Origin of the sequence: Cyclobacterium qasimii M12-11B, assembly GCF_000427295.1 — a bacterium.
GTDB lineage: Bacteria > Bacteroidota > Bacteroidia > Cytophagales > Cyclobacteriaceae > Cyclobacterium > Cyclobacterium qasimii.
Window position 1 is genome coordinate 1 of the sequence record NZ_ATNM01000135.1, and the last position, 42,231, is coordinate 42,231.

The window sequence follows — 42,231 nt, forward strand, 5'->3', positions numbered from 1 at the left end:
CGTCATTTTGGGTGACCAGCCTAGAGTAGGCTCTCGAGAAGGCGCTAAGATTTTTAAAATACTTCTTTGCGACTCCGCGACTCTGCGTGCAGCTTTCAACGTTTACTTTGTGCATGATCCTCGCAAAGGCCCTTCCACTGGTTGAAGTTTGAGCGATAGCGGTAACTTCGTCCCATCATGTCTAAAGTTTTCAACTTGAGTGGGTCCAAACAGCTAGATTTTCACTAAATTATAATAGTTTGAAACCTCATTGCTAAAGTTATTTTCAAAAATTTAGACATGGTAGTTTTATGGGCAGAAAATTTGTTTTCCATGATTCTCGTGAACTTTATTTTGTAAGTTTTGCTACGGTAAACTGGATAGATGTATTTACGAGAAAATTATACTTTGAAATTATCGTTGATTCTCTGGTGTATTGTAACAAAAACAAAGGGTTAGAATTATATGCTTGGTGTATAATGCCTAGCCATGTGCACCTTATCATTAGTTCTGAAAACAATATACTTTCAGACATTATGAGGGACTTGAAACGGCATACCTCCAAAGCTTTGTTAAAAGCGATTGCCGAAAACCCAAAAGAAAGCAGGAAAGAATGGATGCTTTGGATGTTTGGAAGGGCAGGGAAAAGAAACGCCAACAACGAAAAATTTCAATTCTGGCAACAAAGTAACCACCCCATAGAGCTTTCTAACTCAAAAATGCTGAAACAACGATTGGATTACCTTCATCAAAACCCTGTAGAAGCTGGACTAGTAGTATTACCTGAACATTACCAATACAGCAGTGCCATAGACTATGCAGGAGGGAAGGGAGTTATACCTATTATTTTTGCCACCTGAGGTTAGGTTATGAAAGTTGAAAACTTTCAGCATTTTAGGTCTAAAGTTACGCTTCGCTAAACTTAGACCAGACGGGTATTTATTTTTCAGCCTCTATATGTATTCCAGATTCCGTTAGATAGGAAGGAGTAAATGCAATCTACACTCAGGCGAAGATTAAGAAAGTTGAAAACTTTCTGCATTTTGGGTCTAAGTTACGCGCTGCTAAACTTAGACCAGACCCGGGGCTTGAAAAGCTTTACCAAATCACTCCGGCACCACTGCAACCATGTCCACATTTAAGTAAATGCCTTCTCGACCTGTCCCCTGAATTCGTATCAAGGAAGCTACAGGCGGTCTTTCGGGATTATAAAATGCTGTCCTTACTTTCATCAAGCTCTCACGCCCCTTTTCATGGGAAGGATAGTAACTTGCTTTTACCAGGTGGTCGTAATTGGATCCGGCTTTTTCAAGAATCCGAGACAAGGTGGCAAACATGTTTCTCGCTTTTTCTTCCTCATTTTTTCCTTCCGCCGCATACAAGCCGGAAGTAAACAATAGCCCTCCTTTTTTAATGTCTACTATCCTACTGTAGGTGGTAGCCTGAATCATCCACGGTGGTGCGTAATAACTGACAGCTTCTTTGTCATTGTAATGCTCAGGAGCCGAAGCGACCAATTCTATTTCAGCCTTGTTTTCTTCTACCAACCATTCCACCATGACAATAGGTGGTACTTGCTGTCCTCTGAAAAAAGCAGCGATCACTTCTTCTACTGCTGCCGCATCCCCAATGGGATTGATAAAAGCTTTAACCTGAACCACGTCACTGGCACTGGCGCCAATATAAGCCAGGGTAGCAAAAAGGTTTTGCATGGTTTTGTCACTGGCCTCCAATAGATCTTTACCGGGTTCAGCCTGACCTGCGATAAATACCTTCCTGCCTGCCGGTAAGACAGCAACAGCAGCACGGTTGGTTTTTTCGAAAAGCCCTTTGCTAAAAGGAAGATTCACCCCTCTGGATGTTACTGAAGTCATTGGCGCAACAGCAATCCCATCCATACTCACTAAAACCTGCTCCCGAGCTTGATTAGCAACTATCAGGGTAATGGCCGGGAATGCTCCTTCAGGTAATAATTCCTTGATTAATTCCCGAACAGGTTTGGAATGTTCTTCTTTCTGAAGGTAAACATTTAGCCTTAACAACTTACTTAAATCGGTATCCGCAGCTTCTAGAGCTTCCTCCATATTTTTAATCACCTGAGTAACCTGTACTTTGAGATCACTTGATCCTACCAAGCTCCCGTTAGCGTCAAAGGGGAAAATTTGATCTGTAAAAGCCAATGGAACATCTCCCACGACAGTTCCCAGCGAAGTTCCGGTTTCCTCATTCGGTTCTATATAGTTTATGTCTGAGGTTTTGCTTTGGAATTGTCCCTTGCTCTCCAATATTAGGCCTAAAAACACCATCAAAAAAACCAATGGATAATGTAGCGTCACCCACTTAATTCTATTAAAATTGACTCCGGAAGGGCAACCGAACCCACCATAAACAGACCTCTTTAAAATTGTCATGATTGATTTGTGTCTTTTTCTCAAACTTAAGCCCTATTAATTTACTTTGCCACTTGCTGCTCCAGCCATTTGATCATTTCCTGCTGTTGGGCTTCCGTAAAATGGTTAAAAGCATGGGGGCTTTGCCATTCCAGCACATCGCCTACTCCCAATTTTTGGTACAACTGCTTTAAATCTTCCATGGTATTAATGACATTTTCATGGTCAGCATGCCTGTCCAACTCCGGAGAAATAACCATTAGTGGTCTTGGGGCAATATTGGCGAGTATTTCAGGAAAATCCACAGGAATCCTGTTTTCCTCTCCATCAAAAAATCCTAACCTTGGAATTAGCCCATACAAATGGGAAAAGGCTTTTAATCCCTCCACATCTCCAGAGGCATTTCTTAATGGGGTAAAAGCGCTGGACAAAGCAAGCCCAGCTATTTTAGGTTCTAGTGCAGCCGTGATCAAGCCTACTGTTCCCCCCAAAGCATAGCCTCCAACAAAGATCTTATCGTTATCTATAAAGTCCAAACTTTCCAATGCATCCACCGCCGCTCTGGCATCGGTGACCATCTTACCCATCTTGGACCAATGGGGATATCTCTGGTAAAACAAAGTGCCTTCTTCTATCCTGGCCCCATAGCCGATCATATCATATGTCAAAACGGCTATCCCTTTGGCCAACAGCCCATTAATCAATGCATTTAACTCCGAATCATAGCCCGTATTGGTGTATTTGTGCAAAAATATAAGCACAGGCATTCTACCATTGGCCCCTACTTTTCTTTCTCCAGCTTCATCCGTGGGGAAATAAAGGGATCCATATAAATAATCGCCCATGGCATTATAGGGCGTAATATTAAGTTTTTTACCATTTTTCACCTTTGGTCGGGGCATAAAACTGCTGACATAATCCTCCTTTTGGCTTAGGGTCTCAATGTCACTGGCAGGTAAACCTGCAGGTTCATCACCCAACAGCCAGGTGAGGTCTTGTTTTATTTTTCTTGGTCCTTTTCCAAATGGGATACATTGACAGCAATATTTTGGGTCGACTGAATAGGAAACTTGCTAAGATCAATGAATTCTCCACTTTCTTTCTTCCATTTTTCAAAGCTATAATTGTAACTCAGGTGATTGTCCCATGGGAAATTCTTTCTGCCAAACTGTATGTCCAGCCAGTCCATAAAGGCCTCTAAATCCCTTTCTGAAACCGCATGCTCCCCATCTCTCAGCCGTATGCCCAATTTTTCCGGAGCATCCAGAAAGTCATAAACTTTGGTAAGTGAAGTATAAATCTGCTCAATGGCCCAGGGATCTCCTCCACCTCCTTCTCGGATGGAAGAGCTAAACATCAAAGCATTGGGAGCAATCAAGGCCATTAAGGAATTTTGATCGATGGGCATTTTATGCTCTCTTCCTGAATAAAACCGTATGCGGGGATGCAACCAATGGGTTCTTCTGGAAACCAGGTAATCAATGGATTCATTGGAATGTCTTTCATCGGTATATCTGTAAGGGAATTCCCCTCCTGTTCCTCCACTGCTTGTAATGGTAGCTGTAATCCGCTCATCAAAAGCGGCTGCAAACAAGGATTGTTTTCCATTTCTGGAGTGACCGGTTATGGCTATTTTGGATTTGTCCACCTCATTTAAGGTATACAAATAATCAACCGCCCTATGGGCACCCCAGGCTCTGGCCATTAAAGTAGACCAATCATAATCAGGATAGAGTTCCAGGTATTCCCTGGTATCGTCTTTCGCATCTGCCCCGGCATAAATCAGCCCCATATAACCTCTCCTTACGGCTATCTGTGCCCATCCTCTGTGGTTCCATTGCGTCATAAATACTGGAAATGGCCCTTCGCCGGGTGGGGTAAACACTTCCAAAGTCAATTTGGCCTTATGGTCTTCTCCAAACCTGAGTTCAATCATCTGAATGCTGACTCCATTTTTTGTCCTTTCGGACAAGATCTCAGCTTTCAGATTGGTAGGAGGATCAGGGAAAGTCCCTGAAAGGATGTATTTAACCTGTTCCTTGAAATACTCCCGCTGGGACTCCCATTGAGCCATGGTAGTAACTTTCTCATTTTCTTTGCCCTCCCCAATAATCAGTGGATCAGGCAGAAAAGGAATGGAAGGAATTACCCCGTAATTAGGGGGTAATTCACCAGTTCTTTCTATCCAATCTTCCCAGGTAAGGTCATGAAAACCAACAAAGCTATCATGGCTAGAAGGTTTCTCCTGCAAAAGGATCAACTCCTTCAGGTATTCCTGTCGGACCGCTTTGTCATCTTGAGCATTTGCCATAAACGGACAAAGCCATAACATAATGAAAATAAAGCCGATTGAATATTTTTCCTTTCCCATGGTTTAGTTATTCTATAGTGTCATCAATTGTTTCTAGTGGTGGAATATTGTTTTCAGCGCCATCATATCCTATGTTTTGGTTGATCGTGCCCAGAGTATTGGCCGTGATCACACTTTGAGGAATAGGCCAAAGCACATGATAAGGGTCAATGGCAGCCGTGTTTCCAAACCATTGAAATTTGGGTTCCTGATAGTGATAATTGAGGCGGATAACTCTGTCGTGATACCAATTCTTATCACTAAAACCATCCAAGGTATAACCATCCAAGTTTGATTTAGCCATGATATAGGAAGCTCTCACCATTTCAGTATGTCTCGGTTCTTCGGTATATAATTCACGCGCCCTTTCATCAAAAATATAATCAATGGTCACGTCTGTGGTTGACACTAGAGGAGCATTTGCCCTTCCCCTAACTTTATTAATGTCATCGGCTGCTGCTCCCAGGTTACCTTTCCAGAGATGCGCTTCAGCACGAAGCAAATAAGTTTCCGCCAGTCTGAAAACATAGAAATCACCCTGACCACCAACGGGAAGTCTATTGTTTGGCGTTGGTACAAAGGTCTTGTAATGAGGCCAAGGAAACCAGGTATCTGTGGTGTCTACCAAACTTCCATACAACTTTTTGGTAAGCGGTTCTCCAAGTTGCGGTGAACCAGCAGTACAATTTAGGATCTCCGCAATTTCATCACCCATTTCTATCCAGTTATTGGCGGATCTTCTTAAGTCTGGTGTTTCATCCCAGGCATGGTTGGCATCTTCCCAAATCTTGTAATGCCAATAATCATTGGTTCTTACATCCCCATTGCCAATTCCTAGCGTATCTCCCACTGGGGTGCTCCAGTTACAGGCCCTGTTTCCAGCTCCATCCAAAATCTTCCACCAGGAAGGAGAATACCAACGCATGGTATACGTTCCTTCAGACCAGGTACCCGGAGGGGCATCAGCCCTATCCACGGTGGAATAAATGGTTTCTGTATTCTGTGTATTGTTAACGTTCTGAAAACGGTGCAGGTCCCACAATACATTTTTACTTTCATTGCCCGCATCAATTCCAAAACGCTCATTCATTAATTCATAAGGACCATCAATCACTTTAGTGGAAGCAGCAATTGCTTGGTCAAAATCAAGATTGGCTAGACTTACTTTGGCCAACAAATGATTGGCAGCACCTTTTGTAACATCACCCAGGTTGGCAGCTTCTACAGGAAGCCATTCAGCAGCCATTTCCAGGTCTCTTTGGATTTCATCCAATATCACCCATCTGCTATGGGTTTGAAAATCAAGTTTCGCTCCAGACAATTCTACTCCAATCCAAGGCACATCCCCGTAAGAGTGAACCAAACGGTAATACCAATAAGCCCTGTGCCAATAGGCTTCACCAAGCAGCCGGTTTCTAACCTCTGGGTCTTCCCATTCCACTTCATCAATCCTGGTGATCAATACATTGGCATTTTTGATGAATTCATATACATTTTCAAAATAGCTAAGAAAAGGGAAAAAGGCGCTATTGCTTGGTGTATTCCTTCTAAAATCTGCCTGAACCAAAGGAATGGCCAGTTCAGAAGTAGCATGTTCCATGGACAAAGGATGCCTGTTTCCAGTAGATTCAAATTGCATGTTCTTCCGAAGTGTCACCAAAATGGCCTCAAATCCAGCTTCATTGACATAGACATTTTCAGGAGCCAAAAATGAAAGCGGATCAGGCTCCAACCACTCCTCTGAACAGGAGAAGAACATCAAAAGCATTAACCCTGATAGAAAGGGTTTGATTAATATATTTTTCATGATTTGTTCATTTAGTCTTTTAGAATAGGGCATTAAAGGGATAAACTTATACCTGTGGTGAAAATCCTAGGCATAGGAGAAGAGCCGGATTCTGGATCCCAATGTGGCCATTTTGTGAAAGTGGCCAGGTTTCTTATCGACCCAAATACCCTTAAATTGTTAAGTTTAATCCGTTGTGTCAAATGAGATGGAAAAAGCATAAGCCAGGGATAAGTCCTGAATTCTAACAAAAGAACGGGATTTGTAGACCATCAAACCTCCTCCATACCCACTGGTACTTACGTCCAATCTAGCATAATCATTGATAGGGTTTTCAGGTGTCCAATAGGGAACTGGCCCTACATTTCTGCTCCTTCTGTCATTCGATTCAAACCCAGCATTTAGCGCTGGTGAATAGGCTCCAATGTGACCCAAATCTGCCCTGATAAACAAAGAGGCCGTGAAATTTTTCAAGAAGGTAAAATCATTTTTGAAACCAAAGCGATACCGAGGTCTTTCATAACCAATAAACTGCTTGTCCACAAGTTCATTGTAAACACCATTGTTATCAACATCCACTGCTTTAAAGTCACCAACTCGCATGCCATAAACAGCAGCTTCATCCGCTTCATTCTCCTGCCATACGCCAAGCATTTCATAATCCCAAACCACATCTATTGCTTGACCAGGAAACCATTGATTAGAATAATCAGGAACTTCACCTGTTTGTGTCTCACCCAATAAGGTATATTCTCCAATATCACCAAACAGGTTTTTGATTTTATTTCTGTTCAGGGAGAACACCAAACTGGATCTCCAAGTGAAGTTTCTATCACTGTAATTGACGGTATTTATAGTGGTTTCAAAGCCATGATTACCAAGTTCTCCCAAATTGGAAGTAACATCGTTAAAGCCAGTGATACTAGGCAAAATACGGTTCATAAGAAGATCGGTAGTGGTCATGTCATAATAATCAAAGGACATGTCTATACGGTCTTCCAAAACACCTACATCCAATCCAAGGTTGATGGATTCCGTTCTTTCCCACCTTAAACCGGCATTGGAAAGTGAAGAATTGTAAACCCCTACCCTTTGCCTAGTTCCATCGTACCATAAATTAGACCCCAACCTGGCAAGTGAAGCATACATTCCGATATCCCGGTTTCCGTTGACTCCCCAGGAAAGTCTTAATTTCATTCGGTTGATAAGTTCAGAATCGAAAAATTCTTCGTCACCTAATTGCCATGCAAAAGCCAATGCAGGAAAAGTAGCCCTGGGGTTTTGAAGACCGAATGCAGAATAGCCATCCCTTCTTACAGAAGCTGTCAAAAGGTATTTTTCATTTAGCGTATAATTGACCCTGGCCATCATGGCATCCCCCGTGCTTCTGTAATCATAGTTAGAGAGGGCTGGATTGTTCCCAAATTGCAAGGCGTTGTATCCTAGCTCCTCAGTTGGGAAAAAGTTGATATTGCTATTGTCTGAAGACCATCTTTTCGTTTCCTCCGAATTGTAGAGAAGTGTAGCATCTATGGAGTGTATCCCTATTTTTTTGTTCCATTTCAAAAGGTTGTCCACCATCCACTCATAATGGGAATACTCACTTCGGGTCCCTTGACTTAAATCCTCTGTAGGACTCCCTCCAAATCGGATGTCTGTAGAAATAAACCTGAGATCTTTCATTGTTTCATACCTTGGCTGGAATGAAAGAGAATAAGTTATACCAAAGGGTAGGGCTACTTTTGCGTATAAAATTGAAAAAAGGCTATTTACTTTTCTTAGTTTACTCGTCCGGTAATTGTCTAATAGCGGGTGGAAAGTGTGTCCGTGAGGGAGCCTTTCCAAATTTCCATTTTCATCAAACTCACGTCCAAAAGGGCTGTTGGAATAAAAGTCCATACTTGCTGGTACCCCGCTCTCATCACGGTCAGAAAACTGGGTGTTCAATCCAACATTTAACCAATCTGTCACATCAAAGTCAATGTTTAATTTGGACCGAATGGAGGAAAATTCATCACCCACTCTTACCCCTTCATTGTCGGTATAGCCTATGGACCAATAATAATTAAATCCATCTGCTCCTCCTCCAATACTTAAATCATGGGTCTGTCTAACTCCCTTGCGCATGACCACATCATACCAATCGGTTGAATTTCCGGACAGATAATTTTCCTGCTCTATCGGAAAAAGGCGCAACCTTGACATGTATTCCTGAGTATTGTCCGCTAATGGGTTGTCTCCGAAATTTCTCCAATCCTCCACAGTCAAATCCGATGGAAGCTCATTGGGGTTGGTATAAAAATGATAAGGAGTATTTGGGAAAACAGTTCGGAAAAAATCCGTTCTAAATTGAATGTATTCATCAGGACCTAATGGCCTCCTGGCAGAAGCAGGTTCTGATATTCCCATCCTGGTTGAATAATTAATGGTAGGCTTTCCGGACTCCCCTCTCTTTGTAGTAATCAAAATCACACCGGAAGCAGCTTTGGAACCAAAAACAGCTGCAGAACTTGCATCCTTCAAAATGTCCATGGATTCTATGTCATGGGGATTAATGTCCTGAATACTTCCTTTGTAAATTACCCCATCCAATACAATCAAAGGCTCAGTGCCGGCATTCAAAGAGGTCGGGCCTCTAACTTCCAGAGAGCTTCCTCCAGCAGCAGATGTGGACTGGTTAGCATTAAATCCTGCCACGGTTCCCGTCAACATATCTGTCAACTGGGTCATCGTTTGGTTTTGAAAAGCATCGGCGTTGATTCTTTCCACTGACCCTGTAAGGTCACGTTTTTTAACAGTACCATAACCAATTACAACCACTTCATCCATTTCTGCAGCATCGGAAACCATGTTAACAGTGATTTCATTTTGATTGCCGACAGTGATCTCTTTATTAATATACCCAATAAAGGAAACAACCAGCACCGTCTGAGGATTGGGAACATTGATACTAAATTTTCCATCAATATCAGAAACAGTGCCGGAGGTTGATCCTTTAATAATGATACTTGCTCCTGGCAAAGTTTCTTCGTTGTTAGCGTCCAGGACAGTACCTGAAATTGTCAGGTTTTGGTTTGCCTGAAACGCCTTTAGCGATGCAACTGTAGAAAAACACAATAGCAGGCATAAGAATAGGAAGCGCTTCCCCATAGAGACCATAAAGGACCTGGGATCCTTTATTCCTTTGGGCGCCGATAAAGCATCCGATAATAGTAAATGTTCTTTCATTAGAAATTGGTTAAGGGTTAAATAAATTATTAAAGCGATGACTTATAAATACCTGGTGCCTCTACTTACCAATAGTAAATGTTGGCATTGTAACTTTGCTCAATATTGAATAAGGTTAAACCAGTTCATTCGAAATATTTATATAAAAACCACAAGGACTTTGGTAAGTGGTTTTTTAACAGTTTAAGCGAAAATAACTATCATTTACATTCATTGGAGAATGTCGGGTACGCAACCGGAATATAATGATTAAATCATATATGACAATACATTATTGCTATTAAATAATCATTACATGTATTCAAACATAAAAAGTATTTGACTGGACATATAAAATTTTAGGAAGGTCAAAAAATACCAACCACCAGTATCAAACTGAATATTAATAAGTAATTGCCTTCCTAATTAATCAAAATTTCATTATTTATATCAAGAGTATTTAAAGGTTTATTAACTGTAGAAACATTCCCACTGCCAGTAGTTAAAAAAGGCAATACTAAGCATTAGGGTTAAATCAAATTTACAATCCTTAACATCATATGGTATAAGCTTTAGATTTTGGCCTGATTTGTGACTTTTAATGTTTCAGCCTCGTATAGGAAAAAGTAAGCAGGTTAAAAACAGCTACTTTTCAAGAAGTTCATTTATCATTTTGTATAAAAACGACCCAACCCATTATTTATGAAAGCTTTGTCCGTCCTTTTGTTCTTCCTGATTTTTAATCAATCCTTCACTCAGGAAATACCTGAAAAAGAAGTCAAATCCAAAGTGGTAGAGGCCACCGTCTTTTTAAAAGGTGCTCAAGTACTAAGAAAAGAAACCGTGGTTTTGCCTAAAGGAGAATCCATTGTCAAATTTACCAACCTCTCCCCTTTTATAGCAGCCAAAAGCATACAGCTAAAAGCTGGAGGTGAATTGACTGTTTTAGGCATTAATCACCAACAAAACTTTCTGGATAAATCGGTAAAGTCTGAAGAGCTCCTTAAGCTGGACAAAGACCTTGAACAGGTCAATGAAAAGATCGAATTGGAAAACGCCTATTTGTCTATTGCCCAAGAGGAGATCACTTTCCTGCAAACCAACCGACTTATAGGAGGCAAAAATGAAACCCTAAATGTGGCCACTCTCAAACAGGCTGCTGAATATTACGGGGATCAACTGACTGCCTTAAAGCTTCAAACCATTGAAAGAAACAACACCATCAAAAAATTATTGGAACAGAAAAACAACCTTCAGAATCAAATCAATTCTTTAGCTGGTGAAAAAGAGTTTTCTACAGGAGAGGTCTTGGTAAGAGTAGATGCTAAAGTGCCCGGTAGTTATTCTTTCGAGTTGTCCTACCTTGTAGACAATGCTGGCTGGTTTCCTTCTTATGACATCCGCGCCAAGGACATCAATAGCCCGGTTAGTTTGCATTACAAAGCCAATGTCAGACAAGACACCAAGGTAGATTGGGACAATATTAAACTTAGTTTTCTTCAGCTGAGCCAAGTGTCTCTGGTGTTGCTCCGGAATTAAAGCCTTATTTGCTTAATTACAATACCGCACCTCCTAGTTATAGTCAAAGGACAGGAAGCGTGACGGGAAAAGTAATAGACCCGGAAGGACAAGGTCTACCCGGTGTAACCATTAATGTAGCGGGTAGCACCATAGGAACGGTTTCAGATTTTGATGGCAATTACAGTATTACACTTCCTAACCGTGCAAATCAATTGACTTATTCATATGTGGGCTACATACCACAGACTTTACCAATTACTGCAGATGTAATGAATGTATTAATGAGAGAGGATCAGGTGGCATTGAATGAGGTAGTTGCTACTGGATATGCATTAAATAGAAAAATGAAAGGCCAAGAAATATTAAATTTCAAGGAGGATTTTGATCAAAGTCTGCCTTTTATGGAAAGTATTCCCCTTCCTATTGCTCAGGTGGAAAACCAAACAGCTATTAATTTTGAAATCAACAGCCCTTATTCTATTCAATCGGACAGTAAAAATTATACTGTGGATATGGTCACTTATGAATTGCCTGCCTTCTACCAGTATTTTGCTGTACCCAAGGTCAATAACACGGCTTACCTGATTGCTGGGATTACTAACTGGGAGCAATACCAACTTTTGGAAGGAGAGGCCAATGTGTTTTTTGAACAAACCTTCGTAGGTAAAAGCCTGCTGGATGTGCGTTATGCTTCTGATACCCTGGAAATCTCTCTGGGAAGAGATAAAATGGTCGCAATAGAAAGGGAGAAAGAAAGTGATTTCACAGAAAAATCGTTTTTAGGCAGTAAAAAGACGGCAAGTAGAATGTGGAAAACCACCATTAAAAACAATAAAAGCCAGCCCATTTCAATGGTTGTTTTGGACCAGGTGCCTGTTTCTACTTTGGAAGAAATAGAGGTAGCCGTACAAAGTCTTTCCGGAGGAAAACATGACGCTAAATCTGGTGAGATTAAGTGGGAGTTTAAATTAGCTCCTTCGGATTCCAAGGTGCTGGAATTGAAATATGAGGTCGAGTACCCTAGAAATAAGAATCTTGTCATTGAATAGTAAAAAGGCAAAAATTCAAACTTCTTATTAAGAATGAATTTTATTGATATGAGCCGTGCGTTTTATCCACGGCTCTTATTTTTTTGACTTTTCAACTATTAATCTCACTATTTATCAAGTTCATCTATCAAAAATTGACAGTTGATTACTTTCTCCAGCAAATCCTGTGGCACATAATAATATTGGTTGGAGGCCTCAAACCCTATTCTGGAATCTTTTCGGATCACTTCCAATAGCTCAATTGCCGTTTGCTTTTCTTTCTGTAAAATAGCCTTCACCTGATCCCGAAGGACCTTATCGGTTTTTTGACTTTCAAGCCATATGTCCCTGGCCAATATAAATCGACCCTGTTGCCCTACAGATAAAAAATGTAGATAAGCAGCCTTGGCCAGGTTAAGGTCTTCTTCCAATAGCTTTTTATACGATTCATTTTCTGCTACTTCAATGGCGCCTTCAAGGAATTTTAAACCTTTTTCCCATTTCGTGGCTACTTTTTCAAATTGGGAAATGAATATTTCTTGCGGATAAGGACCAGACCAACCTTTAAGATCATCATAAGGAAAACCTACCATGGTAGACCGATAACCTGTGGGCTCCAAAAATAAAAGATTGGATGGGCCATACTGCTGCGGAGCAGAATAGACCACTCGAATATCATAGGGGTATTCTTCAAAAGCAGTGCTAAATGTAGTCCAGGCATTCCTTACATAGGGAACTGCTGCCCTTCCATACCTTTCCAAAGCCAGGGAATTAAGTACCTCTTCAATGCTTGCACCTGGATCATCAGAGAATTTTTTCGCTATTTCAAGATTTGGAGAAGGGTAAGACCCAAGTGTCCAGCTCAACATGTAGCCATCGATATCCATTTGCGCTAAATTGGATGCATGCTGCGCCACCAGGTCCATTACTGGTAACCATGGCACGGCGGACAATTCCCAGGTATTGTTAAACTGAACTTTGGCAACCGTTTTAAGCAGGTTCTTTTTGGCACCACTCCAATGAGATTTTGCCCTAGGCCCCGGCCCAACTGCAGATATGGAATATTCTCCTACAGTATTCGGAATCCCGCCTCTCTCGATAGGTTTGGCCCATTCACTGACAGACATCAACCAAACATCTTCTGGCAATTTGTCGATCACATCTCTTGCCATCCCATGACCGTTCCAACCCCAATCCCAGGCAATTACATTCGCTTCAGGTTTTGCAGCATGAACCCCATTGGCAATCGTACGGTTAACTTCAGCGATAATGTCTTCGTAAGGACGCACACTGCATCTGGGGCATTCATCTTTGCCTCCATGTGAGGCACAATTGGTAAGGTTTTCTGAAGCGGTAATGGTAAACACTCCTCCCAATTCGGGCACTTCGGTAAAAACATGGGTAAGGGAATGCTCCATCCAATCTCGAACCTCCTCATTGCTAGTACACATGGTTGTAAAATCATCTTTTTGTAAACCAGCCATTTCAGGACGTTCTTCGAAAAATGCCTGAGGCTGTGCCCTTGGTTCATTCATGTATAGGTAGATGTCGATACCAAATTTTTTTGCTCGCTGCGCTATCTTTTGCAGGTTTCGAAGTCTGGTCTCGCTGCCTTCTCCAAACTCGGGAAAGGCTTCTCCTTTTGGTGCAAGCTGACTGAGAACAACATGCATCCACACCCCATTGACACCTTTCTGGGCTAACTTCTGTAAAAGGCCATTGGGAAAGGGGTCATTTTGTTCATCCATTAAAGGATCTCCAAAAATGCCAAAATAAGAATAAATAAATCGGAGTTGGTCTTCCTTCAAAGTATCCCTTTCAATTATCGCTTCATCTTCATTAAAGGTTTTAAGCTTTTCGATAAAATGAAACAGTTCTTCCGAAGGATTTTTGTCACTTATTTCAATAATAGGCTGAATAACTTCTTTTATTGCAGCAGCTTTTTTTATTTCCGCTTCTGTGGGGCTGATATAATGAAGGGTCGGACTGGCTGGTTTTAAGTTGCCAAATTTATGGAAAAGAAAATCATCTTCCTTCAAGGCAAACTCCAACCTTTCTTTATCCATGTCCAATAAAGTAAGCAATTGATCATAGGGCAGTAAGTGCCAATTCCTTCTCAAAAGGGTAATATAAATCTGTTCCTTGAAATTCTCGGACAAAAGCTTCTGATCTTCCAGGCCCATAAGTTGCGCCAAGTAAAGAATATCAGCTGGTTTACACTGAATGGTCTCCGCCATTTTCTCAGGACTTACCAGGTTCCAGTTTCGCCAGACGAAAGCAAAAGCTTTATTGGGAAAATGATCAAAGGTAAGCGCAGGTGGGTGAGAACCCAATGGCAACGACTTCTGGGCATAAACCGGATCTTGAAAGAATACACAAACAAAAAGGGAAAATGCGAAAAATAGTTTCATAAGTCGGTTAAGAAGGTGGTATAAATTCGTCATTTAGCAGTCTTAAATTAAGAAAAATTTAAGCTTTAATAAAAGCTAAAATTTTAACTTGGCAGACTTTATTGTAATTTTATGCTTGGCATATTTTAAATTAATGAGAAAACGCAGGGTTTTGATTAATTATTAAATAGGAGAAAACCCCCTAAACTTAAACCAACCATCTATGGCCCTACCCATTATTATTGTACTATGTGCTTTAATGCTTTTTGCATACTTTTTTGACATTACATCTGCTAAAACAAAAATCCCGCCAGTGATTTTATTGTTTGCAATGGGGTGGTCAGCAAACCAGGCAGCAGCCTTTTTTGACCTAGACATTCCAGACTTAACCACAGTATTGCCATTCTTAGGGACTATTGGTTTGGTGTTGATCGTTTTAGAAGGAGCCTTAGAACTTGATTTTGATACTTCTAAATTATCATTTGTTGGTAAAACGATTTTAATCGCCATAATTCCTGTAGTCGTTATTAGTTTTAGTCTTGCTTATGCCATTCAGTTTTTTACAGAAGTAGAGTTTAAATCTGCTTTACTTAATGCCATTCCATTTGCCATAATAAGTAGTGCAATTGCCATTCCATCTGTTCAAAATTTAAGGTCTGAGAACCGTGAATTTGTAACGTATGAGAGTAGTGTTTCTGATATATTTGGTGTGCTTCTTTTCAATTTTCTCCTTGAGAAAAAGATCATGAACGTAAAAACCCTGGGCCTTTTCTTTGGGGAGATCGTCATGATTTTGATTGTTACTTTCTTTGCAACTATTATGTTGGCCTTTCTATTGAGCCGCATCAAGCACCCTGTGAAATTTGCTCCGATTATACTTATGATCGTGCTTATTTTTGCTGTATCTGAACTTTATCATTTACCTGCCTTAATTTTCATCCTACTATTTGGTTTGTTTATTGGTAACCTGAATCAACTGAAGCAAAGTGTAATCGTTAAAAAGCTACACACCAAAAGCTTTAAAAAAGAAATTAAAAAATTCAAGGAGCTGACCATGGAACTCACCTTTTTGATCCGAACCCTTTTCTTCCTTGTATTCGGTTTTCTAATCGAAACCAATGAACTTTTCAATTCGGAAACGTTGATTTGGTCCATTTCCATCACTGCCGGAATATTCTTGCTTAGAGCCCTTATTTTAAAAGTTTTCAAAATAAACCTCTTACCGCTGATGTTTATTTCCCCCAGAGGACTGGTAACCATTCTTTTGTACCTCAGTGTTCCAGTGGCAATGTCAATTTCTATAATCAATGATTCTTTGATTATTCAGGTAATTATATTGACTTCTTTGGCCTTGATGCTAGGCATGTGGACCTCAAAAACCCGTGACGAGTAAAGAGGAGGAGGACAAAGGAAAAAGCAACGATCAGCAAGAGGTAAGTTTAGAAAATTAAACCTCATGACCTCAAAATAGATTATAAATAGTCATTTTTGAGGTCATTTAGCTTTTTGAACATTTATGCTATCGAGAATGCCCTCTTGCCATAACCGGCAATATGCTTTCTACTTTGCCTTTACGAATTCCATATATTCGATCATACAAATTTACGGCTGGATCACAATGGGGAACAATTACTTCCAGTAGATCTCCTGTCTTGTAAGTTTTATTGGCCGTCTCATAAGTAACCGTTCCGTATTCATCAGATCCTGCATTGTAGCTAAAGCCTGGCTCTCCTATTACCATTCCACTCGGCTTATTGATAGTCAGGGATTTGGCTCCAGCATCCGTAATCAACCTGTTTGGGTGATTGGAATTAATAACCGATGCCAAGACAGTAAGAGAAGGATCAAAATCATCGTAAAGGCTTTCATTTCTTTCACTTCCTATGGCCATGTATTGCGTATCCATAAATAAATAACTCCCAACCTGCACATCAGTAAAGCCTGGTACATCAGCCATCATGTTGTAGGTACCTGTTCCTGCCCCACTAAAAATTTCTACGTTCAAACCAGATTGAACCATCATTTTATGCGTTTCTGATACTGGTTCAAAGGTTTGAATGGTCCTTTCCAATCTTTTTTGATAACCTTTGATGTGCTGTGCACCTCCATCGTAGGCAAGAATCCCCATAAACTTTAAATTAGGCGACTGGTCAATGAGTTGCGCAAGTTCTAACGCAGGCAGACCTGTGGGTACTCCCGACCTCCGAATCACATCCAGATCAACGACAACATCAGCAATGATTCCGGCTTCCTTAGCAGCCTCCTGCAAGTCTCTAACGTTTTGTTTGTTGTCTACTGCTTGAATAAACCCTGAATGGGTTTTCCTTAATTGCATTGCCTTTCTGATTTTAGCAGTGCTGATATTTACACCCGTCATCAGGACTTCGGAAATGCCATTTTCTAACATGACCTGGGATTCTGATAGTTTGGCAGTACATACCCCAACGGCCCCTGCATCCATCTGCATTTTAGCTAGCGCTGGACATTTATGTGTTTTGGTATGTGGCCTCACCCCAATACTTGTTCCTTTAAGGTTTTCATGAGCCTTTTTAAGATTGGACTCCATAATGTCCAGGTCCAGACAAAGTGAGGGTGTTTCCAGCTCCCATTTAGAAAGGCCAATTTCATCCTGCCCGAATAAAGGCGCAGGTTTTGAAAATGCATTTCCAGGAAATAGCGCAGCAGACCCCGCCATGCCAGTGAACTGAAGAAATTTTCTACGGTTGAAGTGGTTTTTCATCTTTTAGTGGTTTTAATATGGTTAAAAATATTAATTATTGTTGGTTTAACAACTGATTCAATCACTTTTGGCACACAATCCCTTCATAAAAAATTTGAAAGAGAGAAACTGCTTCACAGCCCTTACAATACTGGTAACCAGTCCATCTGGATTTCAATAAAAATTGTATATTCATACTGAAAAACAAACCACCTCGATGAAACAGGCAACAATAATAAAATATGGGCATGCTGATGAGGCTTTTAAAATTCAAGAATCTACTCCACTCTCACCCAAAGCCAATGAAGTGCAAATTGAAGTGGAGGGTTTTGGTTTAAATTACGCAGACGTAATGGCTAGAAATGGCCTTTATAAGGAAGCCCCAAAGCTGCCATTTGTTCCTGGCTACGAAGTAGTAGGTAGGGTGATGAAAACTGGTGCTGAAGCCCCTGAATCTTTAATAGGCAAGCGAGTGGTGGCCTTTACACGATTTGGCGGATACGCTACAGAGGCTGTTGCAGATTACAGGGCATTGGGTGTAATTTCAGAAGAAATTTCAGGGGGAGAAGCCTGTGCGCTGGCCACCCAATACTGCACCGCATATTACATGACCCATTATTTTCAGCAAATGCGCAAAGGTGAAATAGCCCTCGTGCATGCTTGTGCCGGCGGTGTAGGCACCGCACTCACACAACTATGTCACTTAAAAGGTGTAAAGGTGATAGGGCTTTGTAGTTCAGATGAAAAAATGGAGTACCTGAAAGCTTTAAAGGTAGCTTACCCAATTAATTATAACCAAACAGATTATAAAAAATGGATCATTAAGCACCTGGGTAAGCGCCCTGTAGACCATATTTTTAATGCTGTGGCAGGAAATAGTTTTAAAATAGACCTTAAGCTACTAGGCTATGGTGGAAAACTTTTTTGTTTCGGTGGTGCTGCCAGAAGCGGGAAAAAGAACAATTTGCTCAATGATGTTTCCTTTTTGTTCAAAACCGGCTTTGTAAGCCCTCTTTTTATGATGATGAAAGCCCAGGCGCTTATTGGAGTGAACATGTTGCGCTTTGCTGACCATAAAGTAGAAGTTATAGGAACCTGTCTGAATGAACTTATTCAATTGTACAACGATAAAAAAATTGCTCCAAAGGTGGGAGGAGCATTCCCAATTGAAAAATTAGCTGAAGCGCACATGGCTTTGGAATCAGGAAAAAGTATTGGCAAAATTTATGTTTATTGGTAAGCCATATCATGACTGAAAAAAGTTTATAAAAGGCCGCTTATGAATCCATCTTCAATACTCAAATCCATCTACCAGCATCCTCAGTTAAACTCAGCTGCCAGTGAGGAAATTATTAAAGCCCATAAAAAGGTCTTTTTTAAAAAGGGTGAAATTATTTTAAAGGAGGGGCAGCAATCAAATGCCTATTATTGTATGGAGTCTGGCTTGGCCAGAGCTTTTGCAGTTAATAGTGCTGGAAAAGACATCACTACAAGCTTTTTCAGTCCTGGGAATGTGGTCATAGAAGTTGCCTCTTTGTTCTTAAGGGTTCCAACAGAGGAAAATATTGAGGCAGTAACGGCTTGTGAATGCTGGAAGATTGACTTTAGCGATTTTCAGGCTTTGTTTGAAAAAATCCAAGGGTTTTCAGAATGGGGAAGAACATGGATGACAAATTCCCTTTTGGAAAACAAGTTGCGTTCACTACATATGATTACCGATTCAGCGAAAGAAAGGTATTTAAGGCTTCAAAAAGAGCAGCCCTTGATTATTCAACAAGCTCCATTGAAGCAAATTGCGACTTATTTGGGCGTTACAGATACTTCATTGAGTAGGATTAGAAATGAAGTCGCCAAAGAACATTGAATTTCTTGCCCTATGACAAGCGTAATTTTTACTATATTAATTACTTTTCGAAATAAATCTAAACAAACAACTCATGAGCGCAAATGTAAATCCCGTAAACTGGTTTGAAATCTATGTTGAAGACATGGACAGGGCAAAGAAATTTTATAGCCAGGTATTAAACAAAACGCTAGAAGACATGGAAGTTCCGATGGGGGTAGAAGATCTTCAAATGGTGGCTTTTCCCTATGTTCATGGAGGCATTAATGCCTCTGGTGCATTGGTAAAGTCCAGTGAAATGAAACCAGGGACTGGAGGCACATTGATCTACTTCACTTGTGACGATTGTGCCAATGAACAAAGTAGGGTGGAATCAGCCGGCGGCAAGGTGCTGCAACCTAAATACCAAATAGGTGAACATGGCTTTTGCGCCGTTTGTATGGATACAGAAGGCAATACCTTTGGGCTTTATTCAATGTAAAAGAACAAGCAATGAAAAAATACGCCATTGAAATCAAATGGGGAGTAATTTTTGCCATTATGGGATTGGTCTGGATGTTTATAGAGCGTTCTGTGGGTTTGCATGATGACTTAATTGCGCATCATGCCACCTATACCAATTTGATCGCTATTCCTGCAATTGCTGTTTATGTTTTTGCCTTGCTGGAGAAGCGAAGGGTTTATTATTCTGGCAAAATGACCTATTTACAAGGATTTAAAACTGGTTTATTAATCACCCTGGTAGTGACCATCCTTACCCCTTTGACGCAGTGGATAACCCTTTCCATCATTACACCCCAGTATTTTGAAAATGTAATCGCCTATGCTGTAGAAAATGGAAAAATGACACAGCAGGAGGCCAATGATTATTTTAATTTAAAGAGCTACATGATCCAAAGCCTTTTAGGTGCCCCAATTATGGGGATTGTTACTTCAGGAATAGTGGCCGCATTTACGGTAAAAAAATAGCTTGATTTTGTCAGAATTGTAAAGGCAACAGGGAATCAGCTTTCTTTCCAAAAGCGCTTCGCATTCTTCCTCAATAATCTTTGTGGTAGGAAATTAAGCGTTATTTGGTAACTTGAATTCAGTTACTCAAAAGGTTCTGTATGAAAAAATTGCTTTTCTGGTGGTCTAAACTCAAGTCTACTTTTTGGTTTGTACCTGTTTTGATTATTGCCCTTGGTATAGCGCTACCATTTTGGCTCGTTTATTTGGATAGCACCAACGCATTTGAGCCAAAAGGAGGCTGGAAATATTTATTCCCCAGCAGTCCTAATGCCGCCAAAGATATTCTCTCAACCATAGCTGGAGCCATGATTGGGGTGGCAGGAACAGTGTTTTCCATTACGTTAGTTGCCCTTACGCTGGCAAGTAGCCAATTCGGCCCCAGGCTAATAAAGAATTTCATGTATGATCGAATCAACCAGACGGTATTAGGGACTTACGTTTCCTTGTACATTTACTGCTTGATTGTGCTTAACACAGTGAAAGACACCGACCAACTAGAATTTGTCCCTATAATATCCGTCTTTTTTGCCCTAGTGATGACCATTGGCAATATCCTGTTGCTAATCATTTTTATCCATCACGTGGCCAATAGCATACAGGCAGACAACATCATTGGTAAAATTTCTAAAAATCTCTCTACGAATTTAAAGGTCCTTTTCCCTGAACAAATTGGGAAAGCGGCAAGCTCAACTTTTGAATTAGAAGAGGTCAGATCAAAATTTTCTTATACTACAGCTCTAAAAAGCAACAAAGAAGGTTATTTGCAATACATAGATGCTGAAACCTTAATGGAGGAAGTATCAGACAAGGACCTTTTTCTTGAGCTCTATTTTCGACCTGGTGATTATTTATTTCTAGGGAGAGAAATGGGTAAAATTTATTCCCACAAAAACCTGTCTGATGAAGAGCTGGAAACCCTAAAAGATAATTTCCTTACAGGAAGAACCAGAACTTCCCAACAAGACGCTGAACATGCCATCCACCAAATGGTGGAAATAGCTGCCCGAGCCTTGTCCCCAGGTGTCAACGATCCTTATACTGCCATTGCATGTATTGATAACCTTAGCAATACCATGGCTTACCTCACCACAGTAAAATTCCCTTCATCCTACAGAATCGGAGCGCATGATAGGCTGAGAATTTATGCCAATGCACTGACTTTCGAAGGCATGATGGATGCAGCATTCAATGCGATCAGGCAATACTCAAAGGGAAACCCTCCTGTTATTATCCACTTGATGGCTGCCATGGCTATTCTTTGGGATTTTGCTGAGGAGCAGCATCATAAAGAGGTGATAAAAAAGCATGCAAAAATGATTCTTAACCTGGCGGAAATTTCAATTGACGAAAAAAATGATCTTGAGGATCTTCAGGAAAGATTTGATGCGATTAAGGATTGATGAAAAATGTAAACCCCGCTGAAAACCTAAGTAAAAAGGTCATTGACCACATTTCCTGCCACATCGGTAAGGCGGTACCTTCTCCCTTGGTGTTTAAAGATGAGTTTTTCGTGATCGACCCCAAATAGATGCATTAAACTTGCATGAAAATCATGCACATGCACAGGATCCTGGGTCACATTGTATCCGAAATCATCCGTAGCCCCATAGGTGAAGCCTGGCTTTACTCCAGCTCCTGCCATCCACATGGTAAAGCAACGGGGATGATGGTCCCTTCCATAGTTATCTGCTGTTAGTGTTCCCTGACTATAAACTGTTCTTCCAAATTCTCCACCCCAAACCACTAAGGTGTCTTCAAGCAAGCCTCTTTGCTTAAGGTCCTTAATCAAGGCCGCGGTGGCCTGATCCGTTTTGGCACATTGATTTTTAATGCCACTGGGAAGGTTTCCATGTTGGTCCCAACCTTGATGATACAGCTGAACAAACTTTACATCCTTTTCTATCAGCTTCCTGGCCAAAAGGCAATTCGCAGCATAGGTTCCTGGATCACGGCTTTCTTCTCCATATAAATCAAAAACCCAATCCGGTTCATCAGACATGTCAGAAACTTCTGGAACAGAAGTTTGCATACGGAAGGCCATTTCATATTGGGCAATTCTGGCATTGATCTCAGGGTCCCCATAGGTGTCATACTGAATGCCATTCAAATCCTTGAGGTAATCCAGCATTTCTTTACGGTCATTACCGTCATAGTTCTCCGGGTTGCTCAAGAAAAGCACCGGATCTTTTCCTGATCTGAATTGTACACCTTGATGCTGAGAAGGCAAAAAACCATTGCCCCAAAGCCTGGCATACAGAGGTTGATCCCTCACCGCATTTTTGGACACCAAAACCACAAAGCCTGGCAAGTTTTGATTTTCTGAACCCAGCCCGTAAGAAAGCCAGGCCCCCATAGAGGGTCTTCCGGGCAACTGATGACCAGTTTGCATAAAGGTTATTGCTGGATCATGGTTAATTTGCTCCGTAATCATGGATTTGATAAAGCAGAGTTCATCCACCACTTCTGCGGTATAGGGCATTAACTCACTCACCCAGGTTCGGCTTTTTCCGTATTGCTGAAATTTAAAGTTGGACTGCGCCACGGGAAAGATACTTTGATTGGCACTCATGCCTGTAAGTCGCTGACCACCTCTGATAGACTCGGGAAGGTCTTTTCCGTGCATATCGCTTAAGCCTGGCTTGTAGTCAAAAAGATCAAGCTGTGAAGGCCCTCCACTTTGAAAAAGATAAATGATCCGTTTCGCTTTAGGCGCATGGTGAGGAAGTCCAGGCAGGGCTGTCCCCAAACTAGAATCCATTCCCTTAGCCATCAGCCCATCATTAGAGAATAATGAAGCTAGCGCCAAACCACCCATTCCCATGGCTGTTTTGGTCAGAAAATGCCTGCGGTCTATTTTCTTCTCCAACTCATGAAGGTCTGGGTATGCTTGAAAAGGATGATTTTTATGGTGATTGCACATGGTGAAATTATCTTTTGGTAATGGTAGCATCAGCATTAAGAATAGCACTTGCTACAACTGTATTGGCAGCCCACTGGTACCTGTCGGGCTTTTCTTTGATGGGATAGGCTCCCTTATTAAGCCATCCATCCATTTTTTCTGGTGCTTCTTTAAACTTTTTGAGCTCTACCTCCCTTAATTTCAACAGTAGCGCCAATTCATTTTCTTTTGGAAACCTTCCGGTAAGCTTTCGAAAAGCATCTTGAATGGCTTTGCTTGTATCCTGTTCCGTGGCAATCTGCATGCCCATGACTTTTGCAATTTCCACATAAATAGGGTCATTCATCAATACCAGGGCCTGAAGAGGCGTATTGGTTTCCTGTCTTTTAATGGTGGCTTCGGATCTTTCCGGTGCATCGAAAATATGTAAGGTAGGGTTGGGTACAGATCTTTTCCATAAAGTATACAGACTTCTTCTGAAAAGATTTTCGCCAGTATCTTCTACATATTGGCCACCGTTTACCGACCACAATCCATCCGGCTGATAAGGTTTTACACTCGGGCCACCCAAGGCTTTTCCAAGCATATTGCTGGCATAAAGGGCATTGTCACGAATCATTTCTCCAGGCATCCTACCTGAAGGACCTCTAGCCAACCATATATTATCACCATCTTTTTCTTTCAACTCTTTACCTGTAAGGGAAGATTGTCTGTAAGTAGCAGACATAAGCATCATTTTCTGCATCATTTTCACATCCCAGCCGGATGCTCTAAACGTCACCGCCAACCAATCCAGCAACTCCGGATGACTTGGCATTTCTCCCTGGTTACCAAAATCTGAAGAAGTGGCTACCAATCCCCTGCCAAAAAACTGTTGCCATAGCCGGTTTACGGCTACCCTCGCGGTAAGCGGGTGCTCATCATTCACCAACCAACGGGCCAGACCCAATCTGTTTTTGGGATAATCCTCTGGCATGGGAAGAATGGAGACCGGGGTATTTTTATCCACCTCCTCGCCGTGCGCAGCATACTCTCCACGCTCCAGTATATAGGTAGTTCTTCCCGGGTCCATGTCATCCATCACCATCACCTCTTGTACCGGCTCCACGGCCACAGAATGTTCCCTCCGAGCGGCTTCTAATTTTTTAAGCTGGTTTTGGTATTTTGGAGAAAGGTTGTTCCAATAAAACACTTCTAAAGTTTTCCGTTCCTCCCCACTTAGATCTTTGGCACTCTTTTTCACCACCTTGGCCAATAGTTCTGGCTGAAGCCATTCCAAAATTTCTAAGGATGTCAATTCCTTGTTAAAAATGGTAAGCTCGTCTACTGCTGCACCTTTCAATCCTCTCCCCCTCCACACAGCGCCCACTTGAATACCGGGCTGCTTGTCTCCATCAAATAATATGTCTTTGTACAAATTGTCTCTGGACATTTTGCTAGCCATTAATTTCCCATTGGAATAGGTCTTTATTCCTTTGGCTTTGGAGGAGCCATCATAGGTCATCAGCAAATGAACCCACTCATCTCTTGGGATGTCTTCCAGAGTATGGTTGCTAATGACATTATAAGGCGCCGTATGGGCAAGTATCATCTCCAGCCTATTATCCCTCAAATACAAATGGTAACCTCTCCTATTGAACAAGACAGCGCCATTACCAGTATGGAAGATTACGCCATTTTCAAGGTTTGCAGGGATGTTAACCCAAATTCCTACACTAAAAGGCTGGTCTTTGGAAAAACTACCTACTCCTCCCATTTTCAACCAGGCATCTCCATTGAGTGAAGCTGCTTTTCCTTGATAGCCATCCACCAATTCGGCCTGCTTGCTTGCTTCTCCTGTACTTTCCATAACTCCCTTAACCGTAGGGTTTATCCTATCCCGCAAGGGTACTTTATTAAAATCAAAATGTGCAATTAGTGATTTTGTGGGTTTGTAAAAGCGGATGTTTTTGTAACCTTCACTGCTAATCCAGGCTTCAAAATCAGCTTCTTCAACTATTTTGATGTTATCTAAAGTCACTTCTGCGGTGCTAATGTCATTCTTTAACAGTTTAAGCAGCTCGTCTTTTTTATCATCCGTCCACAACATAGTGGGTACAGGCATTGCATTGTCCCAAGAAATTTGTCCTGCTTCATCTACCTGGTTAAAAAAACTGCTCAATTGAAAATATTCTTTTTGACTTACAGGATCGAATTTGTGGTCGTGACACCTGGCACATTCCAGACTTAGGGCCATAAAGGCCTTACCGAGGGTGTTGGTTCTGTCCGCTACATATTGTACCCTAAACTCTTCCTGAACGATACCACCTTCCATATTTTGAGGATGTATGCGGTTAAAAGCAGTGGCCAGCTTTTGTTTTTTGGTGGGGTTAGGCAATTGGTCTCCCGCCAATTGTTCTATGATGAACTGGTCATAGGGCATGTTTTGGTTGTAGGCTTCTATCACCCAATCCCTCCAGGGAGACATGTCCCTGAACCTGTCTACGGTATAGCCATGAGTATCTGCAAACCTGGACAAGTCCATCCAAAACATGGCCATCTGTTCACCGTAATGGGGTGAGCCAAGCAAACGGTCAACTTGTTTTTCATAAGCATTCTCGGAATCATCCGCTAAAAATGCATCCAACTCCTCCAAACTCGGAGGCAAACCGGTTACATCCAGGCTTAATCTTCTAAGGAGCAATTCTTTGGAGGCAGATGGACTTGGTTCAAAACCATGCTCCACAAGTTTCTTACCTATAAAGAGATCTATGGGAGCTGTTGACCAGTCCCTAATTTTAGCTTCAGGAAGCACCGGCATTTTTGGGCTAATAAAAGCCCAGTGGGGTTGGTAATTGGCACCTGATTCAATCCATTTTATGAGTATGGCTTTTTGTCTGTTCGTTAAAGTAAGGTGGGATTCAGGAGTAGGCATCTGAAAGTCAGGATCCTCCGAAATGATTCTATGAAAGACTTCACTTTGATTCAACTTCCCCGGACTTATAGGGATTTTACCGCTTTCTTTGGTAGCAGCATAAGCTGCATCAGGAAGGTCTAGTCTCATGCCTGCTTCTCTGGCAGCTTCATCAGGGCCATGGCAGGAAAAGCAATTGTCTGATAGGATAGGTTTCACATGGATATTAAAATCCACCTGCTCTGGAAGTTCTTCCATAGCCTGCACTATTGGATCAGGTAAATTGGGCTTACAGGACAATCCCGTGATCACCAGAAAAATATAAATCCATCTGTGAAACATTGTCTTATCTAGGTTAATTTATTGTCAAAATAAATTTAACCGAAATTTCATCCAATTCCGATATTTTTTGAAGATATCATAGAATGAGTCAATTAAAAACCAGGCCAAATTCATTATATAAAATAGTTATCCTAATCATCTGATTTAAAAGTTCCTTCTACTTGATCAGCTAGATGCTGGCGGATAATGGAATGCTGTTGGCAAATAAACGAAGGTCATATGCCCTTAAATATTTGAGTCAAACTATTACCGAACCCCACCCTTCGAAACACCATAAATCAAACTAAAAAGCACATAAAATGGACTGATACATACAAATTCATGTGAAATAAAATGTTACTTATATAAATAAGTATATAATATTATCAATGTGTTCATAATAAAAGTATTCTTTTAAAATATGTTATTTTTTCAAAATTAAAATTATATTGGGAATGATTTGTTTAGCAAAAAACCAGGAGACACCTGTTGACTTCTGCTTACCAATTAATAGAAACAAACAAGAAGATTGCATTTGGAGTGACACATCTTCAAACGGTGGGGTTATGAATTTACTTGACCCTCTCTAAAAACATAAAATTTAATACATAATAAACCCAAAACACCCTAAGTATGAAAAAAGCACTTTTCCACCCGCTTTTCAGGATCATCAATTTTTCCTTTATAGGCATTTTAGGACAACTTTTGATGGTTGGCATTTCGTTTGCCAATGGAGAATTCATTAATGTCTCAGGTACAGTCACCTCATCTAACGGAGAGCAAATTCCAGGTGTCAGTATATTAGTCAAGGGCACAGCCATAGGAACAGTCACGGACCTTGATGGCACCTATTCGCTTAATGTGCCGAATGAAGGTGATATAATGGTTTTTTCCTCCATTGGATATCTTACACAGGAAGTACCCTTGAATGGTAGGGCTGTGATTGACATTATAATGGAGGAAGATATCCAAGGCCTAGAAGAGGTAGTAGTAGTAGGATATGGAACTCAGAAAAAAGTCAATGTAATCGGCTCTGTAACCACTATAGGTGAGGAAGAATTAAGTGCTGCTCCAGTCTCCACAATCTCTAATGCCTTGGCAGGGCGACTACCAGGAGCTATTGTTCAACAAACGAGTGGTGAACCGGGTAATGACCAAGCAGCTATTTTGGTGAGAGGGAGTTCCACCTTGGGTAATAACAGTCCTTTAATCGTTATTGACGGGATACCAGGACGGGACTTGAATTCGGTTCCATCTAACAGTATTGAAAGTATCACCGTACTTAAAGATGCGTCAGCTGCAATTTATGGTTCCAGGGCCGCCAATGGTGTTATCCTTGTTACTACCAAAGGTGGGTTAAAGAATACTCCCGCCACCTTCAAGTATGAATTTTACGAAGGATTTTTATCCCCTACCATGGTTCCTGAAATGGCAGACGCCCCCACCTATGCACAGATGATCCGAGAAATGCAATCTTACAGGGGAGTGGACGAAGCGAACATGTCTTTTTCTTTAGAAGATATTGAAAAATACAAAGCAGGAAATTTACCCTGGACACATCCCAATACGGATTGGTTTGATGCTGGACTGGCTGATTACAGCAGAAACCGCAGCCATAATTTCTCTGTTAGTGGCGGAGGTGAATCTATTAATTACTATGGAGCTTTAGGCACCCAATATGATGGAGGGATTTATTCCAACTCTGCTAGTTCGTTTAATCGGTATAATCTAACGGCAAATGTAGACGTAAAAGTCAACGAATTTTTAGATGTAGGTATTAATATTATAGCTTCTCAAGAAAAAAGGATGTTCCCTACCAGAGGTTCAGGAACAGTATTTGCACATTTAATAAGAGGTTATCCTACAGAAACAGCAACTTGGCCAAACGGCTTACCAGGGCCTGATGTAGAACGCGGAGACCAACCCCTTGTGATCTCATCATTTGAACCAGGATACGATGATGATAGACGATACCGAAGCAATAATACGCTTTCTGCTAATTTAAAAATTCCCGGAGTCGAAGGTTTGACACTCTCCAGTTATTATGCTTATGATATTTACTTCAAGCAGAGAAAATTGTTCGAAAGACCTTTTAACCTTTATCACTTGGACGTGGGAGGGTATTTGGCTGCAGGGAATACTGGTAGTGAAGATGGATCGGCATTTCTAACCGGAATCCCCAGTGGTCAGGCACCAGAACCAAGACTTAGAGATTTCTTTGATAATACCATTACAAATACTTTTAACTTAAAGTTGAACTATGACAAAACCCTTAATGGGGTTCACAATATAAGCACTTTTATTTCCTACGAAAATTCTGAATATACAGGTCAGGGAATTGAAGCATTCAGAAGATATTTTGTTTCAGATAAGCTACCCTACCTATTCGCCGGAGGAAATGCTGAAAAAGATAACGGTGGATGGATTGATATAGATGCTCGGGTAAACTATTTTGGTAGGTTTAGTTATAATTTTAAGGAAACTTATTTATTCCAGTTTAGTTTTCGCAGGGACGGTTCCCTTAGGTTCTCAGAAGAAAGCGGCCGTTGGGGGAATTTCCCAGGGGTGCTTGCTGGCTGGAATGCTTCCAATGAAGATTTCTGGAAAGATAATATAGGGTTTATTGATTTTTTCAAAGTCAAAGCATCTTGGGGTAAGATGGGGAATGATCTGGTAAATCCATTCCAATACCTCACAAGTTATGAGTTTGACGAAGGCACCGTATTCGGGTCTGGTAGGAATTATAACACTGGTCTAAACCTAACTGGAACACCAAATCCTTTTATCACTTGGGAGGTGGCCAATGTATATAATGCAGGATTTGAGTCTAATTTTTTAGACGGGAGATTGAGTTTAGATACTGAATTTTTTTATGAAAGAAGAAACAACATTCTTGTTCAAAGGAGCGCTTCAGTCCCCAACTATACCGGCATCTCCTTACCCGATGAAAATTTTGGCATTGTAGACAACAAGGGGTTTGAAGTTATTCTGGGATACAACGACCAAAAACCAAAGTTCTCTTATGGAATAAATGGGAATCTTGCCTTTGCCCGTAACAGTGTAATTGAATTTGACGAACCGGAACGAAATGTTCCTTGGCAGGTTCAGACTGGTTACCCTCAGGGTTCTGCCTTGCTTTATCGATCAATAGGTATTTTCCGAGATGAAGAGCATGTGAATTCCTTACCCCATGTTCCTGGCGCACGCCCTGGTGACATTATCATCGAAGACTATGATGGCAATGGTATCATTAATAACGACGACAGAACCTTGTTTGACAGGACAACCAATCCACAAATCACCTATGGTCTTTCTTTTAATTTTAAGTATGAAAATTGGGAACTCAGAGGACTGGTGCAAGGTGCAGGAAGAGCGATGAGATTAATGTACACGTCATTGCAAGGTAGTTCTGGTAATTATTTTCAATATGACGCAGAAGGTAGATGGACTCCCGATAATATTAATGCTGATAAGCCAAGAGCATTTGAAAGAGAAGAGGAATATTGGCGGTTAAATTTTAGGACAGACTATTCCTATCACAATACGTCTTATGCTCGCTTAAAGAACCTTCAGCTTTCCTACACTATTCCCACTCATCTCTTAGAGGCAATAAAAGTTTCCACTGCGAGAGTGTTTGTTACAGGTCAAAACTTATTCCTGATCCATGCAGGAACTGATATTATGGATCCTGAACTGGGAAATCTAAATAACTATCCAATCATGAGAGTCCTTTCATTTGGTACAAGTGTTTCTTTCTAATTAGATATAAAACAATCGTCATGAAAAAATATATAAATATTAACGTTTTATCAGTTTTTCTACTTTTGATGACTTCCTGTGTAGAAGAAGTTTTGGAGAAAGCCCCTTTAGACAGATATGCTGAGGAGCTGGTTTGGTCGGACATCAACCTTGCCAATAGCTATCTTAATACTGCCTATCGTAATATGTCAAGTGGGTTTAATTCCAATCTAAACCTCGCCGGCGTGTCTGACCATACCTTTTTTATCCATATTTACGGAACAGATGTTTATGTGCAGGGGAATATAACTCCTTCCAATATGGGGCCATTCAATCATACTCGGTTCAGGTTTCTTAATTGGCAGCTATTTGATAATATTCAAATCATAAATACCTTCCTTGAAAATATCGATAAGGTAGTAGAAAACACGGAAGAAAATGAACGAGAAGCAGCACAAATAAAAGCTGAAATATTGAAAGGAGAAGCCTTTTTCCTCAGAGCCTTTGCCTATGCCCAGATGGCCCGAACTTTTGGTGGCCTTCCTATATTAACAGAGCCTTTCGGAATAGGAGATGATTATCTAGGAACAGCAAGGGGGTCTTTTGAAGAAACAATCGATTTCATAGTGCAGGATTGTGACAATGCGGCAAGCCTTCTTTTACCAAAGGAAGAAATGGAAATGGGTAGAGCAACCAAAGGGGCGGCATTGGCGCTCAAGTCACGTATCTTGTTGTTTGCAGCCAGTGACCTTACCGCTGACGGTACAGCTGAAAATAAATATGTGGGTTATGAAAACCCAGATAGAACAGCACTTTGGTTAGCAGCAAAAAATGCAGCAAAGGCAGTTATTGACATGAACGCCTATTCCCTTGCAGATTTTGGAGCTCCGGATAAAGAGGCAGTGGCTAACAATTATTATGATTTTTTTCAGACAAACGGATCTTTCTAACAATGAGGTGATTTGGGGTAAAATGTTTGTAGCTGATGTTGGGGAACGGCATAGAAATAACTTATGGCAGGGACCCAACGGATTATCAAACTACGGAAGCAACAACCCTACTCAAGATCTAGTAGACACCTACCAAATGGAAGATGGTTCTAGCTTTTCAGATCATTTCACGCTAGATGAAAATAGTTATTATCAGAATATTTCAGATAAGTTCCAAAATGAAAACCCATATTATCATCGTGAACCAAGGTTTTATGGTTCTATATTATATGATAGTGCAAATTGGCAACCACGATTTTCCGACCTGCAAGAAAGAGATCCTTTAGGTATATATGACAGACGTACGCGTATAACTACACAAGGAGGCAATGAGGTAAGCAGCCTGGTAGGGATTGATACCCGTCAGGGGCCTGTGCATTCATGGAATGCAGGCTACACAGGCTATTTGATGAAGAAGATGATGGACCATGAAGTTATTGGCAAAGACCAATACAATGAAAATGTCTGGATATGGATGAGGTACGCTGAGATAATTTTGGACTATGCTGAAGCTAGCTTAGAGCTAGGAGACAGCCAAGAGGCGACAACATATATCAATATGATCAGAAACCGGGCCGGCATGCCTGATTTTACTGGAGATATTGAGGAGGCACTTCGATATGAAAGAGAAATTGAATTTACTTTTGAAAATATCCGATGGTTTGACATCAGGAGGTGGAAGATTCTTGAAGAAAAACTTGGGGATGCCAAAGGAATAGAGATTGTCGAAACCCGTAACTTGGATGAAGGAACAGTAAACACCATCTGGAGACGATTAACGGTCCAGGATCGTACGGTGCACAAAAAAATGTATTGGATACCCATTCCAAATGATGAAATGAACAAAGCACCTCATTTGGTACAGAATCCTGGCTATTGATATTAGGGTTAAGTAATGGTAAAAGCGAAAAAGTAAAAAACCAAATAGCAATATATTACTACTGGCATACAGATAAATTGTGGTTACCTTTTATAACCTTTGAGTTTAAACCCGAAATATGCAATAGACAATCTATTACGTGCTGAAGGATCGTCGCTTCTATTATGACTGGTAAGATTCCTGTTCTTCAGGGCTGAGCTTTGTCAATCGTTTTCCTCAGATTAATACATGGAGGAAACCATTTTATAATGGGGTGGTATTAATGTATAAAAAACCATTACAGCATACCATATTAACCACCTAGCCAAGTAAGGAACAAAAAAAAAGCCTGTTCGAATGAACAGGCTTTTTCTACTTTGATGTGATCCCGCTGGGGTTCGAACCCAGGACCCTAACATTAAAAGTGTTATGCTCTACCAGCTGAGCTACAGAATCAAAATTCCAATTTTTAGACCTCCTTTTTCAAGTCTTAATATCAAAAGAAAACTTGGTTTTTCGCCTTACTTTCCCGTAATTGGAATGCAAACTTAAAGGACTAAATTGAAAATGCCAAATCTTAGACGGATCTTTCTTGTTTTTTTATCAGGTTTTTCTCTGCTGTTTTCGCATCAGGCTGATAGTCAGGTCAGCGGAAAAAGCAGTTTGTCAACCGCAGATAGCATATTTTCTGAGAAAAAGTACAAAGAGGCTTTACAGCTCTACGAAACTATCCTTTATGAAGAAGAAGCTTACTCTCCAGCGATGTTGTTGAAGATGGGTTTTATTTCTGAAGGGCTAGGAGATTATGGTAAAGCATCCCTGTATTTATCTAAGTATTATGATTACAATCCCAACCCTGAAGTCATTGATAAAATCAAATCATTGACGGGACAGGTTTCACTAGAAGGCTATCAGGTTTCTGACCAGGATAGGTTCCTTCGACTACTCCTCGATTACAAAACCATCATTACTGGTACTGCCGCATTGCTTATGCTCGTATTCTTGATATTGGTATTTGTATTTCCGAAAAAACGTACTGTTTTCTATTATCCTGCTCTTCTGTTTTTGGTGGTGACCTTTGCCAGCAACAATTTCCTGAACAAACCGGATACGGGTATTATTACCGGAGGTCCAGTACTTATTATGGATAGCCCATCTGCTGCGGGAAATCTCGTAAGAAGAGTAGAGGCTGGCCATAGGGTAACCATTTCTTCCAGCAAGGACATTTGGTACCAGATAAAGTGGGGAAATAAAGATGCCTACATTCGCAAATCGGATATTTCCAAAATTTAAGAATTACGCCTCAAATTATCCTGAGCCTAGCAATCAAGGAGTGAATACATTTCCGATAATAATGTTGTGTTCATTTTCATTGACCTGAAAAATGCATTGGCAAAATCACGGATTTTGGAATAGGGTTCGTAATGCCTGTCCTGATTTTCTTCAAGAGGAAGGAGCCTGTAATCTCAAGAAAACCAAGCCATTTGGAAATTGAATCCTTGCAGGGCTACGGTAAAAAAGGCTATTGAATATATTAGTATAAACTACTTGTTAAGGAAAGCCAGTAAATCCTTAAGAAAATGAAGTAAGCTGGAGTCAAACAACGAAACACAAAAAGTGGTACTTAATCTCTATTGAGCCTGCTGAATCAGTCATTAAGTTTATTTCATCGCATCCGAAGCATTATTTTCACCTTCCGGATCTTCATCCAACACAGGATCTACCATACTTAGTATTTCTCCCGGAGACATATAAAGCGCTTCAATTTTTTGTTTGTAAGCCAAAGGAATTTGATCATGGTTAAGCACAAAGTTTTTTGTCGCTATTATTTTCTCACCTAGTCCATGGGCAACAGCGAAACTATCTGCTGCAATTTCAGCTTTGGTCACAAAATTATTGGACAGGTAATATTTGACGCCAAAACCCAACAAGTCAAAAGAGCTCCTATTTATATAATCCTGAATATGCCCTAGTTCATGGCCTATCCAACCTAATAACACATCATCTGGAAGTTCTTCAATTGGAATAGGATTGTCCTCCAAGAAAAGAAACCTTGAGATTTTTATTTTATAGGAGCGATTATCCTTTTGGTGAAAGAATAGGGAACCAACTTTTGGCTGTGCCTGCATTACAGATCCAGTGATATTGTTTTTGAATTGAAAATCAATCTTGGTATTTACCAAATCCGGGAAATAAGAAAGCGCTTCTAAAGTTAACGTCCTGATTTCCTTGGGAATGATCTTATTTGTAGCAAATTTCTCCAATTTATTATTTGGCTTAAAGTGAATTTGACTTTCAGTTACAGGTTCATTTTTGTTGAATCTCCCCTCAGAATTGCAGATCAGCAAAAGGTTTAGGGAAATAATAATATTGCTTATTAAATATATCATGTTTCACACCTAGTTTATCTATGTATAGTACACAATATCAAATAGAAATCAAAGGAAAACCATAAAAAAATCCCGCCTATTTTAGACGGGATTTACTATTTATTTCAACCTGACCCTTAAATGGCCCAGGCTTTATCTCCTTTTTTATAATCTATACAAGGTTCGTATCTCCCTGGTGTTTCCACAAATTTTAGTGCCTGAGTAGCACCTATTTCTGAAGTAAAGTAACCTAACAAAGTCAGGTCTTTAATCATTAATATGTATTTGTCATCTGCGTTCTCTTCAGTAGCAGGAATCATTGCTTTCTTATTGACTTTATTGAGGTAGCTTGTTCTTTCCTCCACCGTCGCATCCATAAATTCCTTACTGTTGTCCGCCTTAAAATCACTCTTTAGCTTATTAAGGCCGTTTACGAAGGATTTTTGTTGTTCTTCAGTATAAGTAGCTTTTACCATCATTGCCATAAAGGAGCCAATTCCTGCAGCTTTAGCTCCTGGTGTATCAGTGGTAGGAATGATTGCTTCACCAATTTCATCCATATAAGCCAATTCACCTTCAGAAAAATCCAGCCCTTCTATCTGCTTATCAGGAGCACATCCTGTCAAGATAACATTGGCTCCAACCATGGTTCCACCCATCATCAGTGCCACGCTTTTTAGTGCTTCTCTTCTATTTATAAAATTCATATCACTTCAATTTGGGTTTACAGATTACCTTTTTTCAATTCTTCAACAGCAAAGCTTGCAGCTCTAGCAGTCATGGCCATATAAGTCAATGAAGGATTTTGTGCTGCTGCGGAAACCATCGCCGCTCCATCCGTTACAAAAACGTTTTTGGCATCCCACACTTGATTGTTGCCATTCAAAACAGAAGATTTAGGATCTCTTCCCATTCTTGCTGTACCCATTTCATGTATACCCTGTCCAAAGGTATAACCGGTATCATAAGTGGTAACATTCTTTACGCCTGCAGCTTCAAGCATTTCTGCTGCATCATTTTTCATGTCCACCCTCATTTTCATTTCATTGTCATGAATCTCAGCGTCCATTTCCAAAACAGGTAATCCCCATTTATCTGTAACCGTTTTGCTGAGTTTAATTGAGTTGTTATGGTAAGGAAGTATTTCACCAAAAGCTGTCATTCCTATTGTCCATTCTCCAGGCTCTGTCAATTCCGCTTTTAAAGGAGCACCAAAATCCAATTCAGCAACAGTTCTGCTCCAACCTTGTCGGCTAGCTCCTCCTTGAAAACCAAAACCTCTGATATAATCTCTCTTTTCGTTACCTAAGTTTCTATACCTTGGAATATAAAATCCTCCTGGTCTTCTTCCAAAGTAATACTTGTCATCGAAACCTTCTACAACACCTCTTGCTCCAAGCCTGAAATGATGATCCATAACATTGTGCCCAAGCTCTCCTGAGCTACTGCCTAATCCTTCAGGCCATACTTCGGTAGCCGAGCGCATTAATATTGCCGAAGAATTGAAGGAAGAAGCACAAAGGAATACTATTTTTGAATCGAATGCGTAGGTTTCGTTGGTTTCACCATCGATGATCTCTACTCCTGTTGCACGTTTTTTGTCTTTGTCATAAAGTACTTTGGTAACGATTGACCAAGGCCTTAAAGTAAGGTTACCTGTAGCAACTGCAGCTGGCAATGTAGAAGCTTGAGTACTAAAATACCCTCCATAAGGACAACCAAGTGAACATTTATTCCTGTATTGGCATCCAGGCCTACCCGGAAGTGGCTGGGTAATATTTGCTATTCTGGCATGGGTCATTAACCTTGCCCCTTTGAAATGATCCTTAACTCGGTCAGCAACGCTCTGCTCCACACAGTTCAATGGCATGGCAGGCATAAATTCTCCATCAGGGAGAATGTCCAGTCCATCCTTGTTACCGGATATTCCTGCAAATTTTTCTACATAACTGTACCAAGGTGCCAGGTCTTTGTACCTGATAGGCCAGTCAACAGCTATTCCTTGCTTGTCATTGGCTTCAAAATCAGTATCAGACCAGCGATAACTCTGTCTTCCCCAAAGTAGGGAACGACCACCTACCTGATAACCTCTAAACCAGGTAAAAGGCTTTTTTTCTACATATGGAGAATCATCCTCATGCGCCCACCAGTCTAGGTTTAACTCGTTCAAAACATAATCCCTTCGGAGGTTAGGATGGTTTTCCAACATCTCCACTGTCCGCCTTCCTCTGTGAGGTATTTCCCAAGGTGCTTTGGTAGCGTTTTTATAATCTTTTACATGCTCTACGTTTGGTCCTCTTTCCAGAAGAAGTACTTTTAACCCCTTCTCTGTTAGTTCCTTTGCTGCCCAACCGCCACTGATCCCTGAACCAACGACAATAGCGTCATAACTTTGATTAGCCATATGCTTTAATGTTTATTTTAGGTATTGCAATACTATTGATTTTATTAAAGAAATGGTAAATATTTCCATTTTCCTGAATTCCGCTTATGTAATTTATAAATGCTCTAAATAGCTGTTTTCATATGCCAATTCTATTGGCCAACTATTCCATAATTTATTCCTCTTTCAGACCATTCTTTTCAGCATTGGCTTTTATGAAATCATTGTCTTTGAAAAACAAGACAAAAATCACCGTCACTACCAAAGCAATTGCTGAAGGTATCAACCAAATATTTTTCCACACATGGCTTCCATCGTTCAATAAATAGAAATCTGAAACAATGCCTGCTATCCAAAACCCAATCAGCATCCCTATCCCATAAGTCGCTAAAGTGATCAAGCCCTGTGCAGAACTTTTGTATTTTGGACCTGCCTTCGAGTCGGTATATATCTGACCAGCAACAAAGAAGAAATCGTAACAAATCCCATGCAGTGCAATGCCTATAAGTAGTAAATAAGTACCTTCTCCCGCATCTCCAAAAGCAAAAAACGCATACCTCACAACCCATGCAAGCATGCCCACAATCAAGGTGGTTTTCAAACCAAACTTCTTAAAAAAGAAGGGCATCAGCAAAAGGAACATTACTTCTGAAACCTGGCCTATGGTCATTTTACCGGTAGGGTTGGTAAGTCCAACTTCTGAAAGGAAAGGATTGGCATTTTGATAGTAAAAAGCAAGTGGAATACATATAAGTATAGAAGATAAAAAGAATATAGAGAAATCCTTGTCTTTCAATAACTTAAGCGCATCCAATCCGAGTATTTCTACAATAGATTGTTTCTCCCCTTTTACAGCAGCGATAGGAGGTGTTTTAGGAAGTGTAAAGGCAAAAAGGCCCAAAACTACTGAGGAGATGGACGACATCATAAAGGTATTTCGAAGCATTCCTTCTCCTATGGCTGCTGAGCTATCCCATATAAAGAAATAACTAATCATCAAGCCAGAAGCTATCCATCCTACAGTTCCCCAAACCCTGATGGTACTGAATTCTTTAGCCGGGTCTTTCATTTGATTGAAAGAAACTGAATTGACCAGGGCCAAGGTGGGCATATAGATAATCATATAGGCCAGGACATAAGGATAGAATGATACAAAGCTATCAGAAGAAAACATCATGTACATCAATCCCGCTCCCAGGAGGTGCAGAACGCCTAAAATTTTCTCTGCATTAAAAAACCTGTCTGCTATTAACCCAATTACAAATGGAGCCACTATGGCTCCGATGGATTGGGTGGAAAATGCTGCTGCCAACTGACCACCATTTGCTTGAAGGTTATTTCCTAAAAATGTTCCTAAAGTTACGTACCAGGATCCCCACACAAAAAATTCGAGAAACATCATTAGGGAAAGCTTAAACCTGTTATTTAAAGTCATAGTTTTTGGTGTGTTAGTGTTTAGGATGATCAAATTTAGTCAAGGACTCTTGGCAAACAATCTATAGAAATATTTAAAATTTAAGCCAATTTAACGTAAATTTATCACTTCAGAAAGCGAGTATAGGATTTCGCAATTCCTGAAATTATTTTCTACTATTTGCAAAAACTAATAGATACAGCATCATAGGTTGAAATATATAAGAATATAGGGAATTAAAGAAACCAAAAAACCAAAGACCAGAAGAATGAGTAACAGAAAACTTAAAATGGGGATGATCGGAGGTGGACCAGGATCTTTCATAGGCGCTGTCCACAGAATTTCAGCTGCAATGGATGGCATTATCGAATTGGCCGCAGGAGCTTTTAGTAGCAGTCCAGAAAAATCAGCCGAAACAGGTAAAGAGCTTTTTCTTCCTTCTGAAAGGGTTTATGCCTCTTATGACGAAATGTTTGAAAAGGAATTGCTATTGCCTGAATCTGAAAGAATAGATTTTGTGGCAATTGTTACACCCAACCACGTACATTTTGATCCGACCAAAAAAGCATTGGAAAATGGATTTCACGTGGTGCTGGACAAACCAATGACTTTTAGCTATGAAGAAGCCAAAGAACTCAGCAAGATAATAGAAGAAACAGGTTTAATGTTTTGCCTAACCCATACCTATACTGGCTATGCCATGATAAAGGAAGCAAAACATTTGATCTCATCTGGTGTTTTAGGTAAAGTAAGAAAAGTATATGTAGAATATCCACAAGGATGGTTGTGGAATAAACTTGAAAATACCGATTATAAGCAGGCCATCTGGAGAACAGACCCGAAAAAAAGTGGTATTGCTAACTGTATGGGAGACATAGGTACCCATGCTTTTAACCTTGCTGAATACGTGAGTGGGTTGAAATTGACAAAATTATGTGCAGACCTTAATAGTGTTGTTGAAGGCCGGGTACTTGATGATGATGGTGCCGTCTTGTTAAAATTTGAAGGGGGTGCTTCAGGAGTATTGATGGCCACACAGATTGCGACGGGTGCAGAAAACAACATTAAAATCAGGGTTTATGGGGAAAAAGCAGGACTGGAATGGCAACAAGACAATGCCAATTCATTAATTGTCCATCATCCAGAAGCACCTGACCAGATTTACCGAGCAGGTGGAAACATTGCTTACTTGTCATCGGCTGCTTTGGAAAACCTCAGAACACCGGGAGGCCATCCAGAAGGTTACCTGGAAGCTTTTGCTAATTTGTACCGAAATTTCGCTAGATGCCTTTACGCCAGAAAGAATGGTGAGACGCCTAAAAAGGAATGGTTAGACTTTCCTGGAGCTGAGGATGGATTAAGAGGTATGGCTTTTGTGGAGCATGTAGTAAAAAGTAGCAATTCTAATGAAAAATGGACTAAATTTGAACTCTAAATAACCCTAAACTTTATGAAAACCATTAAAGGACCAGCCTTATTTTTGGCTCAGTTTGTAGATGATAAAGCACCTTTTAATAATTTAAAAGACATTTGTACCTGGGCAGCTAGCATAGGATACAAAGCTGTTCAAATCCCTACCTGGGATGCCAGACTCATAGACTTGCAGAAAGCAGCCGAGGACATGGATTATGTCAACGAAATCAAAAATACAGTAAAAGAAGCTGGTGTTGAAATTTCTGATTTTTCCACGCATTTGCAAGGACAGCTAGTAGCTGTTAGTCCTGCATACAATGAGCTTTTTGATGCATTTGCGCCTGCTGAATTAGCAGGTGATTTAAAAGGAAAACAAAAATGGGCTACGAATCAGTTAATGATGGCTGCCAAAGCAAGTAAAAACTTTGGCTTGACCACCCATGGTACTTTTAGCGGCGCCCTGATGTGGCACACCGTCTATCCATGGCCACAACGCCCTGCCGGCTTGGTAGATACTGGCTTTGAGGAATTGGCAAAAAGATGGTTGCCTATTTTGGATGAATTTGATAAGTATGGAGTGGATGTTTGTTATGAACTACACCCGGGAGAAGACCTTCATGATGGCGTTACTTTTGACTTGTTTCTAGAAAAAGTAAACCACCATAAAAGAGCCAATATCCTATATGACCCAAGTCACTTCGTTTTGCAGTGTCTAAATTATGTGGATTTTATCGACATTTACAAAGACAGAATAAAAATGTTTCATGTGAAGGATGCAGAGTTTAATCCAACAGGGAGACAGGGTGTTTATGGTGGCTATTCCAGCTGGATAGAACGGGCAGGTAGATTCCGTTCGTTAGGGGATGGCCAGGTTGATTTTAACGCTATTTTTAGTAAACTTTCGCAATATGATTTTGATGGATGGGCTGTTTTGGAATGGGAATGTGCCATTAAGCATCCAGAAGATGGAGCGATAGAAGGAGCTAAATTTATTAGTGAGAAAATAATACATGTTACCGAAAAAACTTTCGATGATTTTGCTTCCACAGGATTAGACGAAGGTTTGAATAAAAAACTATTAGGAATTTAATTAATCTAACTATTACAAACCATGAAATTTAATTTGAATTTAAGTATGGCCGTTATTGCCAGCGCAATGGTAGCCGTTTCAGCCTGTGGTGGCTCCGGTAATTCTGAATCAGCATCTAGCGAAAGCACAGCTGCTGCACCACCACCAGCTCCTATAGAGATAAGCCTTGAAGAAAAGTATAAGGATGATCCTGTATACATCAAAGGTTCAGAATTAATGGGACAAAATGATTGCCCTTCTTGCCACATGCTTGAAAGGAAAATCGTAGGCCCATCTTATGCTGATGTTGCTGCTAAATATGAGACAACAGATGAAAATGTTGAACTTTTGGCAGGAAAAATCATTGCAGGTGGTGTAGGTACTTGGGGAGAAATTCCAATGCCAGCTCACCCTACCCTTTCTGAAGAAGATGCTAAAAGTCTTGCACAATTCGTACTATTGCTAAAGAAATAATCTGATATGATAAAAACAACTTTGTCTATAGCAGCACTGTCACTTGCAGTTGTGGCCTGTGGTCCTGCCTCAAGTGAAAAAGGTACTGCGGAGGAAAATATAGAAGAAATCATCGTGACGGAAGAAGAGTGGATTAGTTTATTTGATGGCGATAGCCTGACAGGTTGGACCAGCTTTGGTAAAGACCAGCCAGGTGAAGCGTGGGAAGCTGCCGATGGTGTGCTCTACTTTAACTCAGGTAAAAAAGACGAAGGTGCTTCTGCAGGAGATTTAGAAACCAAAGAAACTTTTGGGTATTTTCACTTACAAATTGAGTGGAAAATTTCTGAAGGTGGAAACAGTGGAATCATGTTCTTAGTTCAAGACAATGGCGATTACGAAAGGCCTTACCATACAGGTCCTGAGTATCAAGTCTTAGACAATGATGGGCATAAAGATGGAAAAATCATCACTCACAGAGCAGGTGACCTTTATGACATGATCGAGTCTACCGAAGAAGCAGCAAAACCAGTTGGTGAATGGAACAAAACTGAAATTATTATCAATGATAGCAAATTGCAGTTTTTCCTTAATGGAGTAAAAACAGTAGAAACAACGCTATGGGATGACCAATGGAATGCCATGGTAGCTGAAAGTAAATTCGCTCAATGGGATGGTTTCGCTAAATTCAAGGAAGGTAAAATCGTACTTCAGGACCACGGAGATGATGTGTGGTTCAGAAATATCAAAATCAAAAGACTTTAAATAGTTACTTAAAGGCCTTCTTTCTTCAATACTTAATTAAGAAGACTTTATTGAAGTCTGACTAGTCCTGAATAGACGTTACAGATTTCAAGGATAAATTTAGATAGCATCGGGTTTTGACTCGGTGCTATTTTTGTTTCTGTAGGTTTTAATCCGTATGGTGTTTTGCTGATGCATTTTATTGGGTGTTTCCATCTGACAACTCCAATGCGGCCTTTCATTATTGTAAATATAAATAGATTCTTCTATTAATATGTTCATCAGTTTTAAATCCTTGATTGTGATTCCCAGAATAAATTCATGTTTGAGTATTCCATTTACTCTTTCAGCAACTGCATTTTGGTATGGATCATAGCTTTCTGTCATGCTACAGCTGACTTGATTATTTTGTAATACGTCTTGGTAGGCATCACAACAATATTGTAATCCTCTATCAGAGTGG

General features: G+C 40.5%; 31 protein-coding genes and 1 tRNA gene. 17 read left to right on the forward strand and 15 right to left on the reverse strand.

All coding sequences use genetic code 11. The features are described 5' to 3' along the window. Positions 1 to 290: 290 nt before the first annotated feature. Positions 291 to 839 (forward strand): REP-associated tyrosine transposase, encoded by a 549-nt coding sequence (locus ADICYQ_RS16235; RefSeq protein ID WP_040416717.1) that lies wholly within the window; start codon positions 291 to 293, stop codon positions 837 to 839. A gap of 246 nt (positions 840 to 1,085) precedes the next feature. Here the strand turns inward: ADICYQ_RS16235 and ADICYQ_RS16240 are convergent, their stop codons facing one another. The 5 genes from ADICYQ_RS16240 to ADICYQ_RS16260 form a co-directional block, all read right to left on the reverse strand. Beyond that, positions 1,086 to 2,390 carry a RidA family protein gene (locus tag ADICYQ_RS16240; RefSeq protein WP_020893430.1) on the reverse strand — a complete coding sequence of 435 codons (1,305 nt, stop codon included), beginning with the start codon at positions 2,388 to 2,390 and terminating at the stop codon, positions 1,086 to 1,088. 41 nt (positions 2,391 to 2,431) lie between these two features. Next, on the reverse strand, positions 2,432 to 3,349 hold the full coding sequence (locus tag ADICYQ_RS26175; protein WP_020893431.1) for an alpha/beta hydrolase family protein: 918 nt from the start codon (positions 3,347 to 3,349) through the stop codon (positions 2,432 to 2,434). A 20-nt stretch (positions 3,350 to 3,369) separates the two neighbouring features. Next, positions 3,370 to 4,740 (reverse strand): dienelactone hydrolase family protein, encoded by a 1,371-nt coding sequence (locus ADICYQ_RS16250; RefSeq protein WP_020893432.1) that lies wholly within the window; start codon positions 4,738 to 4,740, stop codon positions 3,370 to 3,372. Positions 4,741 to 4,747: 7 nt separating this feature from the next. Further along, positions 4,748 to 6,526, reverse strand: a complete 1,779-nt coding sequence (locus ADICYQ_RS16255; RefSeq protein WP_040416730.1) for a RagB/SusD family nutrient uptake outer membrane protein — start codon at positions 6,524 to 6,526, stop codon at positions 4,748 to 4,750. A 165-nt stretch (positions 6,527 to 6,691) separates the two neighbouring features. Further along, positions 6,692 to 9,733: a SusC/RagA family TonB-linked outer membrane protein gene (locus ADICYQ_RS16260; RefSeq protein ID WP_020893435.1), complete on the reverse strand. Its 3,042-nt coding sequence runs from the start codon at positions 9,731 to 9,733 to the stop codon at positions 6,692 to 6,694. Between the two features lie 681 nt (positions 9,734 to 10,414). On the opposite strand from ADICYQ_RS16260, the gene ADICYQ_RS30860 reads away from it, so the two are divergent. Both ADICYQ_RS30860 and ADICYQ_RS30865 read left to right on the forward strand, forming a co-directional pair. Further along, a complete protein-coding gene (locus ADICYQ_RS30860; RefSeq protein ID WP_020893436.1) occupies positions 10,415 to 11,251 on the forward strand; it encodes a mucoidy inhibitor MuiA family protein in 837 nt (278 codons plus the stop codon). Between the two features lie 8 nt (positions 11,252 to 11,259). Then, entirely contained in the window at positions 11,260 to 12,282 is a 1,023-nt protein-coding gene (locus tag ADICYQ_RS30865) for a DUF4139 domain-containing protein (RefSeq protein ID WP_020893437.1), read from the forward strand. A 107-nt stretch (positions 12,283 to 12,389) separates the two neighbouring features. On the opposite strand, the gene ADICYQ_RS16270 is transcribed toward ADICYQ_RS30865, so the two are convergent. Then, entirely contained in the window at positions 12,390 to 14,672 is a 2,283-nt protein-coding gene (locus ADICYQ_RS16270; protein ID WP_020893438.1) for a hypothetical protein, read from the reverse strand. 202 nt (positions 14,673 to 14,874) lie between these two features. Between ADICYQ_RS16270 and ADICYQ_RS16275 the strand changes: the two genes are divergently transcribed. Then, the gene (locus ADICYQ_RS16275; RefSeq protein ID WP_040416719.1) at positions 14,875 to 16,044 is read left to right on the forward strand and encodes a cation:proton antiporter; all 1,170 of its coding nucleotides are present in this window, start codon (positions 14,875 to 14,877) and stop codon (positions 16,042 to 16,044) included. Positions 16,045 to 16,170: 126 nt separating this feature from the next. On the opposite strand, the gene ADICYQ_RS16280 is transcribed toward ADICYQ_RS16275, so the two are convergent. Further along, on the reverse strand, positions 16,171 to 17,391 hold the full coding sequence (locus ADICYQ_RS16280) for a DSD1 family PLP-dependent enzyme (protein WP_020893441.1): 1,221 nt from the start codon (positions 17,389 to 17,391) through the stop codon (positions 16,171 to 16,173). A 196-nt stretch (positions 17,392 to 17,587) separates the two neighbouring features. Between ADICYQ_RS16280 and ADICYQ_RS16290 the strand changes: the two genes are divergently transcribed. From ADICYQ_RS16290 to ADICYQ_RS16310, 5 genes are all read left to right on the forward strand, one after another. Further along, positions 17,588 to 18,610: a quinone oxidoreductase family protein gene (locus ADICYQ_RS16290; protein WP_020893442.1), complete on the forward strand. Its 1,023-nt coding sequence runs from the start codon at positions 17,588 to 17,590 to the stop codon at positions 18,608 to 18,610. 39 nt (positions 18,611 to 18,649) lie between these two features. Next, positions 18,650 to 19,234 carry a Crp/Fnr family transcriptional regulator gene (locus ADICYQ_RS16295; protein WP_020893443.1) on the forward strand — a complete coding sequence of 195 codons (585 nt, stop codon included), beginning with the start codon at positions 18,650 to 18,652 and terminating at the stop codon, positions 19,232 to 19,234. A gap of 73 nt (positions 19,235 to 19,307) precedes the next feature. Next, entirely contained in the window at positions 19,308 to 19,694 is a 387-nt protein-coding gene (locus ADICYQ_RS16300) for a VOC family protein (RefSeq protein ID WP_020893444.1), read from the forward strand. Positions 19,695 to 19,705: 11 nt separating this feature from the next. Then, the gene (locus ADICYQ_RS16305; protein ID WP_020893445.1) at positions 19,706 to 20,182 is read left to right on the forward strand and encodes a DUF4199 domain-containing protein; all 477 of its coding nucleotides are present in this window, start codon (positions 19,706 to 19,708) and stop codon (positions 20,180 to 20,182) included. A 140-nt stretch (positions 20,183 to 20,322) separates the two neighbouring features. Continuing rightward, positions 20,323 to 21,624 carry a DUF2254 domain-containing protein gene (locus ADICYQ_RS16310; RefSeq protein ID WP_020893446.1) on the forward strand — a complete coding sequence of 434 codons (1,302 nt, stop codon included), beginning with the start codon at positions 20,323 to 20,325 and terminating at the stop codon, positions 21,622 to 21,624. 26 nt (positions 21,625 to 21,650) lie between these two features. On the opposite strand, the gene ADICYQ_RS16315 is transcribed toward ADICYQ_RS16310, so the two are convergent. Both ADICYQ_RS16315 and ADICYQ_RS16320 read right to left on the reverse strand, forming a co-directional pair. Next, a complete protein-coding gene (locus ADICYQ_RS16315) occupies positions 21,651 to 23,144 on the reverse strand; it encodes a DUF1501 domain-containing protein (RefSeq protein ID WP_020893447.1) in 1,494 nt (497 codons plus the stop codon). 7 nt (positions 23,145 to 23,151) lie between these two features. Further along, a complete protein-coding gene (locus ADICYQ_RS16320; RefSeq protein WP_040416722.1) occupies positions 23,152 to 26,358 on the reverse strand; it encodes a DUF1553 domain-containing protein in 3,207 nt (1,068 codons plus the stop codon). Between the two features lie 612 nt (positions 26,359 to 26,970). Here ADICYQ_RS16320 and ADICYQ_RS16325 point away from each other — a divergent pair. Genes ADICYQ_RS16325 through ADICYQ_RS28850 form a run of 3 tightly spaced genes read left to right on the forward strand, consistent with a single transcriptional unit; the run spans position 26,971 to position 31,944 of the window. Then, positions 26,971 to 30,096, forward strand: coding sequence for a SusC/RagA family TonB-linked outer membrane protein (locus ADICYQ_RS16325; protein ID WP_040416723.1), 3,126 nt, complete (start codon positions 26,971 to 26,973; stop codon positions 30,094 to 30,096). A 20-nt stretch (positions 30,097 to 30,116) separates the two neighbouring features. Beyond that, positions 30,117 to 31,025 carry a RagB/SusD family nutrient uptake outer membrane protein gene (locus ADICYQ_RS28845; RefSeq protein WP_020893451.1) on the forward strand — a complete coding sequence of 303 codons (909 nt, stop codon included), beginning with the start codon at positions 30,117 to 30,119 and terminating at the stop codon, positions 31,023 to 31,025. Further along, positions 30,994 to 31,944: a RagB/SusD family nutrient uptake outer membrane protein gene (locus ADICYQ_RS28850; protein WP_020893452.1), complete on the forward strand. Its 951-nt coding sequence runs from the start codon at positions 30,994 to 30,996 to the stop codon at positions 31,942 to 31,944. The genes ADICYQ_RS28845 and ADICYQ_RS28850 overlap by 32 nt, the downstream gene beginning before the upstream one ends. A 362-nt stretch (positions 31,945 to 32,306) precedes the next feature. On the opposite strand, the gene ADICYQ_RS16335 is transcribed toward ADICYQ_RS28850, so the two are convergent. Next, a tRNA-Lys gene (locus ADICYQ_RS16335) sits at positions 32,307 to 32,379 on the reverse strand. A gap of 111 nt (positions 32,380 to 32,490) precedes the next feature. Between ADICYQ_RS16335 and ADICYQ_RS16340 the strand changes: the two genes are divergently transcribed. Beyond that, the gene (locus ADICYQ_RS16340; protein ID WP_020893453.1) at positions 32,491 to 33,216 is read left to right on the forward strand and encodes an SH3 domain-containing protein; all 726 of its coding nucleotides are present in this window, start codon (positions 32,491 to 32,493) and stop codon (positions 33,214 to 33,216) included. A gap of 368 nt (positions 33,217 to 33,584) precedes the next feature. Here ADICYQ_RS16340 and ADICYQ_RS16345 read toward each other — a convergent pair whose 3' ends face one another. The 4 genes from ADICYQ_RS16345 to ADICYQ_RS16360 all read right to left on the reverse strand — a co-directional run bounded on the left by ADICYQ_RS16345 (position 33,585) and on the right by ADICYQ_RS16360 (position 38,110). Next, a complete protein-coding gene (locus ADICYQ_RS16345) occupies positions 33,585 to 34,313 on the reverse strand; it encodes a hypothetical protein (protein ID WP_020893454.1) in 729 nt (242 codons plus the stop codon). Positions 34,314 to 34,429: 116 nt separating this feature from the next. Further along, the gene (locus tag ADICYQ_RS16350; protein WP_020893455.1) at positions 34,430 to 34,999 is read right to left on the reverse strand and encodes a gluconate 2-dehydrogenase subunit 3 family protein; all 570 of its coding nucleotides are present in this window, start codon (positions 34,997 to 34,999) and stop codon (positions 34,430 to 34,432) included. A 17-nt stretch (positions 35,000 to 35,016) separates the two neighbouring features. Further along, entirely contained in the window at positions 35,017 to 36,696 is a 1,680-nt protein-coding gene (locus ADICYQ_RS16355; RefSeq protein ID WP_020893456.1) for a GMC oxidoreductase, read from the reverse strand. Between the two features lie 154 nt (positions 36,697 to 36,850). Further along, a complete protein-coding gene (locus tag ADICYQ_RS16360; protein WP_040416725.1) occupies positions 36,851 to 38,110 on the reverse strand; it encodes a nucleoside permease in 1,260 nt (419 codons plus the stop codon). Between the two features lie 247 nt (positions 38,111 to 38,357). Between ADICYQ_RS16360 and ADICYQ_RS16365 the strand changes: the two genes are divergently transcribed. From ADICYQ_RS16365 to ADICYQ_RS16380, 4 genes are read left to right on the forward strand one after another with little or no spacing between them, the layout of a single operon-like run. Further along, positions 38,358 to 39,524: a Gfo/Idh/MocA family protein gene (locus tag ADICYQ_RS16365; protein WP_040416726.1), complete on the forward strand. Its 1,167-nt coding sequence runs from the start codon at positions 38,358 to 38,360 to the stop codon at positions 39,522 to 39,524. A 15-nt stretch (positions 39,525 to 39,539) separates the two neighbouring features. Next, positions 39,540 to 40,592, forward strand: a complete 1,053-nt coding sequence (locus tag ADICYQ_RS16370) for a sugar phosphate isomerase/epimerase family protein (RefSeq protein WP_020893459.1) — start codon at positions 39,540 to 39,542, stop codon at positions 40,590 to 40,592. A 21-nt stretch (positions 40,593 to 40,613) separates the two neighbouring features. Further along, entirely contained in the window at positions 40,614 to 41,045 is a 432-nt protein-coding gene (locus ADICYQ_RS16375; protein WP_020893460.1) for a c-type cytochrome, read from the forward strand. 6 nt (positions 41,046 to 41,051) lie between these two features. Beyond that, positions 41,052 to 41,789 carry a 3-keto-disaccharide hydrolase gene (locus ADICYQ_RS16380; RefSeq protein WP_020893461.1) on the forward strand — a complete coding sequence of 246 codons (738 nt, stop codon included), beginning with the start codon at positions 41,052 to 41,054 and terminating at the stop codon, positions 41,787 to 41,789. Positions 41,790 to 41,888: 99 nt separating this feature from the next. On the opposite strand, the gene ADICYQ_RS16385 is transcribed toward ADICYQ_RS16380, so the two are convergent. After that, positions 41,889 to 42,231: integrase core domain-containing protein (locus ADICYQ_RS16385; RefSeq protein ID WP_040416731.1), on the reverse strand; the 343-nt coding region annotated here is incomplete at its 5' end.

What these genes read in the sequence shown, in the direction of transcription:
- ADICYQ_RS16360 (WP_040416725.1), bottom strand. Translation starts at nt 38,110, where the DNA reads ATGACTTTAAATAACAGGTTTAAGCTTTCCCTAATGATGTTTCTCGAA.
- ADICYQ_RS16255 (WP_040416730.1), bottom strand. Translation starts at nt 6,526, where the DNA reads ATGAAAAATATATTAATCAAACCCTTTCTATCAGGGTTAATGCTTTTG.
- ADICYQ_RS16310 (WP_020893446.1), top strand. Translation starts at nt 20,323, where the DNA reads ATGAAAAAATTGCTTTTCTGGTGGTCTAAACTCAAGTCTACTTTTTGG.
- ADICYQ_RS16280 (WP_020893441.1), bottom strand. Translation starts at nt 17,391, where the DNA reads ATGAAAAACCACTTCAACCGTAGAAAATTTCTTCAGTTCACTGGCATG.
- ADICYQ_RS16300 (WP_020893444.1), top strand. Translation starts at nt 19,308, where the DNA reads ATGAGCGCAAATGTAAATCCCGTAAACTGGTTTGAAATCTATGTTGAA.
- ADICYQ_RS28850 (WP_020893452.1), top strand. Translation starts at nt 30,994, where the DNA reads ATGATTTTTTTCAGACAAACGGATCTTTCTAACAATGAGGTGATTTGG.
- ADICYQ_RS16370 (WP_020893459.1), top strand. Translation starts at nt 39,540, where the DNA reads ATGAAAACCATTAAAGGACCAGCCTTATTTTTGGCTCAGTTTGTAGAT.
- ADICYQ_RS30860 (WP_020893436.1), top strand. Translation starts at nt 10,415, where the DNA reads ATGAAAGCTTTGTCCGTCCTTTTGTTCTTCCTGATTTTTAATCAATCC.
- ADICYQ_RS16270 (WP_020893438.1), bottom strand. Translation starts at nt 14,672, where the DNA reads ATGAAACTATTTTTCGCATTTTCCCTTTTTGTTTGTGTATTCTTTCAA.
- ADICYQ_RS16305 (WP_020893445.1), top strand. Translation starts at nt 19,706, where the DNA reads ATGAAAAAATACGCCATTGAAATCAAATGGGGAGTAATTTTTGCCATT.
- ADICYQ_RS16375 (WP_020893460.1), top strand. Translation starts at nt 40,614, where the DNA reads ATGAAATTTAATTTGAATTTAAGTATGGCCGTTATTGCCAGCGCAATG.
- ADICYQ_RS16235 (WP_040416717.1), top strand. Translation starts at nt 291, where the DNA reads ATGGGCAGAAAATTTGTTTTCCATGATTCTCGTGAACTTTATTTTGTA.
- ADICYQ_RS16380 (WP_020893461.1), top strand. Translation starts at nt 41,052, where the DNA reads ATGATAAAAACAACTTTGTCTATAGCAGCACTGTCACTTGCAGTTGTG.
- ADICYQ_RS16365 (WP_040416726.1), top strand. Translation starts at nt 38,358, where the DNA reads ATGAGTAACAGAAAACTTAAAATGGGGATGATCGGAGGTGGACCAGGA.
- ADICYQ_RS16250 (WP_020893432.1), bottom strand. Translation starts at nt 4,740, where the DNA reads ATGGGAAAGGAAAAATATTCAATCGGCTTTATTTTCATTATGTTATGG.
- ADICYQ_RS28845 (WP_020893451.1), top strand. Translation starts at nt 30,117, where the DNA reads ATGAAAAAATATATAAATATTAACGTTTTATCAGTTTTTCTACTTTTG.
- ADICYQ_RS16345 (WP_020893454.1), bottom strand. Translation starts at nt 34,313, where the DNA reads ATGATATATTTAATAAGCAATATTATTATTTCCCTAAACCTTTTGCTG.
- ADICYQ_RS16320 (WP_040416722.1), bottom strand. Translation starts at nt 26,358, where the DNA reads ATGTTTCACAGATGGATTTATATTTTTCTGGTGATCACGGGATTGTCC.
- ADICYQ_RS16350 (WP_020893455.1), bottom strand. Translation starts at nt 34,999, where the DNA reads ATGAATTTTATAAATAGAAGAGAAGCACTAAAAAGCGTGGCACTGATG.
- ADICYQ_RS16315 (WP_020893447.1), bottom strand. Translation starts at nt 23,144, where the DNA reads ATGTGCAATCACCATAAAAATCATCCTTTTCAAGCATACCCAGACCTT.
- ADICYQ_RS16295 (WP_020893443.1), top strand. Translation starts at nt 18,650, where the DNA reads ATGAATCCATCTTCAATACTCAAATCCATCTACCAGCATCCTCAGTTA.
- ADICYQ_RS16275 (WP_040416719.1), top strand. Translation starts at nt 14,875, where the DNA reads ATGGCCCTACCCATTATTATTGTACTATGTGCTTTAATGCTTTTTGCA.
- ADICYQ_RS16340 (WP_020893453.1), top strand. Translation starts at nt 32,491, where the DNA reads ATGCCAAATCTTAGACGGATCTTTCTTGTTTTTTTATCAGGTTTTTCT.
- ADICYQ_RS16260 (WP_020893435.1), bottom strand. Translation starts at nt 9,733, where the DNA reads ATGAAAGAACATTTACTATTATCGGATGCTTTATCGGCGCCCAAAGGA.
- ADICYQ_RS16240 (WP_020893430.1), bottom strand. Translation starts at nt 2,390, where the DNA reads ATGACAATTTTAAAGAGGTCTGTTTATGGTGGGTTCGGTTGCCCTTCC.
- ADICYQ_RS16325 (WP_040416723.1), top strand. Translation starts at nt 26,971, where the DNA reads ATGAAAAAAGCACTTTTCCACCCGCTTTTCAGGATCATCAATTTTTCC.
- ADICYQ_RS16290 (WP_020893442.1), top strand. Translation starts at nt 17,588, where the DNA reads ATGAAACAGGCAACAATAATAAAATATGGGCATGCTGATGAGGCTTTT.
- ADICYQ_RS16355 (WP_020893456.1), bottom strand. Translation starts at nt 36,696, where the DNA reads ATGGCTAATCAAAGTTATGACGCTATTGTCGTTGGTTCAGGGATCAGT.